We start from the raw sequence: 57,671 nt of genomic DNA on the forward strand, positions 1-57,671 counted from the left end.
TCGGCCATGCATCGGCTTTATCCGCCAGATGAAGGGTCGCCAGTATTTGCATTGCCTGGCTATGCGCCTCGGCTTTGTCCATGCCAGCCACTTTGACCGGCGCTTCGATCAGATTTTCCATCACCGTCATGTGTGGCCACAGATTGTACTGCTGAAACACCATGCCAACTTTACGACGCAGCTCAAGACCTTGCTTCTCTTTAATTTCCCCAGAGAAATCAAACGACTGTGTCGCAATGTTTAGCTGACCGTTATCCGCTCCTTCCAGTAGGTTGAGTACGCGGAGCAACGAGCTTTTCCCGGCGCCGCTCGGACCAAGTAACACCAGTGTTTCACCGCTTTCACAATCAAAACTGACATTGTGAAGAACCTGTGTTTCACCGTACGATTTGTTGATGCCTTTTACCTGAATACTCATGCTTAGATACTGCATTAATTATCACTTAGGACTTATACTACCAATTCGGATTTTTTATGCAATAAAAATGTATAAAAATTTGATTTGTTACTTTTTTGTACAAAAATGAGGCAGTTCTGTAGAGCATATAACTGGTTATACCACCAGTCATATGTCACTAAGGCGAGTAACGCCGGATAGGATTAAGTGATAGCGCTAATCGGCTTTTTTTGCAGATGTGATCGGTGGTACTTTTTGTTTTGCTGCTATGGTGGGCATAAAGAACTCACATGCCTGCCTCGTCGCTGTGGTCGGCTGTTCCCACGCTCCACACATATCGACTGGGCTGCCTTTTACCCGGGTGAACTGACGGCACTGCCCGCATTTATTTGTCATCTTATTTACTCCCATTATCTCTATCTCCCTCTGCCAACTCGGCTTGCAAAGCAAAGTCAACCGCTGCCTGCGCATGGATTACCGAAGTATCATACAGCATCGCTGTCGTATGCTGCGCTTGCACCAGCAGCCCTATCTCAGTACACCCCAGGATGATAGCCTGCGCTCCCTGCTCCAGCAGCTTATTAATAATGACAAGGTAACTGTCCCGCGAGGTTTGTTTCACCTCACCCCGGCACAACTCCTCAAAGATCACATCATGAATGACGGTTTGGTCGCTCGCTCCCGGCACCAAAACCTCAATGCCATGTTTGTCAACAAGGCGCTGCTTATAGAAATCCTGCTCCATGGTAAACCGGGTTCCCAACAGCCCCACTCTGGTTATCCCATCAGCGAGGAGTGCTTGTGCGGTGGCGTCAGCAATGTGCAGTAGTGGTATTTTGATTGCGGCCTGTACCTGCTCAGCAACCTTGTGCATTGTGTTAGTGCAAATCAACAGACAGTCAGCCCCTCCTGCCTCAACCTGTTTGGCCAACTGGCTAAGAAGCTCCGCCGCCTGTTGCCAGTTCCCCTGACGCTGCAGAACTTCGATTTCTGCAAAGTCAACACTGTGCAGACAAATCTTAGCTGAATGTAATCCACCAAGTGTGGCCCGGGTTTGTTGATTGATTAGCTGGTAATAATGGCTGGTTGACTTCCAGCTCATACCTCCCAGCAGTCCGATTGTTTTCATTATTTCCCTCTATTTAACGCTATGTGCTGTTCTAGCGCTGATCAAAACTAGCATACCGCGCAAATCCAACATTTGATTTATGTTTATATTCCGTTCATCACACACGGAAACTTCAACCTCACATTAGAGCGTCAGAAATGAGTTTAAGAAAAAACTCGCTGGTAAAGAAACACAAAACCATCGAATAACTATAGTAAGTTTCATAACAATAATTACTCTTAATTGTTGTTACTGAATAATGTCTAAGCTTCTGATTACGTGCGTTTTTAATGAATGATAATGATGTACTGATGACAATAGCAGAATAAGCAACCTGAATAGAAGCAGATGAATACCAATCGCTTATTACAAACTACCTTAAGCGAAAGTACATTAAATGAAATCAGCTTAGGCAAGACTTAAATAGACAAACTTAGCCAAACTCTCATTGCCTGATATATCAGATTAATTAGATACAGCGGTTAAATACACAATCAGGAATAACTGGATATATACTGCTATCTTGTCAGTTGTCTATCTACTGGCTTATCAGGTCACACGATGATTAATAAAAATGGCGAACAGTTTTAAAGCATCAATTCCGGATTCAGACTCCGATCGTAATACTGACCATACCAGCTTATGTGGCTATTCACTCTTTCTCTTCACTAACCCAGGTGTGCAACCAGTAACATTAAGAACTGTCAAGCTAAGCGTTGCATGACCTCGCGGTTAGCACATTGTTTGGCTTTTTCTTCCCGAGACAACGCTATGTGTCGAGCACGATCACAGTTTAACTAACAATCTGCTCAGCAAAGCATCATGTTCAGTTGCGTCATCATATTGATAAATAATATAAATAATACCACGTCCATAATAGCACAGCGTTTTATTACCAATTCTGGTGGCAGCTCGGTCGAAAAATTCTGTTTTATTAATCACCTAAATCGGATAGTATTTGAGTTAAAAATATACAAAATAATCATCCACGCTCTTAAAAGTGTTTATCATCAAACAGTTATAAGTTTAGAGCTTAATGTCTCTTTGAGACACTAGGTAAAATACGTATAACTGGGTGTGAGTACAGCAGTACTCTTGAGAGCTAATATCAAATGATGTGCATTCTGTATTAACGATTAACCCTTTACGATCGCTAAGTTATAACATTAGAATTTCAGTTAGTAACCATGAAGAAGTTATTTTTGCTATTACTATGGACATCGCTTTCACTTTCGTCCAACGCATTCGCTCAACTGCCGATGCTAAACCAGGAAAGCCAACTAAAACATCAAACTGTTGAAACTATTTATCAAAAGTCTAACCTTGAGGGTATTATAGACTTTTCTCTCTTCCGAGATGCTTATAATGCTTATCAAAACGCGCCAAAGAAGAAAGCCTTGCTGACTATTATCGACTACAGTAAGCCTTCGACAGAAAAGCGTTTTTACGTTGTCGATTTAGCCGAGCAGAAACTTATCTTCAACACCTATGTTGCCCATGGTGTGAACAGCGGGAAAAAAACCGCAACTAAGTTCTCCAACATCGTTAACTCGCGTAAGACCTCACTCGGAACCTTTTTAACCGACACGACCTACTATGGTTCCAATGGCTATTCGCTGCGCCTGGATGGCTTAACCACAGGGCTTAACGACAACGCCCGCGAACGTTACATTGTGGTTCACGGCGCTGATTACGCCAATGAATCCTTTATCAAGCAAAATGGCTATCTGGGACGCAGTTGGGGTTGTCCGGCACTGCCTGAAAAACTGTCGCGCCAGATCATTGATACCATTAAAGGTGGCAGTGTTATTTACGCTGCTGCCTAACCTAACGGTTGCACTCTCATCACAGCACTACACCAAACGGACATAAACCGTTTGGTGTGGATGAAGCACTAAACCCCTTAGCTCCTCAATAAGTCACCTCCGGTCATTTTGAACTTCTACGAGGCATATCAAACCGAGAGATCTAGCTCCACCACCAGCAACTCGCTTAGGCTATAGTTTTTATACAGTCTGTTTTCATTCAGTTGGTTGCAATGAGTTTTACACTGATACTTTTAGCTCTGGGGGCTGGCTTTTGTTTTCTGCTATTTGGTGCAGGGCTGAGCATTAGTGCACACCGTAAAGTCAGCGAACTACTTAAGCGCGTCGAACAACTTGAACGGCAGTTAGCCCGTTACCGCGAATCAACCCAACCAACCACTCAGCCTCAATCCAGCAACTCTGGCATGGCGGATCCAAGCATCTCAACTCACGGGAGGTTCCCTGAACAAGGAGCACCAGCACACCACGAGGCAGGTGCAAGCCGCCAGCCTCAGCCAAAGCATGACCTGCAGCACACTTCACCATTATCACGAGGTCATATTCCGTTTAAAGCACGATTGGCGGACAACACCGGGAAAACAATAGCTTTCAACACTCTTTCGTGGTGGCGAGCTTTGAAACGTTTTCTCGCCTCTTTTCCGACCGGCGACCAGTCAACTAATGCCCTGTTCTGGCTGGGCGGCGTGGTGCTTACACTGGGTGGCCTGTTTCTGGCCAAATACACCTTAGAAGCAGACTTACTCTCACCAGTCGCTCGCGTACTACTGGGCTTTACAGTAGGCATTGGCTTAATTGGATTGGCTGAGTACCTTACCCATAAAAAGGCTCGCTTTCACATCCACAGTGACTACCTCTGTGCTGCGCTGGTTTCGGCAGGCGTGATCACCTGTTATGCCATGACCCTGGTTGCTTCTCATTATTATCAGCTTATCTCCGCCGGCCTGGCGTTCACCGCATTGGCGGTAATCGCATTAACGACGACAGCGATGGCGTTGCGCTATGGTCCGCTTGTCGCGGTGATTGGTATTCTGGGCGCCTACTCTGTACCAGTGCCATTTTGGCATCTCGACTACAGTACCTTAACGCTTGCTGCTTATGTCGCGTTAGTCAGTATGTCTGCCACCGTTGTCGCCAACCACGTGCAGCGTCGCTGGCTGTGGTGGCTCAGCTTTGTGGCGCACTTTAGTTGGTTTCTGGCAATCGTGCTACTCAGCTCACGCGGAGATGCATGGATTGTGGTCATGCTTGCGCTGTTTTCACTGTACCTCTATGTGCTGAGCGATATTTTGGGATGGCAATTGCGCTACACGCATCTACGACCACTCCCGCTCAAAGTGCTGCTGATGCCGCGTAAAGAGCAAGCCGGGCTACTTGCGTCATTGTTACCTATCTGGCTGTTCTATTTCGTTTACGGCTATCAGCCAAGCCTTATTTTAGCAACAGCCATCATACTGGCATGTTTATGCACCGCACCGCTGCGCCATTCTGCATTCGATAGCTGGCCACTACTGGGCTGGCTGTTGTCTATTGCAACCCTGTTGATGCTGTTACCTGAGGTGGATTACCAGGACCTCGATTTTATTTTTACCGGAGCCCACCTCTACAGCCAGGTTATTGCCTTCACGCTATTTTGTTACGCCCTCTATATGCAGCGCTGTTATCCGAAACGGCTGGCCTTCTCTCTCTTGCTGGTGGTTGGCCCCAGCTCACTTTTTGCTCTTTGCTATATATTCTCTCCCCCTCAGGCTAATTTGCTGATGTACTCACTTTGGGCCGTCGAGTTAGCGCTAATCGCCGTAGTCGCAGAATGGTTTACCGCCCGCCATCACAGGGGATGGGTAAAGCTGTCCGGCGTATTACTTGCCAATGCGAATATCAGCCTGATCCTCACGATGCTGCTTGAATCCAGCACCTTAACCCTCGCCCTAAGCGCCCAGCTGATAGGCCTGGGATACTGGTGCCGGCGCTTTAACTTATCACCGCCAGCATGGCTGGTTAAAATCCTGCTGGCGGCAGTCCTGATCCGGCTCACCCTCTTTCCGTGGCTTGACAGCTACAGTGACGAGCTGATACTTGGTGTTCACTGGACGCTCGTCGTCTACCCGCTGATTATCGCTTTGCTGTTTTTCGCCCGGCGATACTATCAAGATCGTTTAGTGCGCCAAATCATTGCGGGCGCGATGATGCATGTTGCTGCACTATTGCTTACCACGGAAAGCAGCTACCAACTTGTCGGTCGTTATCCATACTTTGCCAATCCCGACTTTAATGAAGCAGTATTACTTGCCCAGAACTGGTTATTAATGGCGGCGGTTTATTGCTATCGCAGTCGTTACTCCATGTCACTGCGTCAGGTCTATCTCGGTTTCGCTCTGCTGCTAACCCTTGGCGCGGGTTATTACCATGCCGTGCTGCTTCTGTCGGGCAACCCCTGGTTTATACCGCAAGCGATTGGTGAGTTACCGCTGTGGAACTGGTTATTGCCATTGTGGTTGCTTCCTGCGCTGATCGTACTGGCAACAAGTCATTTATCACTGTTTCACAGTAAAGCGCGGCTCATCATGTATGGTATTTCGGCACTCTGGTTGGTGCAGTTTGTCAATGGCACCATTCGCCATCAGTTCCACCACGATATGATCTGGCTGGGGCTGCCGACCGAACAGCTAGAGATGTACGTCTACTCCCTGGTTTGGCTTTTGATCTCTATCGTGATTCTTGTCATCGCGCACCGTTTCAACACGCCGTTAATAAGGCAAATTGGCTTTGCCATACTCGCGGCTGTGGTGTGTAAAGCGTTCTTAGTCGACATGTCGCAACTCACCGGGCTTTACCGGGCGCTTTCATTCCTTGGTTTGGGACTCAGTCTGCTTGGTATAGGGTGGCTATTTCAGCGCATGAAAGACTCTCACTCATTGGGTGGCTGGCAACCAGACACATAATCGCGTGACAGGTCAGTTGCTTGCGTTGCCATCAGTAGTGTTGGTCCCTATCCGGACAACAAACAGTGAACCATCGAAGCCCACGTATAACAGTATTGGCACTCTATATCGGGCAAAGCGGTGACTTTAAATCTCAGCCAGTCTTAACTATTGCGCTGCTTCGGGTCATCACTACGGTATTCAACAAATTCGACCTCAAAGCCTGCCGGATCGACAAAATAGATGTTTTTTCGATATGGTTCCTTAGCGCCGGGTTTAGCTATCTGGTAGCCCGCTTGAATGAGCCTGTCTATCATTGCCTCGATGTTATTGGTCACAAAAGCAAAATGGGCCAGACCGACCTGATGTCCGGACAAATCCCGGTTTTCTCCCTCACCATAATCGCTCATTGCGATGTACTGGTAATTGTCACCAAAATGAAGCCAGTGTCGCGGTTTTCCATACCACTCACCCTTCCCCTCATCACGTACATGCCAATGAGGAAATGCGGCTTGGTAAAATTTCAGCGTTTCAGAAATGTCTTTTACCACCAGATTGACGTGTTCAAGTTGGATCATGCTTCTCGCCTTAAAGTCTTCTTGTAAGCAACGTCATTAATGCTAATACCTCAAGTAAGGTTGAGGTAAAGGGTTTATTTGTATTTAGTTGGAAAAACTTTGAGAGCACTGAACAACTAGCCTGCTGGAATTTCTCCAAGGCAAAAGCTTCGCCGGGCTTTAAACAGAACGCAGATAAACGCCAGTATCCTAGGTAAACGGTGTGTACACCACTGCAATTTCTTGCTTTAGAGCCCTAAAATAATCAAACGAGTAACGTCTTCTTTTGCAACGCAACTAAAACGTTACTAACTTGACTATAATGGTATTAACATTGTCGCGATTATGGGCATTAACCTGATGTGTAAACCTTTTTTATCGCCCGAACGCTACAAATACACGACGACCTCGGCTCCAATGCAATGCCACTTAACGGTAACTCATTTGGGGTTAATTATTCTCGCATAGAACTCTGACGTTGGGTGTTATGGAATATCGTGACTATTACGCAATCCTTAATGTTCCCCGTGATGCTACTCTCGCGGATATTAAGCGTGCCTATAAGAAATGTGCACGCAAGTACCACCCGGACGTATCTAAAGATCCCAGTGCCAAGCAAAAGTTTATTGAGGCCAAAGAGGCCTACGAAGTACTGAGAGATCCCAAAAAACGAGCGGCCTATGACCAACTGGGCGAGGATTGGCAAGCAGGACAGGAATTTACTGCCCCACCTGGTTGGGAGCGCAATTTTCAATTTTCAGGTGATAACTTTACTCAGGAGGATGCGGCAGCATTTTCTGATTTTTTCTCGTCACTGTTCAGCACCCCCTTCGGGCAGACACCGTTTCGCTCTCGTTATGCTTTTGGTAACCGGTCTTTTACAACTAAAGGTGAAGATCTACACGCAAAACTCCAGATAGACATTGACGATAGCTTTCATGGCGCAATACGCACCGTGACCTTGCCCGGGTCTTCAACAGACGGAGGACATGTTCAGACCTTAAACTTACACATTCCCAAGGGGATCAGAGAAGGACAACACATTCGCATCGGAGGAAAAGGATTACCGGGCCACTCCGGTGATGCTGCAGGGGATCTCTATCTTGAGGTCAGTTTTCGACCGCATCCATTCTATCGTGTAGAAAATAGAAATCTGTGCCTGACACTGCCCATAACACCATGGGAAGCGGCATTAGGAGCAAAAGTAAAGTTACCGACCCCTTTAGGGCCCATCGAGCTCACTATTCCTGCCAACTCAGCTTCAGGGAAAACATTGCGTCTTCGTGGACGTGGCCTGCCAGGTTCCCCTGCCGGCGATATTTTGATCAAACTGAATATTGTGTTGCCCAAGGTTGAAACCGAACATGAAAAAGCATTGTTCCGCCAAATGCAAGACATGATGCCCTTTAATCCCCGTAGCCAGTTAGGTGTTTAGCCATGACTAAGAGAGTAACTTCAAATCAGCTGATAATTACTGTTATCGCCGAACATGAACCAACACTGACCCTGGCAGAGCTTTGTCGAGCTTGTGACAGGCCCGCGGAATGGGTAATCGCTTTGGTTGAAGAAGGCATTCTTGATCCTGTAGGCGACAGACCAATACACTGGCGATTTGCCACCTCCAACCTACGCCTAGCACTTCGAGCCCGGAGAATGCAACAAGATTTAGGTATAAATCTACCTGGTATAGCGGTTGCCCTTGATCTAATTGACGAAGTGGAACGCTTGCAGCGTAAAGTGAACAGCCAGCATTAAATCTACAGTAATCATTTGGTTCAATTCACAATTTCAGTTAGAAATCTGCGCAAACGAGCTTCATCAGAAGGAGTGAACTGTCCGTTCGCAAGTATGAACGGGCAAATAACCCCCGATTTGGCCTGCCCCTTTAGCATCCGCTCACTGTCATCCAAAACACTGTTGTTACGTAATGCACCAGCAAGAGTTCTAAATAAAAAAACGAGCACGAGGCTCGTTTTTTCAGTCATGGATTCATGGTTACTTACAGTAACTCAACAGATTGCTGCGCAATTACCCATTCTTCGTTGGTTGGAATAACCAGCGCTTTAGCACCAAGCAGTTCAGAAGATGCAATAACACCGGCATTACCAAAGCGCGCGTCTTCGTTACCTTTCACATCTTCAACAAAACCCAGTAGTTTCAGGTTGTTCAGAATTTCGCGACGGATTGGCAGTGAGTTCTCACCGATACCGCCGGTAAAGATGATGCCGTCCAGTGAATCAAGCGCAGCAAGGTAAGATGCGATATATTTTGCAACACGGTAAGTGAAAATATCAAACGCCAGTTTAGCGCGAGAATTCCCATTTTCCATCGCTTCCAAAATGCCACGAGCGTCACTCGTAATACCAGAAACACCCAAAAAGCCCGAGTCTTTGTTCATCATTTTGAACAACTCTTCTTTTTCCCAGCCTTTACGGAAAAGAAATTCGATCACACTAGGATCAAGGTCCCCACAACGTGTTCCCATCATCAGCCCTGCTAGTGGGGTCAGGCCCATGCTGGTATCGACACACTCGCCGTTTTTCACCGCGCTCACAGACGCACCGTTGCCCAGGTGAACTGTAATAAAGCTACTCGCTTCAACTGGTTTGTTGAGCATTTCTGCCGCTTGGCGACTTACGTAATAATGGCTGGTACCATGCGCACCATAACGACGAACTTTGTGTTCTTCGTACAACTCGTAAGGAAGAGCATACATAAATGCTTTAGCAGGCATAGTCTGGTGGAAAGCAGTATCGAATACTGCGAACTGAGGTAAATCAGGAAACGCTGCCATTGCAGCACGCATACCTTCTGCATTCGCTTTGTTATGTAAAGGTGCCAGTTCAGCTAAACGTTCTACTTCTTGAATGACGTTTTCATCGACTCTTACCGTACCCTTGAAGGTTTCGCCACCCGCAACGATACGATGACCAACGGCTATGAACTGTGAGCTAAGACCCAAGGTATCTAATAGTTTTACCACGCGTTCGACGGCATACTGGTGATGGTTTCCGCCCGCAGGAATCTTTTCAACCGTTTTTTCCCCTTGGTACTTCCAGCTTATTTCAGCTTCAGGAAGGCCAAAACACTCACCAATGCCCGACACCAGAGCATCGCCAGTTTGTGAATCAATGACTGCAAATTTCAGTGAAGAGCTACCTGAGTTGATCACTAGTACAAACGAATTAGACATGAAATAGTTATCCTGTTGTGGAGCAGAGTGGGTAAAGGCGCAGATGCGCTAATACTTCTTGTTTGTAGAACCCATTATTCAATAATTTTTGAATCTTTCAACATTCTTTTAGTAAAAGACGTTTACTTGCGTAAATTTTATTGATCTAGAACAATTTTTAATTTTTTTTGATTGCTAAAAAATATAATTTTTAATGCAACTAATTGAACCAATAATCAAATACTGTTACCGACAATCAAAAAGTACAGCAATATTTACTTATTTTCAGGCATGAAAAAGCCGGGCATGATGCCCGGCTTTCAAATTATTTTGAACGCTTACTGCTGCGCGATGATTACGCTTCCTGGCTGTTGCGACCACGGCCGTGACCACGCTCACCACGGTAGTTACCACGATGATCACCACCACGGTTACGGTCAAAGCGGCGCTCACCACCTTCACGGTTACCACGGAAGCCACCCTCACGACGACCACCTTCGCGACGGCCACCTTCACGGCCACCTTCACGGTTGCCATCACGGTTACCACGGTAGCCACCGCCATCGCGACGACCACCGTCACGACGACCACCACGAGACTCGCGGAAATCATTAAAGTCACAAACAACCGCACCAACATCTTGTTGACGGATACGCAGTTTCTTCAGCTTATTCGCAGCATCAGAAGTCATAGCTTTTGGCAGCTGAACAAACGTGTGACCTTGAGCCAGTTTGATTGCACCGATAGAACCTTTGCCCAGGCCGAGTTCGTTTGCAAGCGCACCAACGATATCTTTAACCTGAACGCCTTGCTCACGACCAACTTGCAATTGGTATGTATCCCAATCTTGGTTGTTAAAGCTGCGACCACCGTCACGACCACCGTCACGACCACCTTCACGACGTTCTTTACGACGTTTCTTATCACGCTCGATAGCTTCAATCATTGGATCTTCACCAACGTAGAACAGCGGACGTTTACCCTGCTGGCGTTTCAGTAGCATCGCAGCCAGTGTGGTTGCATCGATTTCAAGTGAAGCTTGTAACTTCTCAACCAGTTCAGAGAATTTATCCAGCGCTTTATGCTCTTTCTCTGCTTCCAGCTCAAGACCCAGCTTGTTGAGACGTGCTTCTGCAACTTTATCACGCAGCGGAAGCTGGATTTCTTCCATTGATGACTTAGTTACGCGCTCGATAGTGCGAAGCATACGGATTTGGTTAGTGCGAACCAGAAGGATCGCTTTACCTTTACGGCCAGCACGACCTGTACGGCCGATACGGTGGATGTAAGACTCAACATCGAATGGGATGTCGTAGTTAAATACGTGAGTAATACGAGGTACATCAAGACCACGAGCAACAACGTCAGTTGCAACCAGGATATCGATAACACCTTGTTTGATGTGATCAACAGTACGCTCACGCAGAGACTGAGGAATGTCACCGTGCAGTGCAGCCGCTTTGAAGCCGCGCGCCGATAACCAGTCAGCCAGACGCTCAGTGTCTTGACGAGTACGAACGAACACGATTGACGCATCCGTTTCTTCAGTTTCAAGAAGACGAGACATCGCTTCATCTTTCTCTACACCTTTCACTACCCAGAACTGCTGTTGAACTTTGTCTACAGTGTGGTTTTTACCCGCAACGTCAACAGTTACAGGATCACGTAGGAAGCGCTCAACAATGTTTTTCAGCATTGGAGGCATAGTGGCAGAGAATAGAACGCGTTGAGCTGATTCAGGAGCGTGCTCCATGATTGCAGTTACGTCGTCCACGAAACCCATGTTTAGCATTTCGTCTGCTTCATCAAGTACGAAAGTATTAACTTCGTCTAGATGTAGACGTTCACGGTTGATAAGGTCTTGAACACGGCCAGGAGTACCAACAACAACGTGTGCACCGTTTTTAAGAGCACGCATTTGATCTACGATAGATGCACCACCGTAGATTTCTAGAACTTTAAGGCCCTTGATGTTTTTACCAAGGTTTTTCATTTCAGCCGCAACCTGGATCGCTAGCTCACGAGTCGGAGCAAGAACGATTGCTTGTGGTTTACGTTGATCAAGATCTAGCTTGTTTAGAAGCGGCAGAGAAAAAGCTGCCGTTTTACCTGTACCCGTCTGTGCTTTACCCAGAGCGTCTGCACCTTCCAATAGGTGCGGAATTGCCGCAGCCTGAATTGGAGTTGGAGACACAAAACCCATTCCGTCTAGAGCAGAAAGGATAGAATCATTCAGTGATAAATCACTGAATTGAATAACAGAATCTTGCATTGGGATCCTACTTAATTAAACAAAAAAAACGGTCCCATATGCTCTTCCAATTCGATACTGAATCCATCCAATTACTAAATCCGTTCAGACAGGAATTAGTACAGTACACAACCGCGACAAGCCATTAGGGACGACTAAGGGAGGCGGATTATTCCTTAAAAGCATATAAAAAGCCAGAAAAAATTGAATTACATCACAATTTATTATCCTAAATGGTGTTATCCGTCTATTTTTCCACCTCAGATCAAGTTTAGCAGCTTTACGCAGGATGAAATCGATCAAAAAACCAACGAATCACACTCATCACGCCTCGACGCGGCGCTGGGTCCGGCCTCATCCAGGGTTTGAATCAGTCTGCCCCCTCAAAAGCAGATACAGACCGCCACTTTTATCCCACTACAATAATGAAAACGTCCCGTGACCGACGTCTGTTGCAGTTCTCTTGATTATTTGCGTTATCGTCAATGAATGCTATTGTCCGGCCTATATAAAAATAATAGGGGCCTTACTATGTCTTTCAATCCAAATAAAATCACCTTTTTTGACTTCCTTACTCCACTGGTAGCATCCGGAGCCAAAACGATCACGATCCGGGATAACACCGAAAAAGATTACCCCATCGGCCAGCAGGTTGAAGTTTTCACCCTGGAGACAGATGAAAAAGTCTGTGACATCGAAGTGCTCTCGGTAGTGCCCATCACTCATGATCAGATCAACGAGTTTCACGCCCAGCAGGAAGCCCTGGAACTGCCAAGATTGAAGTCACTGATCAAAGAGGTGTATCCAAACACTGATGAGCTGTATGTCATCACCTTTAAACGGATCGACTGAGGGCGGCTTTTTGTAACCGCACAACAAGGTTTTTATCGCCACGCAGTTAATAATCTACAATACCGCCTGTGCGACCACCCCAAGCTCGCTATTGATGCCGTAATGAGCGCTATACAATCATGCCCGAGCCAAGTAACATGTGTCGCAGTAACACTTTTCGACAGTTTGTTGCAACAAGTTGAAGCTCTCTATCACACGACATTAGATCATGTGGTGGTTAAGAGCACTTAGCCAGGCACAACAAACTTCAATACATTCAGATAGATATATAAAAGATGTTTCAAGATAATCCGCTACTCGCTCAGCTCAAGCAACAAATCCAAGAAAACCTGCCCAAAAAAGAAGGTACGATCAAAGCGACCGACAAAGGTTTTGGTTTCCTGGAAGTAGACAGCAAAACCAGCTTTTTCATTCCACCGGCATACATGAAAAAATGTATTCATGGTGACAAAGTCGTTGCCATTATCCGTACCGAGAAGGAACGTGAAGTTGCCGAGCCACAAGAGCTACTTGAACAATCTCTTACGCGCTTTATTGGTCGCATAAAAATGTTTAAAGGCAAGCTCAATGTTGCCCCGGATCATCCGCAGCTGAAAAGACTATCTTTGAAAGCTAAAGTTAAAAAAGGATTAAACCCGAACGAGTTTGCCGAAGGCGACTGGGTTGTCGCTCATCTCATTCGTCACCCGCTTAGTGGGGATAACTCGTTCTTCGTTGAGATTTCAGAAAAAATCACTGACGGTGATGATAAAATCGCACCATGGTGGGTCACACTGGCTGGTAACGACCTGCCTAACTCAGAACCAATAGGCCTCGACAACTGGGAACTGAAAGATGACGCAGATCTGGAGCGAGTCGACATGACTCATGTTCCTTTTGTCACCATCGACGGCGAATCAACCAAAGATATGGATGACGCGTTGTACGCGAAGAAAACCGAATCGGGTGATTTTGAGCTGACCATCGCCATCGCAGATCCGACCGCTTATATTATGCCAGAGGATGAAATGGACAAAGTAGCCCGTGAGCGCGGTTACACTATCTATCTTCCTGGACGCAATATTCCGATGTTACCACGTGATCTGGCCGATGACCTGTGTTCACTGATTGAAGGTCAGATTCGTCCGGCGCTTTGCTGCACGGTAACAATTAATAAAGACGGTGTGATCGGCGATAACATCGAGTTCTTTGCCGCCAATATGAAGTCTCACGCGCGTTTAGCGTATAACCATGTTTCTGACTGGCTGGAAACTGGTGCTTCAGAATCGTGGCAACCATCTGAAGATATTGCGGCTGTCGTGCGCGATCTGTACGATTTTTCTCTTGCTCGTGCCCAATGGCGAGAAACACACGCTGTGGTTTTCCCTGACCGACCAGATTACCGATTCGAGCTCAGCGAAGATAATGATGTCATCGCCATTCATGCCGATATGCGCCGCAGTGCCAACCGCTTAGTGGAAGAGGCGATGATCACCGCCAATATCTGTGCCGGCCGTGCGTTACGTAACAAGTTTGCAACCGGTGTATTTAACACCCACTCCGGCTTTAAAAGTGAAAAAGTCGCGGATGTCGTTGAACTGGTTAACTCTGAAGGTTCACCGGAGTTTAATGCGGAATCCATCACCACATTAGAAGGGTTTGCCGCTCTCCGTCGTTGGTTAGGTCAACAACCTACCAGCTACCTGGACAACCGAATTCGCAAATTCCAGGCCTACAGTGAAGTGGGCAACCAGCCACTGCCTCATTTTGCAATGGGTTTAGATGTTTACGCGACCTGGACCTCCCCTATCCGTAAATATGGTGACATGATCAACCACCGAATGCTCAAAGCACTGATTATGGATAAAGCTCCTCAACAGGTACCTGATGATGCTGTTGGTGAAGAACTGGCATTACATCGTAAACACCACAAAATCGCGGAACGCAATGTGGCCGATTGGCTCTATGCACGCACCCTTGCTGAAGAGCAGACTAAGCAAACGTGTTTCACTGGTGAGATTTTTGACATAAATCGCGCAGGTGTACGTGTCCGACTTCTCGAAAATGGCGCAGCGGCCTTTATTCCTGGTAAGCTAATTCTTGATAATAAAGAAAGAATTGAGTGTAACGGTGATAGTGGTACCATTTCTATTGATAAAGAGGTGGTATTTAAACTGGGCGATACATTAGAAGTCGTACTGGCGGAAGTGAATCAGGAAAACCGTAGTTTAGTTGCCAAACCAACGCAGATCTTTGCCGAACAGCCAACTGCCTGTGCAGAACAAGCTGTCAGCGAGTAATGCAAATTGGAAGAAAAGGCGCTCTTTTGAGCGCCTTTTTTGTCTATAAAAAAAGATAATAACAATGCCTATGCCAAACATAGAAATCATCCGCTTTAGTCATTTCAAACCACGCAAGAGTGAGCGCTACACACCCACTCACAACGGACTTTACATTGTAGAAGAGGGCGAACTAATCCTTAATCAACCCAGCGGAGAACAATGCCGCTTACAGTCAGGCGAGTTCACCCTGTATAACTCTATCGACTTGCAAAGTGCCGAAGCCAACCCCGGAGCCAATGGGTTTAAAGCAATGGCGATCGTTTTTGATATATCACTGTTCAGTGAGTTTAAAGCCTCCCACCCGGAGATCACCTCAGAACCAGCCAATCGACGTTTTTATCCTTTTTCACCACAAGAAAACGTCTGCATCACCCAATTAAAAGACACATTGGTCGAACTGGTATCTCATGCTGTTCCCGAGTATGTTCAAAAACAAGTTGCTCTGGCCTTACTTTCATTGATGGCTTCCGTGAAGCCCAACATCTTATCCATTATCGATGATGCCAGCAGCCTGAGTGCGCCGCAAAAAGCAATCCGCTATATCGAACACAATATCGAAAAAGACATCACCTTAGATACCCTGGCCACACATATGGATATGTCCATCGCCACTTTAAAGCGACGCCTGGCTGCAGAGGGACTCTCCTTTTCTCAGATACTAAAAGTAAAACGCATTAACCATGCCGCTACCCAGTTGCGGGTTTCACAAAAATCAATCACCCAGATTGCATTTGAGTCTGGATTTAAAAGTGCAGCGCACTTTAGTACCGCTTTTAAGTCGATCTACCATGTGACTCCCAAGGAATTTCGCAATCAGATAGCGGTTTAAAAAAACTTAAAACCAAAAACAGTCAAGAGGATCTTGTTCTAACTCGGCAATGAGATCCTCCAGATTGCCACTTTGAGCTAACGGCCGGTAAGACCGCCATTGCACTTCCCCATTTCGCTCGCGAGGAACATAAAACAGCCACAACTGCCGCTGCGCATCAAAAAGAATTTTAGCTATGGGTAATGTGTATTCACTATGTTGAGAATCCAACAAGTAATGAGCGTGATAGAGCTCCACACCATTCTCAACCGGCTGATACAGACACTTGCCTAATTCCACAGGCAGGTTAGCGTTACGCTGAGAGCACAGCCGCTGAACGGATTTATATAAGCGACTGGTCGCCAACTGAGATACCGACATGTATACACTCCTGATGTCTACTCATTAGTATAGCTATAACGAATCAACACACGAGCAGTGTAAACCAATACTTTTACCAGTTAATGATGCACCTTCACAAAAGTGTAACCGGAACGAAATATCATGATGGCTGATTTATACCGTATGTGGAGTTCAATATGTTACGTTTTACTGTGGCAGCCCTATTTGCCATAGCACTATCTGCCCCAGGCGCACTGGCAAAAGAAGTCAATATCTCAGGTTCCACCTCTGTGGCTCGCGTCATGGATATCCTTGCGGAAGAATACAACAAAGCCCATCCCGAAGATTACATTGCAGTGCAAGGAATCGGCTCCAGCGCCGGCATCACTATGGTCAATAAAGGTGTGGTTGAACTCGGGATGAGCTCACGCTATCTGACAGAACGTGAAAAAGGGGAAGATTTAAACGTTTTTGCTATCGCTTATGATGGTCTGGCTGTGGTTGTCAATCGCAGTAACAAGATCGAAAACCTGACACACCAACAGCTGTACGACATCTATAAAGGTAAGATCACTAACTGGAAGCAAGTAGGCGGCGAAGAAAAACCGATCGCAGTCGTCACACGTGAAGCCTCGTCAGGCTCACGGTACAGTTTTGAAAGTCTGCTCGGTCTGACCAAAATTGTTAACAACCGCTTGGTATCAGATATTGATCCGCATAACTTGGTCGTTAACAGCAACAGCATGGTCAAAACCATTGTAAACCATAACCCACACGCAATTGGTTTTATCTCGGTTGGTTCGGTTGATCATTCAGTCAAAGCGATTATGTATGAAGGTACTGAACCGTCGGCAAAAAACATCAGCAATCATAAATACCAGTTAGCTCGTCCATTCCTGATCTTCTATAAAGTGGGAGCGCTTGACGAATCAGGTAAACGTTTTGTTGCCTTTCTGAAATCAGAGCAAGGACAAAACGTGATTATCAACTATGGCTACACTCCGGTAAAAAACTATAACCAGTAACAAAAAAGAGAGAGCCTTGGCTCTCTCTTTTTTTAATTCGCGCACTGCTCATCTGAGCGGTGTGTTATTTTTTACCGTTGCCTTTGTTACCCCCACCAGACCCTGAGCTGCTCAGGCTAATCGACACAGTCGCTGTGGCAGTTTTATCACCGTCACTGATGGTATAGCTGAAACTGTCACTGGTCTTAAAGCTCTTTGCCGGCGTATAGCGAATCTGACCATCAGCAGTGATCTGCACACTGCCTTTTGCTCCTTGCGTTGCTGCAACAATGCGTAAAGCATCACCTTCCGGATCGCGGTCATTCATCAGAACATCAATCTGCACAGGTTCTTTGGCTGCAAGCGTCACACTGTCATTCACCGCAACCGGTGCGTTGTTAACTGGCGTGATGATGACGTAGTTCACCACCTTCTGGCTGAGCAGGTTACTTTCCGCCATATCTTGCGCGTTAATCGCAATGCTATAACTACCCTCTGCGGCCGTGGTCGCTGACGTAACACTGATGCTGACCGTGCGGCTTTCGCCCGGTGCCAGAGTAACCTTGCTGCTGGTACCGCTCCAGCCTGCCGGCAGTTGACTAAAGATGGCAATGTCTTTGTCTGCACAATCCTGGCTATCACGGTTGGTTACGGTTACAGAGTAATCCAGCCGGCTGCCAGCCGCCACTTCACCAGCAAGGGAAGAGACGGACAACAGCGGCGCTTCGGCAACACACACCGGTGCCGGAGCAGCGACAGCATAAGTACCCGCTGCGTTACTGTTATAACTCATATCAGTGGTGTTGTAGCTATAAACATTAATGGCATACACACCCTCAGCTGCAGTTTGCGATGACGTCACATTCAAACTGACCGACGCTGTCTTGCCCGGTGCCAGAATGATGCTGCCGCTGTCTGCACTCCAACCTTCCGGTACGCTGGCAACCACATCAAAAGCAGACGGCTCGCAGGTGCTGCTGTCTTGGCTGGTCACCGTAGCGGTGTAACTCACGGTTGTCCCGGCTGCCACTTCACCACTTTGGTTCGCGGTGAATGACATCACCGGATTAGCCAATACACAGGCTTCAATTGGGGTTTCCACCACATAGCTCGCAACGGTACTGGCTCTGAAATTGCTGTCGGCACGGTTGATGGCGCTAATCGCAATATCGTACTGACCATCTGTTGCAGTACCACTTGAGGTGATATTCAGAGTTGTCGTTTCGCTACTTCCAGGAGCCAGATTTAATGTAGCGCCTGTCGCCGTCCACCCAGCAGGTGCACTCGCTGCTACGTCAAAATCCGAAGCAGCACAGCCATCGTTATCGTTATTGGTAACAGTTACGTTGTAACTAACAGTATCACCCGCTACACCGGTGAAAGTTTCACCTGATGCCAACCTGATCACCGGATCAGTTTGGCTACAAGTCTGCTCCGCGAAACTGACATGCACACTGGCACCGGTACTGTTGGCCCATTCCGTAGTGATGGTAACGCCGGCATCCGGATCGGTGTAGCTGTTACCCACGGCCAGCGCAGCATCATCCATATCAGCCCAGGAGCTTGATGGCGTCATGTCCAGTAGCTGAGAGCCCTGGGTATCAGACTCGGAAGCTACGCGAAATACCACACCATTGGTAATGCCGTCTTTGCCTTGCAGAAAACTGTCAAAACCGATTGCCTGACGATACTCAAGATAATACCAGCTTGCCTGGCCGGTCACCGGATCGGTACCACGCTTGATTTTCAATCCTTTCACTGCACCTTCTGACGCAGATTCATAAGGTTCCAGCACATAACTGCCTTCAGTATCAGCGGTAATAATCTCACCGGAACCTGGGGTCAGCCAACCCAAACGCTCTTTATTGTATGCGCCGAAGTGGCCCTCAACGCCGGCAGCGCCCATAATATCCATGGTATCGCCATAAGTAACAGAAATGCAGTTATCACCAATGGTATCCGCGCCGCAATCCAGCTTTTCTGCGTGGTGCAAACCGAAGTTATGCCCCAGCTCATGACCGATGGTATTCAAGGTAAATGACCCGTTAATCCATGCCCGAGACTGAGTTCCCCCCAGTGTGCCTTTTCCGGTCCAGCCACAGCTGCTTACCTTAGGAAACAAGTAGATCAAGCGGTTATACCGGCTGAGATCAATACCATCTTCTTGCGCATATTGACGAGCATAGCGATCAATTCCGCTTGAATCACAAGTCGTCGAATCCATCGGCAGAGTGTTATAACCATGAACATCACCACTCAACCAGGTTTGGCCATTTGAGTTTTCCTGGTAGAAATCGTTAACCTTACCAAAGACCATATCTCTGACTTCATCGAGTGTCCAAGGCTGCTGAGCATTATCCTGGAAGTTCACCAGAAGTACTAAAGTGCGCTGCTCACCCAATGTGTTAGTCAATGCGGCCGTTGTCGAGGTGGATGTATCAGTTGTCGTTGTGCTGTCCTGAGATAAAACAGACAAAGCATTTTGCTCATCTTCTAACACCAAAGAACCAGATTGTTGCTCGGTATTATTTAATTGCCAGCCACGGGCGCGAACTTTTGAACCGGACTGAATCTGGTGTGCCTTTGCGGTGTTCGGCATGTGCAGCTCAGTGCGTCCGTTATCGGTTGTGAGCACATGTCGCAGGCGGCTTTGGCTATGATCCTGATAGTCTTCGTAGAACACCTCAAGCTCACCTTTCACCACGTGCTGTTGCTCGAGCAAAGCCTGAACTTGTGCCGGGATGCCTTGACGGTCTTTTGCGGTCAAAAGTAACTCAACCGCCGCGGCAGGATCCGATTGCACCAACTCAGCCAACACCGCCTGACGCTCTTCTGCCAGGGCCAGCATTTGCTTTAAGTGCTGACCTCTATTCGAGTGATCAGCCCGGCGATAATCCGCCATTGCTTCGGTCAGGGCCAAAGTTTGTTTTACCGCTTGATGGTGTTTTTCCTGAGCAGCCTTGTTATGTTTGTCTGCCTTCCCATGCTTCTCGGTTCCATGGCCGTGATGGGCATGTGTCACGTCATGATAGTGATCAGCAATGGATACACTATCTTCGGCCGTAGCAAAAGGCACTGCCGTTGCCGTACCAGCCATTAGAAAGGAAGATGCTCCCAAAAGAGCAGATATTGAAAGTTTGTTCAGTCGCGAGGCGAGAATACTTGAACGAAAAGGGATATTAAACATAGTTAAAGTTCTTAGTTTTTTAATCTTGGGAGCCAAAATTATGCTCAGAAATACATAGGCAACCACATTAGGTTACCACTTAGATTCTACTTTTATAAAAAAGCCATTTTGCCTGCAAAGAATAACAAGCATTGCTTTTATTTCAGGAAGTTACGTCTGTAAAATTAAATATATGCATATCAAATATCTTTAATTAAAAACTACCACTGTTCTAAAATTAAATATCTTCGATAGAAATTGGATGATTAATGCAGCCAGCCTGGCGGCCACACTTTATATAATCGAAATAAGCAGTAAAACGTTAGAATTAAATGTCTATAACGCTTCTTATTTCGTTGGCTTTAAATCATCGTAAATAATTATTAAAAAATAATATTCACCCGGTGGTACATAAGTATACCCACCAGTCGATGTTTTCTTTACCTGAGATTTTGATCGAAATTCTGCTTGATAGTCAGATCTAAGCCAGAACGTCGCTAATGCCTGAGTTTAGGCAATTTGAGAGTCATGTTATTAGCATAAAAGTCAAACCTAACCACCACTATTTAAATGCAACAGAACAGATATGTAAGCCGATGTTATTAACGAGCTGTCATATCAATCAGTCTGCTAAGTTTTATTTGCAGGAAGGATATTAACAAACGAATTGATTAAAACTCAACCAAATTAATGTAAAAGATCGAGTTTTTTTTGAAAAGCACATCCAAATCATCAGGATATAAAAGGTAATAACTTGTTAAATGTGATGTTTATTCCATGAATATGAAATCACAATAATAAATAATAACCACTTCTCGTGATCTGAAAAGTTTAATACTTATATTAAAAAACCTTTCCTAATAATAACAAGAAACTGACTTTACATCGCAAATGTCAGAACTATGTCAATAGATACGTAATACAAACAAGCACGCAACATTAAAAGATCCAAACCACAACATATCCAGCTTTTAATGAATATCTTGCGGCATTGTAAAATGGTTAATCAAAAACTTTCAAACAAAGCTCATCATAACTGCTTATTGAACGCACAGATTAACGCGCCAATTTCACTTACTTCAGAACACCATTCGTTATAGCACCCTGTCCGGTGTCTTTCCAAGTGCCGACATCGCGAATTCTGATCACATATTAATACGACCTACATCCAACAACTCATCAGGTCCGCAACTCACAATATGTTCTGGCATCGAATGAATGCGAATTGTTCACAAGCTGGTCTTACCTGCATAAAAAGATTGACATGGATAAATTTATTTTAAAGCTCATATCTCTATCGAAAACCAGAAAACTTAGTGGTACATTACATCTGTTGCAGTAACAATATGGATCTTCATCACACATCTGGACGTGGTTTACTTTGGCGACACAACATATAAAAACAAGGTATATCACTAATGTTTATTAAAAATCTTTCGATTTCGAAGAAAATTTCTTTTTCCTTCTTCATCATTGCACTTGTCAATATCATGCTGGGCATATTTTTGTCTTCAGAGCTCAAAACTATAAAATCCGAACTCCTCAACTTTACTGATGACACCTTACCAGCAATGGAAAGCATAGATGAGATTAGAGATGACCTTTCGCGTTTACGTCGCTCTCAGTTTGTTTCCTTCACATTTGAAGGTTCAGATAAAATCCGAAATAAGATCTCAAGTAACGTCCGTGAACGTAATGAAATTTTGCGTAAGCTGGATGCCTATGGCCAAACGATTTGGTCTGACGAAGAACGTAATATTTTCCAACAGGTTATGCGTAATCTGGAAAGCTACAATCTCACCATGGATCAATACAATGAGGCCATGCTGGCCAACGACAAAATGAAAGCTCATCCCATTTTGGTAAATTCTCTGCCCGCTTTTCAGGCCGTTGACACAGAACTCGGAGAGCTGATCCACCTGCTTAAACAAGCCATGGAGAGCAACAAGTCAAATATCCTCTCTTCGGTTAACGGACAGAGCAGTTCAACTATTGGCAGCAACGTCATCATCTTAATGATCATGACCCTGATGACCTACATTCTGACCCGGTTAATCTGCGGGCCTTTAAAGCTGGTCGTAGACCAGGCCAATGCCATCGCGACCGGTGACTTATCTAACAACATCGACCGACAAGCAATTGGTGATGACGAACTGGGAGAACTGGCTGATGCAACCAGCAAGATGCAGGATGACTTGCGTCAGGTAATCGACAATGTGATCGCAGCGGTGACCCAGTTAAGCGGTGCGGTTGAAGAGATGAACCAGATTTCGGATACATCAGCATCAGGAATGAAATCTCAACAACTACAAATCACCCAAGTGGCAGCCGCAATGACAGAAATGAAAGCTGCCATCGCCGATGTTGCCCACAATACCGAGAATGCGGCCAATCAAGCGAATCAGGCCAATCAGCGCACACAAGATGGCGTACGCATTAGCCAGACAATGGTAGACACTATTGAGGAAGTGTCCAACGTTATAAGCGCTGCTGGTGATACCGTTGCTGAACTTGAACAACAGTCGAACCAAATCAATGTAATTGTCGATGTGATCCGTAATATCGCTGACCAGACCAACCTACTGGCGCTCAATGCTGCTATTGAAGCGGCGCGGGCCGGAGAATCTGGCCGAGGATTTGCTGTCGTTGCTGACGAAGTAAGAACGCTCGCAGGCCGCACCCAGGACTCAACCAGCGAAATTACGACCATCATTGAACAGCTACAATCACTGGCCAAAGACGCAAAATCCGCGACCGAGCTGTCAAGAAGCAGTATCTCTGTCTGCACGGAGCAAGGCACTCAATCCAAGCATTTGATGAACGATATTGAGCTCTCCATTTCCGATATCGCCGCTATGGGTAGCCAGATCGCCACTGCCTGCAATCAGCAGGATTCGGTTGCAGAAGAACTGAATCGTAACATAGAAAACATTCACCTGGCATCACAGGAAGTATCACAAGGTTCAGAGCAAACGGCTCAGGCCTGCCGCGAACTGAGCCAGCTTTCCGTTTCACTCCAGCAAGTGATGAAACGCTTTAAACTCGCTTAAACTGTATTAGTTCTGGCTGGTTCAGACACTCCAGGTAAACTCTTGGAGTGTCTGATTACTCTCCCCTCTCCGCCCCGATCCCCTTGTCGTAACACCTGAGTTAAACGTTTCAGGCAATGACTGCCTGCACCAATTGGCGCTATTTCTAGTTCACCGTAAATCAGAACACACAAGTGATTAAAATATTAGCTGGTGATGTCACTCTATAGCCGAGCTATGAGAGTAATGGCTATGCAAAAATGTTTTTTTGTCTCTTCTTACGCCCGACCGATAAGGCGTGCAAGGGAAAAGCGTATTATTCTTAATCTACAGGCCATCGCTAAGTACACCCTTGCCTTCTGTGTCAGCACTTTGGTACTCCGTAGCTTGACTAACAAGTGGCTTGTTCATTCAACTGTATGGAGACTGCCAGTGAATGTCGATCCCAATAATACTAATCAATGGCATTTGCAAGATGCACACCAAATCGCTATCGATCAGTTGCTGACAGATCTCTCTTCGAGTCAAGACGGATTAAGTACGGCTGAAGCACAACGGCGACTGAAAACCTTGGGAGCCAATATTCTGGAGGCAAAACAACAGAAACCAGAGTGGCTGAAGTTTCTGGAGCAGCTGCGCAACTACTTCGCAATCTTACTGCTCATCGGTGGAGTTCTTGCCTTAGTAGCAGAACAACTGGAACCGGGACAAGGTAACCTCTATATCGCCTATGCGCTGATTGCTGTGGTGATTCTAAATGCCATTTTCACCTATCTCCAGGAACACCAGACCGAGCGAATTATGGAGAGTTTTACCCGCTTACTGCCCCAGATGGTCACGGTGTTGCGAGACGGTCAACCGTCAAGTGTCCGCGCCGATGAGGTCGTGCCGGGTGACGTCATGATCATCGCTGAAGGCGACCGTATCTGCGCCGATGGCCGTTTGCTGAAACACAGTCAGTTAAAAATAGATCTCAGTAGCCTTACCGGAGAAAGTGAACCGCAGTTACGTCATCTGGAGGCAACCAGTGCGAATATACTCGAAAGCCGGAATATGATTTTCTCCGGCACTCTGGTTCAGAGTGGTGACGGCAAAGCCGTGGTTTATAGTACTGGAATGAATACCCAGTTTGGCCATGTGGTGAAACTGACCAAAGCAACAGAGGAAGTGGAAACTCCAATACGCCAGGAACTGCGGCGTTTTACTCGCATTATCGGATTCATCGCCATTGCGTTAGGCATTCTGTTCTTCGCCATCAGTCTGGCGATTGGTAAGGGACAGATTGCCAGCCTGATCTTTGCCATCGGCATTATTGTTGCGAACGTTCCGGAAGGACTACTGCCAACCGTTACGTTGGCATTAACAATGGCGAGTCGGCGCATGGCGAAAAAAAACGCCTTAATCAAAAACCTCGAAAGTATCGAGACACTTGGTAGCACCACCGTCATTTGTACCGACAAAACCGGCACCCTGACCCAAAACCGGATCCGAGTCAACACAATCATTCTGAACCGGAAAGAGTTTGTCGCCTGGGAGCGTACCATTCTTAAACAGCCCGGAGCAAAACTGCTCCTGGATGCCATGGTGCTTTGCAATAACGCCTATCTGAACCCTGACGGCTTTAGTGGTGATCCCACCGAAGGTGCCCTGCTGGTTTACGCCAACGGGTTAGTTGATATTACGCAAATAAACTCTCGCGAACGATGTCATGAACTGCCCTTTGACTCATCAACCAAACGCATGATAACCATTAATCGCACTGGCGCGCCTGAAGGCCATACCGCTTGGTTAAAAGGCGCGCCCGAAGTGGTGCTGCATAAATGCGACTCTTACCTGCTTAAAGACGCTCAGCAGCCAATGAACGATGCAATGCGCCAATACTTTCTCGACGACTTTCAGCGTTTGGCTAAACGCGGAGAACGCGTACTGGCCCTGGCCTATCGCAATATCGAGCGAGCAACACTAAGCGATGAAAGTGGCTTTGTCCTGATTGGTTTAATTGGCATGCAGGACCCGCCACGGCCGGAAGTCCCCAACGCGATTCAACGCTGCCGCCGGGCCGGCATTAAAGTCATCATGATCACAGGTGATTTTGAGATCACCGCCGAAACCATCGCCCGTCAGGTTGGTTTGGTCAGAGGCGAAGGCGTCGTGATCCGGGGCGAAGACCTGGCGACGATGTCCGATGAACAGCTTCACAGCGCCCTAACCGCACCGGAGATCGTATTCGCACGCACCAATCCGGATCAGAAATTACGCATTGTGCGTGCATTACAGGCACAGAACGAAGTGGTATCGGTCACCGGCGATGGGGTTAATGACGCACCAGCACTTAAAAATGCAGACATGGGGGTCGCAATGGGGCTAATGGGCACCGATGTCGCCAAAGAGGCCAGTGACATGGTACTGATGGACGACAACTTTGCCACCATAGTGAGCGCCGTCGAAGAAGGCCGGACCATCTTTGAAAACATCAAGAAATTCATCGCCTATATCCTGACCAGCAATGTGCCGGAAATACTGCCCTTTATCGCTTATGTGTTGTTGAACATCCCACTACCGCTGACCGTCATCATGATCCTGGCCATCGACCTGGGAACCGATATCCTTCCGGCACTGGGTCTTGGCTCTGAAAAGCCAGAGTCAGATGTCATGCGGCGGCCTCCACGATCTCGACAAGAACGATTACTCACCCGTCATTTACTATTCAGAAGCTACGGTGTCGTCGGTATGATCCAGGCCGTCTCAGGTTTTTTCTGCTATTTTGTCGTCCTGTATCACGGTGGCTGGTCCTGGGGGTTGGAACTTTCATCTAGCGACCCGTTATATCGCTCAGCGGTGACAGCCTTCTTCGCTTCTATCGTAATATGCCAGATCGCCAACGTGATGGTTTGCCGTACGCGACGGCAAAGCGTATTCAGCTTAGGGGCACTGACCAACCGGCTGGTAATACTCGGTATCATCACCGAATTAATCCTGCTGGCCGTGATCTGCTATGTTCCAATCTGCAATACCTTCTTTGGTACTGCCCCGCTGGAAGCCTGGCAACTACTGCTAAGCCTGCCATTTGCATTGGTGATTTTTTTCGGTGATGAACTGCGCCGGATGTACATTCGCAAGGAAAACACGTTTGCAATGAAATGGCTCAACTGGTGAATTCACCACTCTACATATTGATGTCCAATATCATCCTTTAATTTTAAACCAGTAGCTGAAGTCAAAGTCGCTTTTTGCTGCTCAGATCGTCAGCATAGCGCTACAATTAAAAGCATGTCAGGAGGCGTGGAGGCCTAAACATGTCTTTTCCTAAGCGGGATAAAACACCATTGAAACTGACCGATGACTGTGATTTCCCTATCCTGTTTGCTCAATATCTGTCTGATGAGGTGAACTATGCACGTTCATTGGAAACGGGGCTGAAACAAGGTAAAGATCCTGAATATAACCATCAATATCGGGTAGCGCTGCGCCGCACCCGCTCATTGCTGTTATTACTTGAAGACGCGCTGCCACCTTTTGAAGTTCGCTTGTTGAAAAAGCAGCTGAAAGTATTAATGAAACAGACCAACCAGTTACGCGACCTGGATGTTTTTTTGCTGGAACGGCCAAAGTACCTGCAAATGGCGCCACAGCCCCCCCAGGCCATAGCCGATCTGTTCCGTTTGCTCAGCGAGCAGCAACGCAATGAGCATCAGCGCGTCACGCATTGGCTAGAAAGCCGCCATTACACCGGTGTCTGCATGTCAGTTGAAAACAGCTTAAAACGCAGCTTTGCCTCAGACCACGAGTTGTCTGAAGCAAGTTCTGCTACTTTTGCGAGAAAAAACATTGCTGAGCATTTAGCGCAAGTGGTCACACAGTGCCGGCAACTGAATAAAGACAGCCCGGACGATGCCATCCACGCGCTGCGGATTGAATGCAAAAAACTGCGCTATCTGCTGGAGTTTTACTCCGGCGTGTTCACCGATCAGGTGCACCGCCTGCACATCAGCCAATTAAAAATACTTCAGGATAAGTTGGGAGTGTTTAATGACACATCAACACAAATTGCTTTTTTTGAGCAGCAACTGCAACAAAAGCAGCTCCCCTCCCCAATCCGAAAAGCAATCAAGTCATTGCTGAAAACCACCCAGCACCAGCATCAGGATGCGCGTGTCGCGATCATTAAACAGCTCAAACGTTACCAGCAGGATATCGAAAACGAAGCGCTCCAAAGCTTCTATGCTGCCGGCTAACTATGGCCGTCAATCCGGTGATCTGAATGACCACCGGATACAGGTTGAGACGCTTTCAACTTTAAATCAGGCTAATACCGTGCTCTTTCGCCACCTCCTCCAGCGTGTCATCCAGAAATTTCACGTTGCTATAGCCTAACTGGGTCAGCGTGGTATAAGCCAGGGCAGCGCGCGCACCGCCGGCGCAATGGACAATAACCAAGCCGGCTTTTGGAATTTGCTCCAAGTGCTGATCCAGGGTTTCGAGCGGAATGTTCACCGCCTGTTTTAACCGGCCCTGACTGGCTTCCTCTGCTGAACGCACATCGATGATGGTTGCATCACCTGATTTCACAGCTTTAACAAACTCTTGTTCGTCAATGGCACCTTTTGCCAGCTTCTTAACATAATTCAGCTGACCGGCAATTGGGCCACTCTCAACCGCATGTTTTTGCGCAGCCCAGGCAGTAAACCCGCCTTGTAAAATCGCAACATTTTTAAATTTCCAATAGGTGAGGATCTCGTAGGCTTCAACCGCTTCATCACTGGTTGCCTGATCCGCAACTATCGTGATTGGGGCTTTCTTGTCCCTGAGCGAAAAAATTGTCCGCTTGCTGGTTGGGTACTTCTCTTTGTTCCACTGCTCATGCTGCTCCACCAACTGCGTAACGGGCAGGTGAACGGCCCCTTTGATGTAGGTCACGGGCATGGCCCTGACATCCAGAATGATATGGTGCGCATCAAGGTTTTGCGCCAGCCAGTCCGGATTAACATGTGCGGGATAAACGTCTTTCTTCCAGGCCGGGAAGCCCTCAACATACGCTCTGACATTGTTATAGCCGTTGGCCATGGCAATCGACATCGCCTTCGGGCTGAGCGGACAGGTCACACCGCCACAGTAGAACACCAACGGGGTTGCTTTATCCTCAGGTAACCAGTTCAGGTTGCGTTCAAGCAGGTTTGCCGGTGTCGGCCGGGCGCCGGGAATATGGCCAAGATCGTATTTGCTTTTTGGTCTGGCATCACCAATAAACAGCGGCGCATTAGCGTCGATCATCTCTGCCAGTTCATCGGTGGAGATCACCCGCTCTTTGGGCAGCTTAACCAGAATCCGTTTGATCGTAGTGGCGAACATCTTGTCATCTACCGTTGCCCTGAATTTGGTGTTAACTGTAAATTCCTCAAAAGACTCGGCACTTTGCAGTTGGGTATCATCGCTGAACTTGATCACACCCACTTGCGTGGTCTTGGGATTAATATACTGAATCACTTTTGCCTGAACGGAAATCGACTGGACCTTACCAACAATCTCTGCCCCCATCAGAGCAAAGGGAGTAATGGCCAGCGATAACAGTACTACGAGCTTTTTCAACATGGGGAACCTCCATTTTAAAGACACCCAGGCTATTATTTAACCTCCTTAAGCAGCCTGGAACCGAGCTGCATAAGGGAGTCGGCGCTGGAAATGGGTTAATACTTGTAGCGCAGTAACAAGCGCAAATCATTGGCTTCTTTTACCGGCGGCGGGGTGCCGAACATCTGGCTCATTGCCAACGCCGTCTGCATGTCCATCGGCGTACCGGACGCACTGCCAAAGAAGCCATTACTGCCGGTATAGTCGTAATTGATATGGGTATAGCGGATCTGGGCAACCCAGGCTTCATCAATGATCGGCAGGTTATAGTAAACCTCAACAGCATCGCCTCTGGCAGCCAGCTTAGAACCAATCATGGTATCCTCACCATAAGTGAATGATCGCCAGTACTTGGAACCATGGTTAAATTCGATTCCAAACGAGTCATTCTCCATAAAACCTGGGAAGTTAACGCCTAACCAGTAGGAGTAGCCGGTCTCTTTATCAGTTGAGCCCAGCATGGCCATCGAGTCATCGGGATCGGTCTGTGAAACCGAGTAAGAGGCAAACACCCGGGAGCTATCTAAAAAATCATTGATCAGCTCACCGATTCCGTTCACTTCCAGAGACACGGTAGCATTGTTCAGATTGCCGAAACTGCGGAATGTGTACTGCCCTGCCATGACCTCATTGATGTCATAACCAATCAGATTGGTCGCATGGTAGACCATGGCTTTAAGATCATACTGGCCGTTGTTGTACGGGGTAAAAATAAAGCCAACAAAGTCGGTATCATCGGTCTGGTTTTCTGACTCGGCATAATCCGTTCCGCTGGGAGTAAAACGCGTCGTTGCGTTGCTCAGGCCACGGCCGGCACAGAACTTCACCGCAGCCCCCGGAATACCGGTCAGCTCATCCCACTTGGTATTCAGGCTTAACCCATCAAACTCGACATTGATAGAGTGGCCAAGCGGTGACTGCGCCTCGTCAAATCCTTCACGGTGGTTAACCAGAAAACCTTCGGTTGCAGGCCTTCGGCCCAGGCTGAAAGACCAGCCCAAATCGTTTACCCCCGCAAACTGGCTGCCATGGTAGAGGAAATAGGCCTGACGGACTTTAACTGAGTTGTCGGTGAGATTTTGATTAATTACCCAGTCGAAATCAGGCATCCCGCTCTCGCCGGGGTACATGTTCAGGTTTTCACCAAAAATCTTGTTATAAGAAAGCTGACCGATGAAAGTGAGGTTGTCATTGTATTGATAGCCCATGTTGAGCCACAAACGGTTCGAGATCAGATCGTCGTTATCGGCTTTTGAACCATCTGCCATCTTGTATTCTATCGAGTCCATCGTGACCCGGTAATCAACACCGAACTTGAGGTTCTGCCCGGCCGTATCGATTTTCAGTTCCCGGATCTGCTGCTGAAGATCATCGATTTGCTGCTGAAGCGTCTCATCAGCCCATGCCAGCGGCGAGAGGCTCAAGGAGACCACTGCTGAAAGAGGGAGCCATTTATTCATAATTATTTCCCTTTATTCGTTATGAATTACATCTGCAAATTCTGCCTTTTGTGAACTAATTACAGCTGGGCAGTTCGCCACTGTCTGCTGCATACTTAACCGCGAAGTCTTTGATATGCGGGGCAATCTTCTGAAACTTTTCGCTGGCCAGAAACTCTGCCGACTCAGGATGCTTTTTGCTGTATTTCTTGATGAATTTTTCCGCATCCTTTTTGAAATAGCGTTTCCACTCCACCTTCAGATGCTGGGCGGCAAACTCCTGGCCGTTGTATTCAAAATAAGGACGAAGGTATTTCAGGTAATATTGCTGGCCTTTATCCGCATCCGCTGATGCACCAAATGAAACCAACACCACCATTAAGCTCAAAATTAATTTTTTCATCATCAGTACCTCTTTTTCACAATATGTAGAAATTATTCGTCTATGGTCTCTTTGCCGGTCAGCATCGCTTTAATGTGGGTCGACAACCTGGCCCCGAGCGTGATCAGATACAAATGGACAATCAAAAACGCTACAATGAGGTAGGCGGTCACGGTATGAATGATCGCTACCATTCCGATCTGATCGATGTATCCTGCGGCGCGCAGTTCCGGGAAGAAGAAGAACACCACACCGGTAATGACCTGAATCGGAACTAACACAAACAGCAATCCCAGGTAACCCATTCGCTGCAACGGATTAAACTTATTCTCCGGCGTCATATGATGTGGATGCGCCTCACCGACAAAAACGCCATAAAGATAAAAGCGGATCACCCCATCAATCCCTTGGGTGTGGGGAACAAACTGTTTCCATTCTCCGGTGGTCAGGATCCAGGTAAAAATCAGGATGACCATTGCCGCCCAGATAAATCCTGCCCAGTGATGCAGTGACGAGCTGGTTGCAAAACCAAACAGCTGAATCGCGCCATGGATATCCAGGCCGGTAGCGATAAGCAGCAATACCAAAACAGCCTGACCCCAGTGCCAGAAGCGTTCAAAGCGTTTAAAAATTATCATTGTCTTTTTCATTGTCTTATCCTGCCTCATTGATGGTCCTGGCCTGACTGGTTATTTCTGCGGCGCAGCATCACCACCCGGGTCAATGCGTGTAATATGACGGCTGCCAGGCTGCCCCAAATGGCAATCCAGCCGAAGTATTCGACATAAACATTGCTGTCCCGCCCAACCAAATAGAAGTCATCAAGCCCGTTAAGCCGGCTTTGTAGGCTATGACAAGATTCACAGGCCACCGACTGCGCTTTTGGGGCCACCATGTGTTTGATCGGCCAATAGCCATTGGTTTCAATAAAGTCATACTGGCCACTAAACTCGACCTCATTCAGCTTCGCCCCGGCGGTCAGTGCTTTTTGCCAGTCATACTCAGTCCAGAACGCCCCCGAACCAGGCCGGCCATACAACTTGATGGGTAAGATGCGGTTCAGTTGGGTGTCATACGGCTGTTTTCCGCGGTGGATTTTGAATGGCCAGATGCGCGCTTCGGGATCGTTGTAACTGCCGGTTGGCGGGTTGATATCAACCGGTGCGCTGGCAGGGTCAATCGTATCCCGCAGAGTCAGCTGTTTTAGCTCCCCTTTGTACCAGCGGTATTGCGGTACAACATTTCTACCCCAGGTAAAGGTACCTTTTTTGCTCATGTAAGCATGGTTAACCACACCATCAAACTCTTTATCAACAGTGAACGGTTTCCCCTCTTTCATTTGTCCGGCGGTAGACCAGTCCCAGGACAGTTTAGTGAGGAACGGGCCGCGTGCCATTTCGGGGATATGGCATGAAGCACAGGCGACTTTCGCACTGTGGTTATCTATTACACGTTGCTGGTGAGGGGTTGCGCTATGGCAGGATTCACAAGACACATTATTGCCTTGCCGCTCGCTGCGGCCTTTACTCAGCTCATGGTCAATGAATGCTTTTCGATCGTAATAACGGCCGGAGATCTTATGATCATTAGTGGTATGGCAATCCTGACAACTGAAATCCAGCTTCTCCGGGCTCATATGCACATCCAGTTCAAAAGCTGGCTTGATCAGTGATAAATCAGTATCACCATGTTTGACCCCATTGCCACCACCACCAACCGCGTGACAGGCAAGGCAGTTCTCTCGTTGCGGGCTACCGATATGCTGAGCAACATACTGAAGGTCAATGGCTTTTTGAAGCCTGCCACCAACTTGGGTATCTTCATAATACGGATGCCCGGAAGAGATCGCCGACTTTTTATAGCTGCCGGTTTGATCGTGGCAGACTAAACAGTCCACGTTTTCTTCCGCCTCGAAGTCGAAGTCTTCATTACGCCAGCCATAACCTGTGTGACACTGAGTGCAGCTTTCATTGCCCCGGGCGGAAACACAGTAGTTATTAAACGCGTTTTTACCTTTGCCAACCTCGATACCATCAACCTTCTTCGCCCAGTTCCAGTGAAAAGTTTGATGTACCTGTTTGGATGATTCGGTGTGGCAACTGAGGCACGCCTCAGTCACATCCGGCGCATAATCAAACTCCTGGTTTAAGATATCAAAAGTCGAGTGATCGGCAGTCCCGGCTATCGAAGACACCTCGCGCCTTGCTGGTTCGACTTTCCCATCACTTGATGCGTGTGCTGGACTTACCAAAAGCACCAGCAGTAAAACCATCTGAAATTTCATGTTTACCCGCCACCTGTAACAGCCAGCATGAAGCACTTACTTTCCCGTCATGCAACACAACCCGAGTCAATCACCGCCCACTTACATTAGCATTCCATAATGTGCTAATGTAAATTGATGTAGTATGCCCCGGCGCTGGCGAGTCGGAGGAAAAGGCAATTACAACATGCAGTTCCAACCTTTATTTAGACTACGCTAAATAACCATACCCTTATATACATACTACTAATGTATTACAAAAATCCACTTTATGTGTGCGGTTATAGAAGTATTTACTCAATCCTATAACCTGGCTCACAATATTTATTTTCACCCACGCGAAGACTTAATTGTCCTATATCAACGACTTTAAATATCTCTTTTATAAACAGGGAGATGACTGCACAACAATCACCTCGTGCCACATAAAAATTCACAAAGTAAATCACCGATAATTTCGGCAACAACTGCCTTCGATAGCCGCAAGCTGGATTCATCCGTCCTTCATAATTGGCAAATAAAGTGACCGACTGATGCAGCGAAAGTGACTTTATAGTGAAACCTTTAAAACGATACCAGTATGAGCGTTATGCAGTACTGTGCAGCCTCGCCTACCCACGTGTTTTCAAACATACTCGCTATGGTTTTGACCCTAATGGGCAAAGAGTGATCAAGAATAAGTCCGGAAAAACCATGATAAGGGTCCTGTGGTGTAAAACGCGCACGGAAGTGGTGGTGGTGATTAAAGGCTCTCACAGCCTTGAGGACTGGCTACTCAATTTTACTGTCTGGAAGCGCAGTTGCCGCCAGTTGGGCCTGAATTATCGCATCCATGCCGGGTTTTATCATTTGCTGTGTCAGGAAAGTGCTCCGGCGAGAAATGAAGACCGGCTCGGGCTGTCAGTAATTGAGCGGCTTGAAGAGGCAGTAGTGCCGTTAATACAGCAAGGCAAGCGCCTCACCATCACCGGGCACTCCTCCGGCGGAGCCATCGGCTGTGTATTTGCTGACTATATGGAAAAACAGTACCCCAAAAGTATTAAACGTGTGGTCACCTTTGGTCAGCCTGCAATTGGAGGTTGGAACTTCAAACAGCGTTATCGTCTGGCCCACAAAACCTATCGCATTTGCTGCGATCTGGATGTGGTGACGTTTATGCCTCCCATCCCCCTGCTTTACTGGCATGTCGGTAAAATGCTGTGGTTGTATAACGGACGGGTCTATGAAAACACGCCAACTTTCATTCACCTGGGCCGCTCTGTGCTTAGTTGGTTAATCCGCCCCTTTTCTTACCACCTGATGAGCAAATACATCCGTAATAAAGACTTCTTTGATGAACGCTAAACATAAAAAAGGCTGGAGTATCCAGCCTTTTAACGTTATAGCGACGCGATCTCATTTTCAAGTTGATATTTGCGGTCAGTGACGATCCGCTCAAGCACTTCAACGCGGGTTTTTAACGCCTCGATTTGTTGCTGCAACTGCTCGCGTTCTTGTTCGCCTAATGTATTACGCTCAGATAATTCCAGCGTTCGAACGTCTTTACGGTGCTGAAGGACCATTTTAACAATCCCGCGACCGAAAATCGCACTAAATACAATGGCAACAATCATGACATTGAAAATCGATTCCATGCCTATTTTCCCTTTTAATCATGCCCGTTGATAACTTACGCATTGATCAGGAAAATATCAAACAAGACACTGATTAATTTTAAATATCTCGCGAAATTTCGTGAGCACTTGTTTCAATCACACCTCAATATTTACTGATTCACACTAACCCAAACCGAAACTGAACCGCCGTTAACCGGGAATTCAGCCCAGCCATCACCATTGGTCCACACGTCTTCAGTACGGTTGCCAAGCTGGTCAACATAACGGGTGTTGGCGTGGCCAGTGTACATCCATTTCGTACCACCGGCAGCATCAGTCATGATCACCGCCATTGAGTTTGGATGTTCAGCATCACCTTCGCGGGTCCAGCCAATGATATCCCAGTGATCCAGGTAAGAGTGCTGGGTGCCGTACGCATAGTCTTTACGCAGTGACACCAGTTTCTCGATGTGTGGGATCTTGACCATATTGATGTCGTGGCCTTTATCCGAGTATTGCGCCCCATAGTAATCAGCATAAAACACCGATGGGTAACCCTCTTCACGCAGCAGGATAAATGCATAAGCCAGTGGCTTAAACCACCAGTTAACGGTGGACTCCAGCGATTGCAAAGGTTGGGTATCATGGTTTTCCACCAATGTTACCGCTTTCGTCGGGTTATCTTTCATCAGGGTGCCATCCATGATCTGGCGCATATCGTAATTGCCGTTGCCAAAGGAGGCGTTATAGAAGTTCATGTGCAAAGGCGCATCGAATAACGACATGCTACCGGATGTTTTGGTGATAAAGTTGTGCAACTGGTTAATGTCATAGTTCCAGTATTCACCGACGGTAAACAGCTCCTTACCGGTTTTCCAGCGCAGATGGTCAATCCACTCCTGCAGGTACTGGTATTTGATGTGCTTGACCGCGTCCATACGGAACCCGTCGACACCCGTCATGTTCAGGTACCATTCACCCCAGTCTTTCAGCTCTTGCTTCACTTCCGGGTGATCCATATCCAGATCGGCGTACATCAGGTAATCATAGTTGCCCTTTTCGGAACTCACGTCCCAGTCCCAGGCTTTACCTTCACCTTTAAACTTAAAGATGGCTTTTTCACCATCAGAATCATCGTAATCGACGCCATCAAAGTGATACCAGGTCCACTTGAATGAAGAATATTTATTAGCACGCCCTGGGAAGGTGAAATCTACCCAGGCTTGAATCCATTTATCACCCAGCTCGATGTTACGGTTATCCCAGTCCACTTTTTTGGTATCAACCCAGAGCTTACCGTCGGCACCACCGCGGTGGTTAAACACCACATCGCCATAGACCTGAATGTTGTTGGCATGTGCGGCCTGGATGGCACTAAGGTACTGGTCTTTGGTACCGTATTTGGTTCTTACCGAGCCTTTTTGATCAAACTCCCCCAAGTCATACATATCGTATACGCCGTAACCGACATCATTGCTGCCGCCATCGCCTTTATAGGCAGGTGGCAGCCACAACGCGGTAATACCATTTGTCGCCAGCGATTCAGCGTTATTTTCCACTTGTGTCCATAATGTTCCGTCATTTGGCACATACCAATGGAAATACTGCATCATGGTACCATTCTGGTACGCATAAACCGGCGCAGACAACAGCAAGGATAAGGGTAAAATTGCACGTTTAAATGTTATAGCTTTCATTATTTCTTTTCTCTCACGTTATGAAGAAAATTCGCACCTGCCAGCTAAGGCGGGTCCCGAATTAAGCGTAAGTAATCCCAATTTCAACCCAGTATTTGTGACACTGGTAGCGTGAATCACTCACCAAATAACGCTATCACCAAGCTACGCCTACAATTATTGACACATTTAACATTTATAAAATGAATGAATCAACCCGCACCAATAATGGAAGAGAGATCAAATTTTGTACAGACAGTTAAAAGTCAACCCCGGCCAATAATAGTAAATCTAAAATCCGTCTAACTCGATAAATGAAGCCACGACAACCTGAAGCAAAGGAACGCTAAGCCTTTATTTTATTGAAGATAATTTATCTCACCACCTCGCATATTATGGCCAGAGAGGATAGCCATTTGCTGATGTCACATGGCGTCAGTAAGGGCGAATAAAAGGCAAAAACAGTAAACGGTGACATTTGTTAAATCTGAGTATATGTGTAAACAAATGTGATGCATTTCTTAAAATAAACGAATAATGAAAATGTCTCCCGGAGGCAAATCAATGCTCAAAGATAAGCAATTCTCCGCATAGCATCAGCGATATCTACGGTTTTGTAATTACGGTTTTGTAATATAGCTTGAAGACTTAAAACTAAATATAGTCTGACCCTATGTTGTACTCTCAATAATAAACAAGGATTGGTATCGTTCTCTACATCGCTAATTGCCTTTCGCCCCCTGATAACGAGACTCAAGTCATAGAGCTAAGCCATGAATTGCTCTATGCTTTGTCGTTTAAATTATAATAGGTGAGACGGCAGGCATGGGCGGAAATTCATGGACAGACAATATAAAGATCGGATTACTGATTTTAGGAGTCTGTTTCGGCATCATTTCCCAAGCACATGCTTCCAGCCTGAATGACTATTTCTATGAAACCTGGACAAGCCGGGACGGTTTACCACACAACAGCATCAATGCGATAACCCAGACACAGGACGGTTACTTATGGTTTGCGACCTGGGAAGGCATTGCCCGGTTTAATGGACATGAATTTAAACACTTTACCCGTGGCCCTGACAGTGGCTTGATTGATTCCGGCGTTCGCGCCTTATACGCCGACAAGCAAGGGGGGTTATTGGCCGGCGGCGTCCGTGGCGGGTTAACCTACCACCAGCACTATACCTGGCAACCGTTACCGCCGATCAAAAACTTAGTAAACGCCGTATTACGCCAGCCAGATGGAGGAATTTGGATTGGCTTAGAGGGAGAAGGACTCTTCTTTCGGGAGCAGAGTAATGCTTCAGATCAAACTATTTTACCCGAACTGAGTGTTTACCAGATATCCCGCCGAGGTAACGGAACAATACTTGCGGCTACCAGCAAAGGATTGTACTCCATCTCACCTGAAGGCATCGTAAACCTCAGCCTGTCTTACGGACTCAAAGGCAGTCCGGTTTACGATGCCTTGGAAGACGCCAACGGGCGGATTGTGTTTGGGGGCAAAAATGGTGCCTGGTTCTATCAAAATGGCAAACTTACCCCTGTACACCCGAGTTTAAGCGGCCTTTTTGTCACCAGAATTTTGGCCGATGACCAAGGGCATTATTGGTTTGGTACCATCAACAAAGGGGTTTACCGTTTAGCCGGTAACGAGCTAACCATTTTTGATGAGCATGCCGGGTTGTCCCACAATCGCGTATTATCGATGTATCAAGATCGTGAACACAGTATCTGGATAGGCACCAATGGTGGCCTGACTCGCCTGCATCAGGCTCCTTTCACGATATGGGATAAAAAACGCGGGCTGACAGGAGACTATATCCGTACCGTTCTGGCATTAGCTTCCGGCGATATTGTGGTGGGTTCAAGCCGCGGCCTCAGCGTCATTCATCAACAACAGATTCGTAACTACCAGCCTCAAACATCAAACCTTACCAACTCTGCACCATTGTCCGTTCTTAGCCTGGCCCCTCGCGCGGGTGGCGGTGTATGGGTCGGCACCTATAATCAAGGGCTGTTTCGCTTCGATCACCAGACTCTTCAGCCTGTGCCTCTCAACGACCTGCCCTCCAATGAAATCCGTGCATTAATGGAAGACAAGCAAGGCCGGTTGTGGGTGGGAACCACAGCAGGGCTAGTAAGGTATTCTGATGACGGGGAGCATCGCCTGTTTACCACTAAGGATGGTCTTCCAGACAACTATGTCATGGCCTTAACCGAGGATAAGCTCGGCCATGTCTGGGTCGGCACCGGTGTGGGCGTCGCCATGATTGAACAAGATCGGGTCCGTAGCCTAGATCTGCAAACTATGGACGAGGCCGAATACATTTTTGGCTTTTACGCTCAGGATCAGTATATGTGGATGACTACGGATCGGGGGCTGGTCCGCTATCGATTCTCCGACGGAAAGCTGAGCCTGGTCGGCCGAAATAGTGGCCTGCCAATTGATAAGCTATTCCAGATTGTGCCAGATTCAAACGGCTATTTCTGGTTAACCTCAAATCGCGGAATATGGCGTATTGCGATGGATCAGGCCCATGCTATCGCGGATGGTAAAGAAAGCCGTTTACGCTTCGAGCATTATAACGAACGGGATGGCATGCGCACGGCCCAGGCAAATGGAGGCTCAAGCCCTGCGGCAACCGTAGATGCCTCTGGAACCTTGTGGTTTGCCACGGCTAAAGGTGTCGCCTCAACAAACCCTCAGCACTATTCAGGCATAGAGGTGCCTAGTTTTCCTACTGTGATAGAAAAAGTGCGGGTGGATCAGACATGGCTTGACCCCAATGAAAAACAACCTCTGGAACTACCGGCGGGAACCCAACAAGTGTCATTCGATTATGTCGGCCTGGGCTATTTGTCTACTCAGCACATTCGTTACCGGACCAAACTGGAAGGGTTGGAATCTGAATGGACCCAAAGGGAAACACAAGGTACCGCAGACTATACCAACTTGTCCCCGGGGGAGTACCGCTTTGTCGTCAAAGCGTATTATCTCCATCACCCGACTCATGTTAACCAGACAAGCATTTCATTTCGCATTTTGCCCCATTGGTGGCAGAGAAAAAGTGTCCAGTTTATTTTTACTTTATTGCTGTTTGCGTCTATTGGCCTCTCGGTCTGGTGGCGGTTGCACTTGCTAAAACTCTCTGAACAGAGGCTGAAACGAGAGGTGATGCAAAAGACGCAGGCTCTGCAAAAACAAGCTGCTGCGTTCGAGCAGCAGGCAAGAGAAGATCAGTTAACCGGGCTAAAAAATCGCCGCGCGTTTGATGAATGGATAGACAAAAACCTGTCCTGCTCGCAGCCAGCTAAAGCCTTATCGGTTGCGCTTATGGACATCGACTATTTTAAGAAAATTAATGACAACCATACTCACTTGATTGGCGATCAAGTCTTACAACAGGTTGCCAGTGATATCAGACAAACCTGCCCGGACGATTGTTTCGTTGCCCGGTGGGGCGGAGAAGAATTTGTATTAGGCTTTGTTGGTTGGCAACCCAACGACGTGCATTCAATCTGCGAAGCAATCCGCTTAGCGGTTAACAGCCGCAATTATGCCCATGTAGCCGATCAATTATCGGTTTCAATCAGTACCGGCATCGTCAACGCGGATAGCAATCACGACTTTGAACAACTACTGCGCTGTGCCGATAAAGCCCTGCTGCAGGTTAAGGCATCCGGACGTAACGGTATTTGTGTCTACGACTCTGCCACTTAAGGGGATTCTTAAGCACTAACTGGTTAACACAATGTCAATGCACGCACGGGACCGAAGACTCTATCAGAAGAGTTTTACGCGTATTTGGCGTACCAAAAAATCAGTCAGTGACTGGCTTAATCAAAATGGAGGCGTGTCCCGGAGTCGAACCGAGGTCCACGGATTTGAAATCCGCTTCATAGCTACTCTGCCAACGCGCATTCAAACAAAAACATAAAAATAGAACCAATCCAGTTACTTCTCATCCGGATAAATTCATGTGGTTACCATCAGATCTCAAGTATCGATGGTATATACCGGAGAATGGCCAGGTCACAATTCATAACCTCTGACCATAAAGAAACAAAATAAACTACGTATCGAGAGTGCCACAAATGGCATATTGTTACACCAAACGTAATCGAGTTCTCATTTTCTTATGAAACCTCTTTCAAAACCATCACTGCTACTTATAATTCCCGCCCGTGCTATTGACGTTAATAGCATGATTTATAAGGAATAAAAAAATGAAAAAAATGCTTCCAATTCTGGCAGTGGCTATGGGAACCGCTTTTTCTGCTCACGCAGCAGAACCAGCAGGTTGGTATCTGGGTCTTGATGGTGTCAAATCTGAAGTGGATGGTGGCTCGCAATCCTTTGATTTCGATATGGGATTTGCGGTTAACCTGGGTTATGACTTCCAGGTTAGCTCACAATTCGTGACAGGTGTAGAGATCGAGTACATTGACTACGGCAGCCAGAAGATCGGCAGCGGTAAGGCCTTCAATAAGAACTGGGAAATCATCAGCGTCGATGTTGAAGAAGGTATCACGGCGTTTAATCTGAATATCAGACCTAAATACTACGTATACAACAACTTCTACGTTGGCGGTATACTTGGTTTCGGTTCAATTGAGTACAGCCAGGAAGCGACTAAATCTGGCTATGAGTCACTGGAACTGATGAGTGAAAGCGACAGCGCAATGAACCTTGGTTTGGAACTAGGCTATCAGTTTGATTCAGGCTGGCTGGTTCGTGGTGGTGTACGCACCACTTCACCTGAGTTCTTCAACCACGAATTTGATGTGACCACAACATTCCTTGGCCTGGGATACAAATTCTAACGACACACTTGCTTGGGAGCCGCATGGCTCCCTTTGCCTTATTTACCTTACACAGCAAGTCACAGTACCCGGTAATATCCCAGAACAACATTATCTGTTGCCTTTTCCTGCCCCCCCCTTAGATAACCTAACACTAATTTCTAAAGCTGGAATACAGTACAGGAAATATATGTACAACAAAATGATCGACTGACTCAATTCTTATAGAGAACATTCACTCCAAATAATCAAAGTCAAAAACTAAGATTTACAGTAATTACTTCCTAGAAGCATTATGTATGTGATTAGGTTAAAATAATGCATAGGGATGAATAATATATAGTCTCGCTTGTTCTCGACACCACTCGAGAGTAACGGCCACCCTGGCATAGGCTTAATTATAAAAGAGTTATCAATGCAAAAACGAATCGCTTTATGTGTTTCCACACTATCAACCACCTTATTGGCTGGGTGTGCAACGCCCACCCTCATCCCAAACATCCTAAGTGTAGACCCTAACAATCTTAGCGAACAACAAGCTATTCTTATCGTATCCACAGCAGCCGATGAAACCTGTACTTCCTTTTCATCAGCCATAGTTATCAAGGAATCCAATCAACCTCCTACTCTGCTATCCAGCATTGGTACGATGCAACTGAATAACAGCTTTGTTAAAAGCGATTTTAAAGGCGAATATGCCAAAGTTTATTCAACAATTATAAAGCCTGGAGAATATGATTTTTGGTTACAATCTCAAAACCCATACTTCGAATTTACCGATCCTCTTTTAACATCCTCTTTCACACTAGAGCCAGGAGAAATTAAATATGTAGGAGAAATACACTCTGATGGCTGTAATTCTCTCACAATTACCGCGAATAATAAAAGCGAACGCGATATTAATTTCTTAAAGTCACTGCAGCCGAAACTGGATACCAAAGCAGTGTCAATTGAGCCGTTAAAAATCATCATGAAGTAACCAGATATAATTAACAATACTCTAAAGACCAACAGGCTTTAACTATAGATACTCGATCACATCAGTGACCGAAAACCTCACATTTAAGATACGAGTTTAAACCTGCAGGAAGATTACTCTAACAGGCAAAGCAAAAAGGCCCGGTATTTCTACCGGGCCTTTTCTGAATCTGGAGCGACACACGAGGTTCGAACTCGTGACCTCAACCTTGGCAAGGTTGCGCTCTACCAACTGAGCTAGTGTCGCAAATGGAGGCGCGTCCCGGAGTCGAACCGAGGTCCACGGATTTGCAATCCGCTGCATAGCCACTCTGCCAACGCGCCTTCGATAGTTGTTTGATGCTGCCTGGGCCGGATTTGATGGTCCGACACTCGGCCGGCCAGCCTGAGGCGAGATTTTATATCTCACACATCGCTTTTGATGGTGCCCCGGGCCGGACTTGAACCGGCACAGCGCGAACGCCGAGGGATTTTAAATCCCTTGTGTCTACCAATTCCACCACCAGGGCAACGCAAATCTTTGCGATGGTAACACCATCCCGATACCTATAGGGGGAGTATCGAGCCCCCACGACCTGCGCCGCGAGAACGAGGCGTACTTTAACCGATAGAGAAAAGCCGTCAATAGAAAATTTAATTTAATTGATTCAACTGCTTAAAAACCGATCCCAGCAGCATAAATAGCGCGCAATCAGAACATAAGCTGGCCACCCTATTACTTGGCAACAGGGTGGCAAAAAGCTCAGAACAGGCTGGTTATTCCGATATAAAACTTATCTTTACCCAATTTTTCATCAAAACCATGGGCGTAGCCCAGTGTTATTGGCACGGTATAACCATAACCCAGTTTTGCTTCGACGGTTAACTCTGTTCCTGCGCCTGTAAGCTGGTTTCTGGACTGGTTTTTGCCCCAGACGGAACCTGAATCAACAAACACTGACGCCGATATATCTCCAAGCCCTACCGGGTATAAACTCCAGTTCTGTTCAACCCGCCCTAACCAGGTGCGCGCACTCAGTCGCTGAGTAGCATAACGATGGCCTCGTTGTGCCGATTCGTCATAACCTCTCAATGCCTGGGTATCACGGCCAAACAGAGCAGTTTCCTGTTCCAGATCATTGCCTCCCAGACGGAACGCCTTGGCTTTGTCATCAGCGTAACCACCGGCGATTCGCATGGTTAGTGTAGTTCTGCCGGGTAAATCCCAGGTCATGTTCCACTGCCCCTGATACTTTGCTCCTTGATAATCACCGTGAAACAAATCATTGGTTTCGGCCACCAGATCAGCATAATGTCCCCAGGCCACCCCCGGAACATTGAGATAGAACTCGCGATTATCGAATGCTAACGCTAAACCGGAGAGCGTTTCCTCGCGGTCAACGTATGACTTAGCAGCAAACTCTGGCGCTTTGATTTCGCGGCTGCTGTCCCAGAATACGCCCGCGTTCAGGCTCAGTTTATCTTCAAACACATTGTAAATATTACTGCGCTGGAGCAATGCACTGTCATCCCGCTCGATACGGAACGTCTCCCTACCCTGCTCAGTAAAAGTTGAAAACGAATGGCTGCGCTCCAGTTGAACTAACCAACGGTTATCATAGGCATATTGTATGTTATAGCCAGCTATGTCGTTTTTACTGTCCCACGAAGCACTTACTACATAATTGTGCCTGCCGAGGGCATCCGAGCCGTTGGTTGCAGCCCCGATGAGGGTTTGCTGGTCGTCCGAGGCCCAAATTGGCAACCAGGTACGGGGACGCAGGGTTGACCAGGGACTGTAAACTTCAGGCACAGATTTGCTGGCACTGTTTTGTACCGGATCCGGGTAATTGAAACGGCCATCCTGAGTGCTGATATCAAACTCAGCGATAGCCTGCGGAGTTTCGATAGCTCGAATCGTATAACCATCGGCATCATACGACTGATAAACCAGCCCGAGGCCTTTCTGCCACTGTGGCATGAAGGCACCGCCTACCTCCTGAGTGACTTTGCTGATCATGCCGGAATCCAGATCAAGACTGTAGATATTATAGACACCATCATAATCTGCACTGTATAGCACCTTACTGTCAGACCAATAGACCGGATTGTTTTCCGTCGCCTTTGAGTCGGTTAATCCCGTCCACTGGTAGGTTTCCAGATCCAACTGCTCCAGGTTCCAGCCCTGCTGAGGACGTTTGATGCTGGCAACAAGCGATTTTCCGTCGGCAGCCACGTCAAAACCACCCAGCACAACATCGGTATCTCCGTGCCATAGCCTTTGCTTATCCGTTTTATCCCGGCTGTTCAGCAGCCAGAGCTCACTCAGTCCGTCCACTTTTTTACTTGCAATAACGTATGGTGTTGCTTTAAGCCAGCGGACTTTTCTGAATCTTTCCTGCTGCGTGATCTGCGTCCATACTCCCTGTTGCAAAAGATACAAATCGGCAAATACTCTCCCATCGATATAGGGATTGAGACGTGAGACCATTAACCCGTTGGTGTCACTGTAATCCATCGCGATGATGTTTTTTTCATTGCTGACCGTTGACCAAGAAAACTGTCTAGCCGATGGCTGGGCCTGCACGGAAAGGCGCTGGATTTCACGTCTGTCTTCACCATTATTTACATCGACCAGCAGCCCCACTGTACTGCTCGCAGTAACCTGCTGGAACGGTGTGGTAACAATTGCCTCACCACTGACTGTCTGAGAGCGCATCTGACTGATTTGTTCTTTAAAACGATCATCCAGATACAGCTGGAAATCCGCCCATAGCTCTGTGAAGTTCTTGCCGAAAGACTGTTCAGCGGTTTTCTGTAACAGGAAGAAAGGCAGTAGCTTGCTGCTGTATTGCGTCAGGAAAACCTGCAGTTTTTCTTCACCATAAGTTTCCGACAAGTACTCAACAAAGTAAGCGCCATATAAGTAGTTATAGCCTAACGGGAGCTCCCGGGTAGCAACCGCGACTTGATCCAGATCTTTGATATTTCCGGAAACAACCTCCATGCGCATTTCCATCGCATAAGTACTTCCCTGCAGCCGGCCGTAACCGAGCTGTTTGTTAGTTTCCAGGTAAACCGCCAGGCCCTCCAACAAAAACGAAGGGGTTAATGCATGAGGAAACAACAGCATGTTCCGACCAAATACCTTCCGCAGAGCGCTGACCGATCCCGTCCCCATTTCCATATGCAGGATATGAGCGTACTCATGGCGGATAAGGGTATGCAGCCATTCATCATTGTTTTCCAAACTGTTGATATCTTCCGGCGGGCTCATAATAAGGCGGATTTGTGCGAACGGCAGCGGCGTTGCCCAGCCATTGGAGTAGTCGAACTCATCGACCAGTACGAGTTCTGTCTTTGCTGCGGGAACAACGCCAAAAAATCCGGCCAGTTCGGAATGAACCTGTTCCGCAATATCCAGCGCCCGGCTGGCCTGTGCCTCATGCCCCTGTCTGAAACTTACATTAAAGTGCTCAGTTTCCTGAGTTAACCAGACATCATTTTTTCGATCCCACGCAACTGGCTCTGCAGTTACGACAGGACTGAACAGTGTACTGCCAGCGATGGCCCCGGCGATTGATAATGTTAATACGGCATGTTTCATAGTGTTGTTTTGGGCTTCCTGACAACTGACTGATCTAAAAGCCAAACATACACTGTTCTGTTTGCTAATCATATCATGACTTTGTATAGGTTTGTCATGAATCCATACACCAGAGTACCAGCTAAGCTTCGCGCCTACCTGATTACTTTACGCTTGAACAAAACCCGACAAGAAAACACCAGAATTTAACTTTAAGCAAGCTGGCTAACATTTTAGGCACTGAGCAGCAATACAACCGATCTTTGGCGCTTCACTCACACAGGAAATATGGGCAAAAAAATCGCCAATTGGTAGCAAGAAGGTTTTGAGAGGCAGATTAATTAAAAAAATCACAACATGCTGAAAGTGTTCAGATTAACTCCGTCACGGCAAAATAGCAGAATGGCAAGACGCTCAGTCAACACGGCCCCAATTGGATTTTCTCTCTGAACCGGGGTGGTCAATCATTAAAAAGGGCGTGAAGAAAAAAAGCAAAGACAGCCATTCCCATTACAACACTGAAAAGCTGATCTTTGATTTTAACAACGAGTAGATAATGGGCCAGAAACCTCGCCCATTATCTATAAAAGCCTCGTTTAACCTAATAGCGCAGGTATGCCGGGCAGTTGTCCAACCAGCGCCAGAGCACCGACACAAACTATCACGGCCGCCGCTGGGATGAACAGCTTGTCTGTGCGAGACAACGACTCCGCGCGTTCCTTGTTACCGATCAGGCCTAGGTTATCGAGCAGCATAGTCAGCGCCCAACCAAATACCGGGTTAACCAAGGCACAGGCAAACATACAGATACCAGCGCTTTGCGAGTTACGCGAACATTTCACCATCTGCATTCCGGCCTCAAGCAAAGGCAAGAACACACCGACTAATAGTGCAACGCGCAGAACCGGTTCCCACATCGCAAGATCCATTGGATAACCGAGCACTGCTGCTACTACACACAGTAAACCCGTTAGCAATGCACCACCTGGGATCGGACGCTTGGCAATTGCAGCAGGGATCATGTAAGTGCCCCATGACGAAGCCAGGTTACCCCCGCCAAGACCCGCACCAATCATCTGACGAATAGAGCACACAGCCATTGTGTCATCAACATTCATCAGCGCGCCTTTCGCACTTTTAGGGTAATTAAGTTCCTGGAATACTCGGTGACCCAGAAAATCCGGAGACCACATAGCAACCGCAAGAATGGCAAAAGGAATCACAGCCACATAATGTTCTAACTGAGGCCATCCTAGTTGCCAGCCAGTGTTTTCGCCCCACCAGAAGAACGGACTCATGTTAGGTAGACCAGGCTCAGTCACAAACTCAAATGGCACACCCATGATATAGGCAACCACTCCGGCAATGACTGAGCAAAGCGGAATCGCCAGCCAGCGTTTTTCTACTTTGGCAAGGTAAGCATAAATAACAATGGTTGTAAGAATAACAATGAAAGAAACAGCATCCAGGCCTGAACTTACCGACCAGGATTCAAATTTGTTTAACTGACCAATCAGTCCGACCGCCCCAAGATATATTAATAACCCGCCGCGGACCCCCTCACCGGTTAAGTTCACTAACCGGGAACCACCTTTGGTGGCACTTAATATTAAACCAAACACCCCGACCATAATCCCTAACGCTAACGGATGGCCTCCGGCGGCGGCAATTAATGGTATCAGCGGGATCATTGGCCCATGCGTCCCGGCCAGATTAGATAACGGATTTAAAATTGCAGAAAAGAAAATGACAAAAATGAGCCCTGCAATTAACAGTTCGAAACGCACATTTTCTGCGACGAACTCTTGTGACAGGCCAAACTGTGCGGCAAATGCAGCAACCATGGCAGTAACCATCACAACTTTACCGATTGTTGCCGCAAGGGCCGGCACCCAGTCCTCGATCTCAATACCAAAGTCACGGAAAGGCAAATGCACTCGCCAGCGCTTCAGATCCATAATAGAGAGCTCATGCTCTAAATAAGCAGTCCTGGATTCAAAATCACTGGCTTTTCTGCGGCGCTGTTTGTAGGTCTGTTGATCTACACTCATGTAAACTCCAAATAATTAACATTTATATGCACTATGATCACTATTAATATAATTATCACCAAGAGATATATCATAGGAGTGAAACATTCATACATATACAGAAATGTTTTTTGACACATCTCTCATTAATCATTTGGGAATATAAATCAAATGCACATAACAAAGTTTGATATATTGGAAAACCTTCCATTAACCATACGGTATAATTTGATGGTAAAATCATCATTGATTTAATTGAAAAAAATACTGACTACAATGATAAAGGAGCTAAATTACCACACCCAAATCTCGCCTTGTTAATTCCATTAACATAAAGGTAACTTCGATGTATGGCATGATCTGTATTTCATAAGTACTTTCACCAGCCCAATTTAATAGGCCATACACCGCATAAACATCTTGCATCCTTCCGGCGAGAGCGAAAACTGAATACCTTATTAAGCAAAAGAGATAGCAGGAGGCAAGGCCTACGATATAAAGAATGAATGGTAATAGCAGCTTGTGGGAAAGGCCGATGTCTTTCTACTTTGTCGATGTTTCTGGATGGGACAGGAAAAAAAAGTAAAAAGCCCCGACATTTCTGTCGGGGCTTTTCGAAACTGGAGCGACACACGAGGTTCGAACTCGTGACCTCAACCTTGGCAAGGTTGCGCTCTACCAACTGAGCTAGTGTCGCAAATGGAGGCGCGTCCCGGAGTCGAACCGAGGTCCACGGATTTGCAATCCGCTGCATAGCCACTCTGCCAACGCGCCTTTGTTACGCTCTTTGGGGTCTCCCCCGTTGCGTTGGCTGCTACTTTACGGATCCTGGGCTGAGAGTCAAACACAAATCGTATTTTTTTGGTTTGACTGCTTCGTTTTAAGCCAAAACGGTGTCAAATTCAGCAAAAGCAATAACTTTTACCCAGCCAAACCGCGCGCTCCCTGGCCCCGTATAGATCACAAACTGCCTCATCACTGAGGCAGTTTGTCTAACAACACAGGTTGATGTGTTTAAACCATGGTCGGATCAGGTTCCAGCCCCATCAACTGTCGGCCCAAGATTTGTGCACACACATCGTAGTCAGTGTAGGCGTGCGCCCCCGTCATATGTGAATCCCTGAACAGGCGCTGCGCTTCGTTATCGCTGAACCAGGCCATACCTCCGGATACATCAAACAAACGATCGACACTTTCGATACACATTTTTACTGCATACGCCTGGTTAGTACGCCAATACGCTAAAGTGTCTGGCGATGGGTACTCATGACGCTCACCATGTTCTTTGTGATCCTGCCAGGTTTTTTCCAGCATAGCGCGGGCAGCAAACACCTGATGGGTAGACTCGGCAAGACGCATCAGTGCCGGTGTCGCCACACCAACGTTCGCCCCGGTGTAGGCGCGGACGCGATTTTTCTGTCGCTCCTGAAAAACTTCCAGCATACGCTCTGCAATGCCCAGGCTGATCGCGGCGAAACCACAGGCAAAGTATGGACGGTACGGTGTGTAGAAGATATCACTGTCCGGATACAGACCAAACCCGGCAGAACTCCCTTCCATCATACCTTTGGCAGTTTCGATGCGGTGCTCTGGAATAAAGACGTCTCTTAACACCAGGGTTTTGGTGCCACTCGATTTCATACCTGCTGCGTACCAGTCGTCTTCAATCTTGTATTGATGACGAGGCACCACGCCAAAGCAATACACTTTATTGCCCGCTTCATCGAAACGATTAAAGCCTAAGATGGCCCAGTCAGCATGATCACAGCCACTACTCCAACGCATGTCACCATTAAAGATCACCCCACCTTCGGTTTCTTCAATTTGGCCAAATGGTGCAATGCTACTGCTAGCCGTTGCTTCTGGATCGGTGCCCCAGAACTCATCTTGAGCCTGTTTGGAGAACATCGCCATTTGGTGGCTGTGGGTCGCCAGCAAACTTGCCCCCCAGGCAGTACCGCCACAGGCTCCCGCCAGTGCAGCGACACAATCGGTAAACTCAGGCAGTGATATCTCCATTCCGCCATAGACTTTCGGCTGGAATGCACGGAAAAAACCAATCTCTCTTAAAAGGCGAATATTTTCCTCTGGGGGCGTGCGATCTTTCTCTGCCTGCGCCGCATTATCAGCGATAGTAGGAAGTATGGTTTGAAGCTTTTCTAATAGTGGATTAGGTTTTTTCATCATCGATTCCTTTTGAACGTTAGCCTTGTTGTATTTGTTAAGTTAGGCAGCTGATGACTAGTATGAGCAAAGGAGGCCGCTGGTTAAATGGATGTTACACCCGTTCACTTGTACTTTTCGCAGATTTAACTAATATGTTAAATGTCATTTTAAAGAATAAGGCGGCGTTGAATGGCATCTCTCGCTATTCCTAACCTGAATATTGGTAAAGTCTACGATTCCCGATATCAGGATAACGATTTTCATATTGAGCAGCTCAATAGCCTGGCCCTGTATTTTGGCCGGAACATGCCGACTCACTACCATGATCGCTATTATCAGCTCCACTGCATTCTGGAGGGCAACACGCACGTATTGTTGGATGATTCTCACTATTCAACACAAGGCGTCACGCTGTTTTTCACCCCACCGACCATCCCACACTCCTTTGTCACAGAAGATCACGCCAACGGCTTTGTGATCACCGCCAGCCAGAACGTAGTCTGGCGTTTGCTCGATATTGAAATCGGCAGAAATGATGTCGCTTCCACAGCAATGCATCCATTCTGCACCGAGATCACCACTGATTCTAAGTTGATTGACCTGTTTGAACGCCTTTTGGCGGAACAAGAGTCTGATGCATTTATGAGTAATGTGGCGGCGCAATCATTATTACAACTGATTTTGATTGAAGTGATTCGTTTGGCCCACGATCAACCCGCTAACCTCAGCTTCAGAAGTTCGGATGTGCATATTTTCAATCAGTTCAATTCACTGATTGAAAACCACTACAAACAGCACTGGACCCTGCCGCAATACGGTGAAGAAATGGGATTAACCACCGCGCGGCTGAACGATATCTGCCGGCGGGTAAGTGGGTTACCCTCGAAAAGGATTGTCGCGGATAGAATATTGCAAGAAGCGCGGCGCTGTTTGTTATTAACCGGGCTGTCGGTGCAGGAGATCGCCTTCGAACTCGGTTACCAGGATCCGGCCTATTTTGCGCGTTTTTTCAAAAAAAACACCGGAGAAACCGCAACAGAATTTCGCGAGCGAGCGCAGCGAAAGTAACAAAGGCAACCTCAGCCCCGGCAGTCAGAGCAAAACCAACACGCCGGGTGGATTACCTTTTGGGAGTGAATTACCTTTGTTGGGTGGCTTACTTTAAGCCACCCATAAACATGTATTTAAGTTCCATAAACTCGTCCATGCCATGCCTGGAGCCTTCGCGGCCCAAACCGGACTCCTTAACCCCGCCAAACGGCGCGGCTGCCGTGGAGATCAGACCTTCATTGATGCCGACCATCCCGGTTTGCAATGCATCTCCGACGCGCCACGCCCGCCCGAGCGCCTGGGTATACACGTAAGCCGCCAGACCGGTATCGGTATCATTGGCTCTGGCGATCACTTCGTCTTCTTCGCTGAACTTAAACAGCGGCGCGAGCGGCCCAAATGTCTCTTCCTGCGCCACCAGCATATCGTCAGTCACATCCGTCAACACAAATGGCGTCACCATTTGCTGATTATGCACATCAAAACCGCCACATAAACGCTTGGCACCTTTCAACAACGCATCCTCAACATGAGCTTGCACTTTTGCTACCGCGCTAGGCGTGATCAGCGGACCAATCTGCACACCCGGCTCAAAGCCGTCCCCGACTTTAAGCGCACGTACTTTACTGGCCAGTTTGTCGGCAAACTCAGCGTAAACCGCCTCATGGACAAAAATCCGGTTAGCACACACACATGTCTGGCCGGCGTTTCTGAACTTGGCGATCATAGCGCCATCAACCGCCGCATCGATATCCGCGTCGTCAAACACAATAAAAGGGGCATTACCGCCAAGTTCCAGCGCGAGTTTCTTCACCGAAGACGCAGACTGGTTCATCAGGATCTTACCGACCTGGGTAGAACCGGTGAATGACACTTTTCTGACCAGACGGTGCGACGTTAACACGCTGCCGATTGCCACAGCATCACCGGTAATCACATTGAACAGCCCTTTCGGGATGCCAGCACGCTCAGCCAGTTCCGCCAAAGCAAGTGCTGTCAACGGCGTTTCCGGAGCGGGCTTAAGAACGACCGCACACCCGGCCGCAAAAGCCGGCGCGCATTTACGGGTGATCATCGCTGCGGGAAAGTTCCATGGCGTGATAGCAGCAACCACACCGACCGGCTCTTTAGTTACCAGGATTTTGCCATCGGTTTTGTGGCTCGGAATAATTTCACCATACGCCCGCTTTGCCTCTTCACTGTACCAGAGAATAAAACTGGCGGCGTAGCTGATCTCCCCTTTCGCTTCGGCCAACGGCTTGCCTTGCTCCGATGTCAGTATCGCGGCCAGATCATCACTGCTGGCCACAATCAGATCGTACCACTGGCGCAAAATGATCGCGCGCTGCTCGGCGGTGGTTTCTTTCCACTCCAGAAACGCTTGCTGTGCTTTTTCAATACAGTGCAGCGCCTCTTGCTCACCCAGCAGCGGTACCGTCCCTACCTGCTCCCTGGTCGAAGGATTAATCACGGCATCGAATGAGCCATCGGACGATGCACACCACTCACCACCGATGTAACACTGGTTTTTGAGCAAACTTGTGTCGCGCAAATTCATGGTTAACTCCTACTCTGTCACTTCAAACAGCACGTTGACCTGGCCGGTCCCGGAGCTTGGGAAGTACTCCGTCACCACTTCGCTTTTGCCGGTGTATTTATCCCAGCCTAACGCGCCGAACAACATCGCGGTATCGTGCATGCCTCCTTCACCGGAACAGAGACTGGCGTAATCAGGCAGCATTTTCAGGAACGTCGCATAGTCGCGCTGCTCCCATAGCTGCAACACGCGCAGATCCATCTGACGGTTAAACTCTTTAGAGATAGTAAAGGTGCCGTTGTTGGCCTCGTAGTCGTCGTTATCCCAGATCCGGTGGGAAAGTGATCCCGACGCCAGCAGCATGACCCGGCTGTCACTCTCTTCGATCGCTTCCCGGATGGCCTCACCCAGTTTTCTCGATGATTCCAGGCTGTGAACCGTACACCACGCCGCAATGGACACCACTTTAAACTGGCTATCTTCATTCATGTAACGCATCGGCACCAGCGTGCCATATTCCAGATCCAGCGAGTCCACCTGATGCGACAGCGTGAAGACCCCTTTTTCGGTCGCTCGCTCGGCAATTTGGTCACCCAGCTCCGGATTGCCGTAATACTGGTAGTTCAGATTCTGGATAAAGTGCGGAAACTCATTACTGGTGTAGTTACCGACAAACTTATCTTTTGAATTGATGTGATACCCCGCATTGACTAACCAGTGCGTGTCCAGCACAACAATGGTATCAACGTTGAGATCACGGGCCATCTGGGCGATTTTTTTATGACCATCAATCGCGACTTGACGACAACCATGCAAGCGTCCTGGTTGCTCGGACATGATCATGGTTGGTACATGCGTAATTTTTGCAGCTACACACAATTTTCCCATTGGTTTGATTCCTTTTAAGCTGGGCACTTTATAACCATTTGTCGTAAAGCGCGGTTATTGGTTAAAGATTAAAAATAATGATCGTTATGGTTGTCACTGCGCTGATCGTTATCGTACTCACCAGGGTTGTCGGCAACAGCACCGCGGAACAGATCCCACCCATGTTGTACTTTTGGCCAATCACAGCGTACACGCCAAACATCGGCATACTGGCCAGGATCACCGCCACAGCGCTCATGGTCGGCTCCAAATCAAACCCCACCAGGATCAACATCAGTAACAACAACGGATGCAGAAACAATTTGCTGATCACAACGGTACTGATCTCTTTTTTCATACCGCCCGCCCTGACCCCGAGCAGCCCGCCACCAATGGTAAACAGGGCGATACCGGTAACGGTTTTGGCCAGCATGTCCACCACCCTCACCGCCACCTCAGGCGGCTCCAGTGACAGAGCAGAAACGAGCAATCCACCGCTGATCGCCAGCACAATCGGGTTTTTCGCCAAATTTTGTGCCGTTTGCACAAAGCGGCTAACCAGATTGCAGTTGCCATTCTCTGCCGAGAGATCCGCCAGAGTCAGGATCAGCGGCAACAAAATTAAGTTCTCAACAATCAAAGTGAGTGAAAACGGCACCATGGCATCATGGCCAAACAAGAAGTAAATGATAGGAAAGCCGATCAGCAGACTGTTAGAGAAACTGCTGCCAAGACCCAGTATCACCCCTTCCGTTAATGGCTTCTTAAGCTGGAAAAAACTGAACGCCAGGACCAGCGCAAATACCATTAACGATCCGAGTGTATACACAAGGATGTAGTCACTGTTCCAGATGGCCTCGATGGGGCGCGTACTTAACGCACTGAATATCGCCGCAGGCAAACCGAAATTAAACACAAATGCTGCCAGGGCCCGATGCCCGTTTTCAGGCATCACACGCGCTTTAAACGCCAGATACCCCAGACCGATCACCACAAACACCGGCAGTATGGTCGATACAACGTATTGCAATTGTGTCTCGGTTGACATCAGCGACTACCCCGTTCACTCATGCTGTCTTCTGATCGGACAGCTTCTGGTGAATATTATTGCGCTTGTAATTGAGCTCCGGGTGCAGTTCGGCCAGTTCAAAGCCTATGCTCAGGTATCGCGATTCAAACACCGGATTAAGGAACTCGGACATGACAGCGAAGATCCGCTCTGCGGCATCCTTACGCACTCCGATATCCCTTCCGCTACCGATTTTGGCGGTTAAATGAATGAAGCGGTTTTCCGGATCTTCATCGGCGATCAGGTAGTAATCACTTTTTACCGCCCGGGTTCGGATCCCCCCTTTGGGAAAGACACCGGTATCAATCGCTTCGCGGTGAATCCGTTTCATCAGCTCAGGGATATCCACATCGGTTTCCACATTGGGAGAGAATTCCAAAATGAAATGAGGCATGCTTGCCCTCCTTTTGCCACCGGACTCGCCAGCACCCCGGCGAGTCCGGTATTGATTTCACAACGTTACAGTTTGCCCAGTACCGGCACCGTGTGGGTGTCATGAGCAATACAGATGTTCTTGGTTTCCATATAGAAATCGAAACTCCAGTCGCCACCATCACGGCCAATGCCCGACATTTTCACCCCGCCGAATGGCGATGGCAGGTTGCGGTTGTTCTCAGAGTTCACCCAGATCATCCCGGCTTCCACTTTACTTGCCATACGCATTGCGCGGCCGGTATCGCTGGTCCAGATATAACCAGACAGGCCATAATCGGTATCGTTGGCGATTTGCAGCGCTTGCTCTTCAGTGTCAAACTCAATGCAAGTCAGTACCGGACCAAAGATTTCCTCTTTGGCAATACGCATCTGATTATCGGCGTCGGTAAACAGGGTTGGTGTCAGGTAATTGCCCGTCCCCAGTTCATCCAGGGCTTTACCGCCTGCCGCGATCGTCGCCCCATCTTCCAGTGCGGCATCCATATAACTCAGTACCTTGTTGTAGTGAGACTGATGAACCAGTGGGCCAACTTCGGTATCAGGATCAAGTGGATGGCCGACTTTCAGGCTCTCAACCCGTTGTTTTAACGCCTCGATAAACTTCGGCTTAATGCCCTTCTGGATCAACAGTCGGCTTGAGCTGGTACAACGCTGACCATTCAGGCTGTAAATCATAAACACCACAGCATCCAGTGCGCGCTCAAAGTTGGCATCATCAAATACGATAACCGGATTTTTACCGCCCAGTTCAAAGTGAACGCGCTTAAGCGTCGGCGCGCCCTGGGCCTGGATCATTGAGCCGGTTACCGTCTCACCGACAAATGCCACCGCTTTGATCGCTTTGTGCTCGGTGAGCGCTTTGCCCGCGACTTCACCAAACCCATTGACCATGTTCCACACCCCGGCTGGTAGCCCGGCTTCTTGTGCACACTCAGCCAGAATGGCCGCAGTTAACGGGCTGAACTCCGCTGGCTTGTGTACCACGGTACAGCCCGCAGCCAGTGCCGGTGCAATCTTCCAGGTAGACAGCATAAACGGTGTGTTCCACGGCGTGATCACCCCAACCGGGCCAATCGGCGTGCGCACGGTGTAGTTAGTATGGTTGTCCTGATGCAGTGACAAACCATTCTTGGCTTCCGGAGACTTATCGGCAAAGAAACGGAAGTTCGCCGCACCGCGGATCGCGGCTTGTTTCATGAATCGTAGTGGCTGGCCACAGTCCATCGATTCCACCAGCGCGATTTCTTCAGCTCGCTGCTCGATGATGTCAGCGAGTTTGTGCAGGATCTTTTTTCTTTCTGCGCCGGAGAGCTCTGCCCATGCCGGGAATGCATTTTGTGCAGCAACACATGCCCGGTCAATGTCAGCCGCCGTGCCTTTTACGACTTTACCTAGTGACGTGTTAGTGGTTGGTGTTAAGTTATCGAATGTTTCCCCTTCTGAGCCAAGCGTCCATTCACCGCCGATAAAGTGGCCCAGGGTATCATTGCGGTATTTCGCCAGATATTGCTCGGCCTGGGTTAAATTGAGATCTAGTTGTTGAGCCATGATTGTTTTCCTTTTCTTTCTTTATTCTGAGCATCAGTTACGCTGAGCATAAAAATCGTGTTCACAGAGTACCGGGTTTTCCAGCGATCCTATCCCCTCTATCGTGCAGGTCACCACATCGCCCGGCTGAATGTCTTTCAGCCCTTTGGGCGTGCCGGTCGCAATCAGGTCTCCCGGTTTTAAGGTCATAAAACGGCTTAGATACTCGACCAGAAACGGCACATCAAAAATCATGTCTGCGGTTGTACCCTGCTGGGTGAGCTCGCCATTCACACGCGTTTCCAGCTTAAGGTTATTTAAATCAGCAATGTCTTTTGTATCGACAATCCAGGGACCGATTGGGCACAGCGAATCACGGCTCTTAACCCGCAAATTAGGCCGGTAATAATTCTCAAGATAATCTCGGATGGCGTAGTCGTTACAGATGGTAAAACCACTGACGTAATCCAGCGCATCATCACGCGAAACGTTCCTGGCTTCTTTACCTATCACCGCCACCAGTTCGCACTCGTAATGCATAAACTCGATGTCATCCGGGCGGTAAGAGGGCTGGCCGTGCGCGGTTAAGGTATTGGTGCCTTTTAAAAACACCAACGGTTCTTTCGGTGGTTCAAAAGCCAGTTCAGTGGCATGATCGGCGTAGTTCAGGCCGAGCGCGAAAATCGTGCCCGGCTTTTCCACCGGACACAACCAGGTAAAGGTCCCCGGTTCAATCTTGTCCCCGGCAGGTGTCACTACGCTGCCATCTTCCTCGATGGTCACGGACAAAACCTCACCTAAATACTCAATACGTGCGTGTTTCATAGTGAACTCCCCTCGACCATATTTTCCAAACGCAATGCCTCACCCAATGTGGATGTCACTTTATCGTATGGCATGAGCGG

At 47.6% G+C, this 57,671-nt stretch carries 41 protein-coding genes and 5 tRNA genes (2 of these 46 cut by a window edge); 16 read left to right on the forward strand and 30 right to left on the reverse strand.

Annotation, left to right across the window (positions count from 1 at the left end):
• From artP to P2G85_RS06740, 3 genes are all read right to left on the reverse strand, one after another.
• A protein-coding gene (gene artP, locus P2G85_RS06730) for an arginine ABC transporter ATP-binding protein ArtP (RefSeq protein ID WP_345795425.1) crosses the window boundary here: on the reverse strand, positions 1 to 418 show its 5' portion. 311 nt of this gene lie to the left of the window's left edge; only the first 418 of its 729 coding nucleotides appear in the window; it begins with the start codon at positions 416 to 418; its stop codon lies off the left edge, out of view.
• A gap of 195 nt (positions 419 to 613) precedes the next feature.
• On the reverse strand, positions 614 to 793 hold the full coding sequence (locus P2G85_RS06735) for a hypothetical protein (protein WP_275863339.1): 180 nt from the start codon (positions 791 to 793) through the stop codon (positions 614 to 616).
• Between the two features lies 1 nt (position 794).
• Positions 795 to 1,526 carry an aspartate/glutamate racemase family protein gene (locus tag P2G85_RS06740; protein ID WP_275863340.1) on the reverse strand — a complete coding sequence of 244 codons (732 nt, stop codon included), beginning with the start codon at positions 1,524 to 1,526 and terminating at the stop codon, positions 795 to 797.
• 1,166 nt (positions 1,527 to 2,692) lie between these two features.
• Between P2G85_RS06740 and P2G85_RS06745 the strand changes: the two genes are divergently transcribed.
• Positions 2,693 to 3,331 (forward strand): murein L,D-transpeptidase catalytic domain family protein, encoded by a 639-nt coding sequence (locus tag P2G85_RS06745; protein WP_275863341.1) that lies wholly within the window; start codon positions 2,693 to 2,695, stop codon positions 3,329 to 3,331.
• Positions 3,332 to 3,543: 212 nt separating this feature from the next.
• Complete coding sequence (locus tag P2G85_RS06750; RefSeq protein ID WP_275863342.1) at positions 3,544 to 6,270, forward strand: DUF2339 domain-containing protein; 2,727 nt, start codon at positions 3,544 to 3,546, stop codon at positions 6,268 to 6,270.
• Positions 6,271 to 6,413: 143 nt separating this feature from the next.
• Here P2G85_RS06750 and P2G85_RS06755 read toward each other — a convergent pair whose 3' ends face one another.
• Positions 6,414 to 6,827: a VOC family protein gene (locus P2G85_RS06755; protein ID WP_275863343.1), complete on the reverse strand. Its 414-nt coding sequence runs from the start codon at positions 6,825 to 6,827 to the stop codon at positions 6,414 to 6,416.
• 466 nt (positions 6,828 to 7,293) lie between these two features.
• Here P2G85_RS06755 and P2G85_RS06760 point away from each other — a divergent pair, with 466 nt between their 5' ends.
• Together P2G85_RS06760 and P2G85_RS06765 are read left to right on the forward strand one after the other, a co-directional pair.
• The gene (locus P2G85_RS06760; protein WP_275863344.1) at positions 7,294 to 8,241 is read left to right on the forward strand and encodes a DnaJ C-terminal domain-containing protein; all 948 of its coding nucleotides are present in this window, start codon (positions 7,294 to 7,296) and stop codon (positions 8,239 to 8,241) included.
• Positions 8,242 to 8,243: 2 nt separating this feature from the next.
• Positions 8,244 to 8,561, forward strand: a complete 318-nt coding sequence (locus tag P2G85_RS06765) for a chaperone modulator CbpM (protein ID WP_275863345.1) — start codon at positions 8,244 to 8,246, stop codon at positions 8,559 to 8,561.
• Between the two features lie 244 nt (positions 8,562 to 8,805).
• Here the strand turns inward: P2G85_RS06765 and P2G85_RS06770 are convergent, their stop codons facing one another.
• Positions 8,806 to 9,999: an acetate/propionate family kinase gene (locus tag P2G85_RS06770; RefSeq protein ID WP_275863346.1), complete on the reverse strand. Its 1,194-nt coding sequence runs from the start codon at positions 9,997 to 9,999 to the stop codon at positions 8,806 to 8,808.
• A gap of 334 nt (positions 10,000 to 10,333) precedes the next feature.
• Positions 10,334 to 12,250 (reverse strand): DEAD/DEAH box helicase, encoded by a 1,917-nt coding sequence (locus P2G85_RS06775; RefSeq protein ID WP_275863347.1) that lies wholly within the window; start codon positions 12,248 to 12,250, stop codon positions 10,334 to 10,336.
• A gap of 510 nt (positions 12,251 to 12,760) precedes the next feature.
• On the opposite strand from P2G85_RS06775, the gene yqfB reads away from it, so the two are divergent.
• The 3 genes from yqfB (at position 12,761) to P2G85_RS06790 (ending at position 16,231) form a co-directional block, all read left to right on the forward strand.
• A complete protein-coding gene (gene yqfB, locus P2G85_RS06780) occupies positions 12,761 to 13,081 on the forward strand; it encodes a N(4)-acetylcytidine aminohydrolase (RefSeq protein ID WP_275863348.1) in 321 nt (106 codons plus the stop codon).
• Positions 13,082 to 13,356: 275 nt separating this feature from the next.
• Entirely contained in the window at positions 13,357 to 15,360 is a 2,004-nt protein-coding gene (rnb, locus tag P2G85_RS06785; RefSeq protein WP_275863349.1) for an exoribonuclease II, read from the forward strand.
• 70 nt (positions 15,361 to 15,430) lie between these two features.
• The gene (locus P2G85_RS06790) at positions 15,431 to 16,231 is read left to right on the forward strand and encodes an AraC family transcriptional regulator (RefSeq protein WP_275863485.1); all 801 of its coding nucleotides are present in this window, start codon (positions 15,431 to 15,433) and stop codon (positions 16,229 to 16,231) included.
• 6 nt (positions 16,232 to 16,237) lie between these two features.
• Here the strand turns inward: P2G85_RS06790 and P2G85_RS06795 are convergent, their stop codons facing one another.
• Entirely contained in the window at positions 16,238 to 16,591 is a 354-nt protein-coding gene (locus P2G85_RS06795; RefSeq protein ID WP_275863350.1) for a DUF3024 domain-containing protein, read from the reverse strand.
• Positions 16,592 to 16,749: 158 nt separating this feature from the next.
• On the opposite strand from P2G85_RS06795, the gene P2G85_RS06800 reads away from it, so the two are divergent.
• Positions 16,750 to 17,577, forward strand: a complete 828-nt coding sequence (locus P2G85_RS06800; RefSeq protein ID WP_275863351.1) for a phosphate ABC transporter substrate-binding protein — start codon at positions 16,750 to 16,752, stop codon at positions 17,575 to 17,577.
• A 64-nt stretch (positions 17,578 to 17,641) separates the two neighbouring features.
• On the opposite strand, the gene P2G85_RS06805 is transcribed toward P2G85_RS06800, so the two are convergent.
• Positions 17,642 to 20,653: an Ig-like domain-containing protein gene (locus P2G85_RS06805; RefSeq protein ID WP_275863352.1), complete on the reverse strand. Its 3,012-nt coding sequence runs from the start codon at positions 20,651 to 20,653 to the stop codon at positions 17,642 to 17,644.
• 1,487 nt (positions 20,654 to 22,140) lie between these two features.
• On the opposite strand from P2G85_RS06805, the gene P2G85_RS06810 reads away from it, so the two are divergent.
• The 3 genes from P2G85_RS06810 to P2G85_RS06820 all read left to right on the forward strand — a co-directional run bounded on the left by P2G85_RS06810 (position 22,141) and on the right by P2G85_RS06820 (position 27,986).
• Entirely contained in the window at positions 22,141 to 23,772 is a 1,632-nt protein-coding gene (locus tag P2G85_RS06810) for a methyl-accepting chemotaxis protein (protein ID WP_275863353.1), read from the forward strand.
• Between the two features lie 411 nt (positions 23,773 to 24,183).
• A complete protein-coding gene (locus tag P2G85_RS06815; protein WP_275863354.1) occupies positions 24,184 to 26,907 on the forward strand; it encodes an HAD-IC family P-type ATPase in 2,724 nt (907 codons plus the stop codon).
• A gap of 140 nt (positions 26,908 to 27,047) precedes the next feature.
• Positions 27,048 to 27,986, forward strand: a complete 939-nt coding sequence (locus P2G85_RS06820; RefSeq protein ID WP_275863355.1) for a CHAD domain-containing protein — start codon at positions 27,048 to 27,050, stop codon at positions 27,984 to 27,986.
• Between the two features lie 61 nt (positions 27,987 to 28,047).
• Here P2G85_RS06820 and P2G85_RS06825 read toward each other — a convergent pair whose 3' ends face one another.
• The 5 genes from P2G85_RS06825 to P2G85_RS06845 all read right to left on the reverse strand — a co-directional run bounded on the left by P2G85_RS06825 (position 28,048) and on the right by P2G85_RS06845 (position 33,484).
• Positions 28,048 to 29,340 carry a rhodanese-like domain-containing protein gene (locus tag P2G85_RS06825; RefSeq protein ID WP_275863356.1) on the reverse strand — a complete coding sequence of 431 codons (1,293 nt, stop codon included), beginning with the start codon at positions 29,338 to 29,340 and terminating at the stop codon, positions 28,048 to 28,050.
• A 95-nt stretch (positions 29,341 to 29,435) separates the two neighbouring features.
• Positions 29,436 to 30,839: a DUF3373 family protein gene (locus tag P2G85_RS06830; protein ID WP_275863357.1), complete on the reverse strand. Its 1,404-nt coding sequence runs from the start codon at positions 30,837 to 30,839 to the stop codon at positions 29,436 to 29,438.
• 55 nt (positions 30,840 to 30,894) lie between these two features.
• Entirely contained in the window at positions 30,895 to 31,224 is a 330-nt protein-coding gene (locus tag P2G85_RS06835) for a hypothetical protein (RefSeq protein ID WP_275863358.1), read from the reverse strand.
• A gap of 29 nt (positions 31,225 to 31,253) precedes the next feature.
• Positions 31,254 to 31,850 (reverse strand): cytochrome b/b6 domain-containing protein, encoded by a 597-nt coding sequence (locus P2G85_RS06840; RefSeq protein WP_275863359.1) that lies wholly within the window; start codon positions 31,848 to 31,850, stop codon positions 31,254 to 31,256.
• A 14-nt stretch (positions 31,851 to 31,864) separates the two neighbouring features.
• Positions 31,865 to 33,484 (reverse strand): tetrathionate reductase family octaheme c-type cytochrome, encoded by a 1,620-nt coding sequence (locus P2G85_RS06845; protein ID WP_275863360.1) that lies wholly within the window; start codon positions 33,482 to 33,484, stop codon positions 31,865 to 31,867.
• A gap of 534 nt (positions 33,485 to 34,018) precedes the next feature.
• Between P2G85_RS06845 and P2G85_RS06850 the strand changes: the two genes are divergently transcribed.
• Positions 34,019 to 34,807, forward strand: coding sequence for a lipase (locus P2G85_RS06850; protein WP_275863361.1), 789 nt, complete (start codon positions 34,019 to 34,021; stop codon positions 34,805 to 34,807).
• Positions 34,808 to 34,842: 35 nt separating this feature from the next.
• Here P2G85_RS06850 and P2G85_RS06855 read toward each other — a convergent pair whose 3' ends face one another.
• Positions 34,843 to 35,097, reverse strand: coding sequence for a nitrite reductase (locus P2G85_RS06855; protein WP_275863362.1), 255 nt, complete (start codon positions 35,095 to 35,097; stop codon positions 34,843 to 34,845).
• Between the two features lie 131 nt (positions 35,098 to 35,228).
• Positions 35,229 to 36,755: an alpha-amylase gene (gene amyS, locus P2G85_RS06860; protein ID WP_275863363.1), complete on the reverse strand. Its 1,527-nt coding sequence runs from the start codon at positions 36,753 to 36,755 to the stop codon at positions 35,229 to 35,231.
• An 804-nt stretch (positions 36,756 to 37,559) separates the two neighbouring features.
• Here amyS and P2G85_RS06865 point away from each other — a divergent pair.
• The 3 genes from P2G85_RS06865 (at position 37,560) to P2G85_RS06875 (ending at position 42,521) form a co-directional block, all read left to right on the forward strand.
• On the forward strand, positions 37,560 to 40,460 hold the full coding sequence (locus P2G85_RS06865) for a ligand-binding sensor domain-containing diguanylate cyclase (RefSeq protein WP_275863364.1): 2,901 nt from the start codon (positions 37,560 to 37,562) through the stop codon (positions 40,458 to 40,460).
• A gap of 506 nt (positions 40,461 to 40,966) precedes the next feature.
• Positions 40,967 to 41,563 (forward strand): outer membrane beta-barrel protein, encoded by a 597-nt coding sequence (locus tag P2G85_RS06870; RefSeq protein ID WP_275863365.1) that lies wholly within the window; start codon positions 40,967 to 40,969, stop codon positions 41,561 to 41,563.
• A gap of 394 nt (positions 41,564 to 41,957) precedes the next feature.
• Positions 41,958 to 42,521 (forward strand): hypothetical protein, encoded by a 564-nt coding sequence (locus tag P2G85_RS06875; protein ID WP_275863366.1) that lies wholly within the window; start codon positions 41,958 to 41,960, stop codon positions 42,519 to 42,521.
• A 170-nt stretch (positions 42,522 to 42,691) separates the two neighbouring features.
• Here P2G85_RS06875 and P2G85_RS06880 read toward each other — a convergent pair.
• The 8 genes from P2G85_RS06880 to P2G85_RS06915 form a co-directional block, all read right to left on the reverse strand.
• Positions 42,692 to 42,767 (reverse strand) — tRNA-Gly (locus P2G85_RS06880).
• 3 nt (positions 42,768 to 42,770) lie between these two features.
• Positions 42,771 to 42,844 (reverse strand) — tRNA-Cys (locus P2G85_RS06885).
• Positions 42,845 to 42,942: 98 nt separating this feature from the next.
• Positions 42,943 to 43,029: transfer RNA gene (locus P2G85_RS06890), tRNA-Leu, on the reverse strand.
• Positions 43,030 to 43,262: 233 nt separating this feature from the next.
• Positions 43,263 to 46,106: a hypothetical protein gene (locus P2G85_RS06895; protein ID WP_275863367.1), complete on the reverse strand. Its 2,844-nt coding sequence runs from the start codon at positions 46,104 to 46,106 to the stop codon at positions 43,263 to 43,265.
• Positions 46,107 to 46,681: 575 nt separating this feature from the next.
• Positions 46,682 to 48,136: a DUF3360 family protein gene (locus tag P2G85_RS06900; protein ID WP_275863368.1), complete on the reverse strand. Its 1,455-nt coding sequence runs from the start codon at positions 48,134 to 48,136 to the stop codon at positions 46,682 to 46,684.
• Between the two features lie 600 nt (positions 48,137 to 48,736).
• Positions 48,737 to 48,812, reverse strand: a tRNA-Gly gene (locus P2G85_RS06905).
• A 3-nt stretch (positions 48,813 to 48,815) separates the two neighbouring features.
• A tRNA-Cys gene (locus P2G85_RS06910) sits at positions 48,816 to 48,889 on the reverse strand.
• 240 nt (positions 48,890 to 49,129) lie between these two features.
• Entirely contained in the window at positions 49,130 to 50,302 is a 1,173-nt protein-coding gene (locus P2G85_RS06915; protein WP_345795424.1) for a p-hydroxyphenylacetate 3-hydroxylase oxygenase component, read from the reverse strand.
• A gap of 168 nt (positions 50,303 to 50,470) precedes the next feature.
• Between P2G85_RS06915 and hpaA the strand changes: the two genes are divergently transcribed.
• Complete coding sequence (gene hpaA / locus P2G85_RS06920) at positions 50,471 to 51,349, forward strand: 4-hydroxyphenylacetate catabolism regulatory protein HpaA (protein WP_275863370.1); 879 nt, start codon at positions 50,471 to 50,473, stop codon at positions 51,347 to 51,349.
• An 88-nt stretch (positions 51,350 to 51,437) separates the two neighbouring features.
• On the opposite strand, the gene P2G85_RS06925 is transcribed toward hpaA, so the two are convergent.
• From P2G85_RS06925 to P2G85_RS06955, 7 genes are all read right to left on the reverse strand, one after another.
• Positions 51,438 to 52,889: an NAD-dependent succinate-semialdehyde dehydrogenase gene (locus P2G85_RS06925; RefSeq protein ID WP_275863371.1), complete on the reverse strand. Its 1,452-nt coding sequence runs from the start codon at positions 52,887 to 52,889 to the stop codon at positions 51,438 to 51,440.
• Positions 52,890 to 52,898: 9 nt separating this feature from the next.
• Positions 52,899 to 53,756, reverse strand: a complete 858-nt coding sequence (gene hpaD, locus P2G85_RS06930; protein ID WP_275863372.1) for a 3,4-dihydroxyphenylacetate 2,3-dioxygenase — start codon at positions 53,754 to 53,756, stop codon at positions 52,899 to 52,901.
• A gap of 61 nt (positions 53,757 to 53,817) precedes the next feature.
• On the reverse strand, positions 53,818 to 54,783 hold the full coding sequence (locus tag P2G85_RS06935; protein WP_275863373.1) for an AEC family transporter: 966 nt from the start codon (positions 54,781 to 54,783) through the stop codon (positions 53,818 to 53,820).
• Positions 54,784 to 54,802: 19 nt separating this feature from the next.
• The gene (locus P2G85_RS06940; RefSeq protein ID WP_275863374.1) at positions 54,803 to 55,198 is read right to left on the reverse strand and encodes a 5-carboxymethyl-2-hydroxymuconate Delta-isomerase; all 396 of its coding nucleotides are present in this window, start codon (positions 55,196 to 55,198) and stop codon (positions 54,803 to 54,805) included.
• 65 nt (positions 55,199 to 55,263) lie between these two features.
• A complete protein-coding gene (gene hpaE, locus P2G85_RS06945; protein ID WP_275863375.1) occupies positions 55,264 to 56,787 on the reverse strand; it encodes a 5-carboxymethyl-2-hydroxymuconate semialdehyde dehydrogenase in 1,524 nt (507 codons plus the stop codon).
• A gap of 33 nt (positions 56,788 to 56,820) precedes the next feature.
• Complete coding sequence (locus P2G85_RS06950) at positions 56,821 to 57,591, reverse strand: fumarylacetoacetate hydrolase family protein (protein ID WP_275863376.1); 771 nt, start codon at positions 57,589 to 57,591, stop codon at positions 56,821 to 56,823.
• Positions 57,588 to 57,671 carry the 3' end of a fumarylacetoacetate hydrolase family protein gene (locus tag P2G85_RS06955; protein WP_275863377.1) on the reverse strand. 567 nt of this gene lie beyond the right edge of the window, so only the last 84 of its 651 coding nucleotides appear in the window; its start codon lies off the right edge, out of view; the stop codon is at positions 57,588 to 57,590. The genes P2G85_RS06950 and P2G85_RS06955 overlap by 4 nt, the downstream gene beginning before the upstream one ends.

It is taken from the genome of Vibrio sp. CAU 1672 (assembly GCF_029223195.1).
Taxonomy (GTDB): domain Bacteria; phylum Pseudomonadota; class Gammaproteobacteria; order Enterobacterales; family Vibrionaceae; genus Vibrio.

Coding starts and splice junctions, on each gene's coding strand:
- P2G85_RS06735 (WP_275863339.1), bottom strand. CDS start 793: ATGACAAATAAATGCGGGCAGTGCCGTCAGTTCACCCGGGTAAAAGGC.
- P2G85_RS06740 (WP_275863340.1), bottom strand. CDS start 1,526: ATGAAAACAATCGGACTGCTGGGAGGTATGAGCTGGAAGTCAACCAGC.
- P2G85_RS06745 (WP_275863341.1), top strand. CDS start 2,693: ATGAAGAAGTTATTTTTGCTATTACTATGGACATCGCTTTCACTTTCG.
- P2G85_RS06750 (WP_275863342.1), top strand. CDS start 3,544: ATGAGTTTTACACTGATACTTTTAGCTCTGGGGGCTGGCTTTTGTTTT.
- P2G85_RS06755 (WP_275863343.1), bottom strand. CDS start 6,827: ATGATCCAACTTGAACACGTCAATCTGGTGGTAAAAGACATTTCTGAA.
- P2G85_RS06760 (WP_275863344.1), top strand. CDS start 7,294: ATGGAATATCGTGACTATTACGCAATCCTTAATGTTCCCCGTGATGCT.
- P2G85_RS06765 (WP_275863345.1), top strand. CDS start 8,244: ATGACTAAGAGAGTAACTTCAAATCAGCTGATAATTACTGTTATCGCC.
- P2G85_RS06770 (WP_275863346.1), bottom strand. CDS start 9,999: ATGTCTAATTCGTTTGTACTAGTGATCAACTCAGGTAGCTCTTCACTG.
- P2G85_RS06775 (WP_275863347.1), bottom strand. CDS start 12,250: ATGCAAGATTCTGTTATTCAATTCAGTGATTTATCACTGAATGATTCT.
- yqfB (WP_275863348.1), top strand. CDS start 12,761: ATGTCTTTCAATCCAAATAAAATCACCTTTTTTGACTTCCTTACTCCA.
- rnb (WP_275863349.1), top strand. CDS start 13,357: ATGTTTCAAGATAATCCGCTACTCGCTCAGCTCAAGCAACAAATCCAA.
- P2G85_RS06790 (WP_275863485.1), top strand. CDS start 15,431: ATGCCAAACATAGAAATCATCCGCTTTAGTCATTTCAAACCACGCAAG.
- P2G85_RS06795 (WP_275863350.1), bottom strand. CDS start 16,591: ATGTCGGTATCTCAGTTGGCGACCAGTCGCTTATATAAATCCGTTCAG.
- P2G85_RS06800 (WP_275863351.1), top strand. CDS start 16,750: ATGTTACGTTTTACTGTGGCAGCCCTATTTGCCATAGCACTATCTGCC.
- P2G85_RS06805 (WP_275863352.1), bottom strand. CDS start 20,653: ATGGCTGGTACGGCAACGGCAGTGCCTTTTGCTACGGCCGAAGATAGT.
- P2G85_RS06810 (WP_275863353.1), top strand. CDS start 22,141: ATGTTTATTAAAAATCTTTCGATTTCGAAGAAAATTTCTTTTTCCTTC.
- P2G85_RS06820 (WP_275863355.1), top strand. CDS start 27,048: ATGTCTTTTCCTAAGCGGGATAAAACACCATTGAAACTGACCGATGAC.
- P2G85_RS06825 (WP_275863356.1), bottom strand. CDS start 29,340: ATGTTGAAAAAGCTCGTAGTACTGTTATCGCTGGCCATTACTCCCTTT.
- P2G85_RS06830 (WP_275863357.1), bottom strand. CDS start 30,839: ATGAATAAATGGCTCCCTCTTTCAGCAGTGGTCTCCTTGAGCCTCTCG.
- P2G85_RS06835 (WP_275863358.1), bottom strand. CDS start 31,224: ATGATGAAAAAATTAATTTTGAGCTTAATGGTGGTGTTGGTTTCATTT.
- P2G85_RS06840 (WP_275863359.1), bottom strand. CDS start 31,850: ATGAAAAAGACAATGATAATTTTTAAACGCTTTGAACGCTTCTGGCAC.
- P2G85_RS06845 (WP_275863360.1), bottom strand. CDS start 33,484: ATGAAATTTCAGATGGTTTTACTGCTGGTGCTTTTGGTAAGTCCAGCA.
- P2G85_RS06855 (WP_275863362.1), bottom strand. CDS start 35,097: ATGGAATCGATTTTCAATGTCATGATTGTTGCCATTGTATTTAGTGCG.
- amyS (WP_275863363.1), bottom strand. CDS start 36,755: ATGAAAGCTATAACATTTAAACGTGCAATTTTACCCTTATCCTTGCTG.
- P2G85_RS06865 (WP_275863364.1), top strand. CDS start 37,560: ATGGGCGGAAATTCATGGACAGACAATATAAAGATCGGATTACTGATT.
- P2G85_RS06870 (WP_275863365.1), top strand. CDS start 40,967: ATGAAAAAAATGCTTCCAATTCTGGCAGTGGCTATGGGAACCGCTTTT.
- P2G85_RS06875 (WP_275863366.1), top strand. CDS start 41,958: ATGCAAAAACGAATCGCTTTATGTGTTTCCACACTATCAACCACCTTA.
- P2G85_RS06895 (WP_275863367.1), bottom strand. CDS start 46,106: ATGAAACATGCCGTATTAACATTATCAATCGCCGGGGCCATCGCTGGC.
- P2G85_RS06900 (WP_275863368.1), bottom strand. CDS start 48,136: ATGAGTGTAGATCAACAGACCTACAAACAGCGCCGCAGAAAAGCCAGT.
- P2G85_RS06915 (WP_345795424.1), bottom strand. CDS start 50,302: ATGATGAAAAAACCTAATCCACTATTAGAAAAGCTTCAAACCATACTT.
- hpaA (WP_275863370.1), top strand. CDS start 50,471: ATGGCATCTCTCGCTATTCCTAACCTGAATATTGGTAAAGTCTACGAT.
- P2G85_RS06925 (WP_275863371.1), bottom strand. CDS start 52,889: ATGAATTTGCGCGACACAAGTTTGCTCAAAAACCAGTGTTACATCGGT.
- hpaD (WP_275863372.1), bottom strand. CDS start 53,756: ATGGGAAAATTGTGTGTAGCTGCAAAAATTACGCATGTACCAACCATG.
- P2G85_RS06935 (WP_275863373.1), bottom strand. CDS start 54,783: ATGTCAACCGAGACACAATTGCAATACGTTGTATCGACCATACTGCCG.
- P2G85_RS06940 (WP_275863374.1), bottom strand. CDS start 55,198: ATGCCTCATTTCATTTTGGAATTCTCTCCCAATGTGGAAACCGATGTG.
- hpaE (WP_275863375.1), bottom strand. CDS start 56,787: ATGGCTCAACAACTAGATCTCAATTTAACCCAGGCCGAGCAATATCTG.
- P2G85_RS06950 (WP_275863376.1), bottom strand. CDS start 57,591: ATGAAACACGCACGTATTGAGTATTTAGGTGAGGTTTTGTCCGTGACC.